The sequence below is a fragment of the Streptomyces sp. NPDC000229 genome (assembly GCF_040300825.1).
Classification (GTDB): Bacteria; Actinomycetota; Actinomycetes; order Streptomycetales; family Streptomycetaceae; genus Streptomyces.
Genome location: NZ_JBEPEL010000026.1, coordinates 1 through 55455, shown reverse-complemented (window position 1 = coordinate 55455; position 55455 = coordinate 1). Strand labels below are relative to the sequence as shown.

Below are 55455 nucleotides of genomic sequence, written 5' to 3'. Positions count from 1 at the left end.
ACCGCCTCACGGCTGTCCGGGATGGCGCAGACGGTCGGCTACCTGCTGGCGGCCGCGGGTCCGCTCGCGGCGGGCGCGGTCCACGAGGCGACCGGCGGCTGGACGGTCCCGATCGCCCTGGTGCTGTGCGTGTGCGCGGCGGCGCTCGTGGTGGGCCTGCTGGCGGCGCGCGACCGGAAGGTCTGACCGCAAGGCCGCCCGACCGCAGGCCTCTCCGCAAGGCCGCCCGACCGCAGGGTCCTCACCGCTCAGTCCTTGTCGCCGTCCTTGCGGCGGCGGCGCCGTCCGCGTCGGCGGGCGCGGCTGAAGAACCAGCCCGCCGGGGGCTCGTCGGATCGCCAGGGCTGCGGCTCTGGGGGCCGGCCGCGCCAGCGGGCGGCGAGCATCCGGGCCCGGGCGGACGGCTCGGTGGTCTCGGCCGAGCGTATGAAGTCGTTGTCCAGTTCGACGTCGTCCCAGTCCCGTGATCCGTCCCGGGACTCGTGGTCAGCGGCCATGGCTGCCTCCTCCGTACGGCAAGTGTGCCCACCGGATCGTCAAACCGGCGTGAGGAAGGAAAAGGCCCTCCACGCGCGCGTGGAGGGCCTTTTCGCTTCTCGTGCGACTACTCGTCGCCCGCCAGCGTCAGGGTCCGCAGCTTCTGCCCGGCGTACCAGGTCGCCGCCACCGTGACACCCGCCAGCAGCGCCACCGCCACCGGCAGGCCGACGTCCGAGGCGACCAGCCCGTCGCCCGTGACCTTCTCGGCGACGGCCAGCGCCCACTGCTGGACGCTGAGGGTCTTGGCGCCCTCGATGAGGCTGCCGAACAGGGCCTCCCACACCAGCGCGTACACCAGCCCGATGACGACCGCGTGGCGGCTGACCGTACCGAGCAGCAGGAACAGCGCGCTGTACGCGATCGAGGCGACCAGCGCGGCGACGGTGTACGCGACCGCCACCTGTTGTCCGTTGCCGTTGAGGATCATCCCGGCGAGGAAGGTGGGCACCGCCGAGAAGACCATGGTCACGGCGATGGCCACGATCAGCTTGGTGAAGATGATCGTCGGGCGTTTCACCGGCTTGGCGAGCAGGTAGACGATCGAGCCGTCGTCGATCTCGGGCCCGATCGCGCCCGTCCCGGCGATGACACCGATCAGCGGCACCATCGTGGCGAGCGCGAACCCGCCCAGGACGTCGGCGGCGATCTGGTCGTCGGCGCCGTTGAAGCCCCGGACGGCGGCCGCGATGAGCAGCAGCAGGCCGGGCAGGACGAAGAGGATCGCGGCCCGGCGGCGGCCGAGCAGGGCCCGGTAGGTGAGCCGGGCGACTGTGGGGTTGTACATGGTCGTAAGGCTCCCTTCAGGCCGCGACGAGGTATGAGAAGACCGACTCGAGGGACTCGTCCGAGGGCGAGACCGTCAGCAGCCGGATGGAGTGCGCCCGGGCGACCCGCGGCAGCAGTTGGGTGAAGCGGGCGAAGTCCACCGCCTGGATGCGCAGGGCGCCCTCCGTGATGTCCACCTCGATACCGGCCGTCGACGGGTCGGCGATCAGCGCGGCCGCCAGTGCGCGGTCGTCGCTGGAGCGTACGAGGTAGCGGTGCGGCCGGTCGGTCATCAGGCGCCGGATCCGGCGGAAGTCGCCGCTGGCCGCGTGCCGCCCGGCGACGATCACCTCGATGTGGGAGGCGAGTTGTTCGACCTCCTCCAGGATGTGGGACGAGAACAGGACCGTACGGCCCTCCGCGCCCATCCGCCGCAGCAGGTCCATCAACTGCATGCGCTGGCGCGGGTCCATGCCGTTGAACGGCTCGTCCAGGAGCAGCACGGACGGTTCGTGGACGAGGGCCGAGGCCATCTTCACGCGCTGCCGCATGCCCTTGCTGTACGTGGCGATCTTCCGGTCCTGCGCATACTCCATCTCGACCGTGGCCAGGGCCTTTTGGGCCTCGGCCGTGCCCAGGCCGTGCAACTCGGCGTTGGCGACGACGAATTCGCGGCCGGTGAGGAAGTCGTACATCGCCTCCCGCTCGGGCACGACGCCGATCTGGCGGTACACGGACTCGTTGCGCCAGATCTGCTGCCCGTCGAGGGTCACGGACCCGGTGGAGGGGGCGAGGAAGCCGCCCATCATGTTGATGAGGGTGGACTTTCCGGCGCCGTTGGGGCCGAGGAGTCCGGTCACTCCGGGGCCGATGGTCATGGTGACGTCGTTGACGGCCACGACGTTCCCGAACCACCGTGAGACGTGGTCGATGTCGATGGTGGTCACAGCCCGACCTTTCGGTAGCGGCGCAGCAGGACGGCGTAGGAGCCCGTGATGAGGGCGAGGACGGCCAGGAGGTAGACCACGCCCACCCCGGCGTCCGGTCCGGCTTCGGCGGGGAAGGACGACGTGGCGCCCAGGAAGGCGGTCTGCACGCCGTCGATGAGGGTGATCGGTGAGAAGAGGCCCAGCCACTTCACCGCGCCCAGGGAGTCGGTGCTCCAGGCGATCGCCTGGAGGGTGGAGACGGCGCCGTACGAGATGGTGAGGGCGGCGATCACGGCGGCGACGCCGAAGCCGCGGCGCGGCGTCAGCGCGGCCAGCACCAGACCGATTCCGCCGAACAGGAGCGAGAGCAGAGCCACGGAGACCAGTCCCTGTGCGAAGCCCTGGGTCTGGTCGACGAAGTCCATCTTCGCCAGCAGCGACCCGATGTAGAGGATGAGCAGCGGCGAGGCGGTCAGGATGAACAGGGCCGACGCCATCGCGCCGTACTTGGCGACGACGTAGTCGACGCGCTCGATGGGGCGGGAGAAGTACAGCGGAACGGTCTTGAAGCGCAGGTCGCGCGAGACCGACTGGGGCGCCTGCGAGGCCAGGTACAGGCCGATGACGGCCTGCGTGAAGATCGCGTACCGCGTGTAGTCCAGCGGCAGGTCCTTCAGTTTGGTGGCCACCGCGACCGCGACGACGATCAGCGCGGGGATGCACATCACCGCGAACAGGATCATCGGCAGCACCTTGGACTTGGCGCTGCGGCCCAGTCCGTAGGCGCCGCGCAGCGACTGCGAGAACAGCGAGCGGCGCGCGTAGGCGCGGCCGAGGCGGGGTCCGTCGTAGTCGCGGTAGCCGATGTTGTGGATCCGGGTCTCGGCGTGCGGGGTGTGGGTGCTCATCGGGCCTGCACCTCCTGCGGCTGGGCGGCGGTCGCTTCCGGCCCCGGGCGGAAGACCTCGGCGATGTGGTGGCGGCGCTGTTCCATCCGTACGAGGCCGAGTCCGAGGTCGGCGACGGTGTCGCGCACGATGTCGTACGTCTCCTCGCCGGTCGCCTCCAGCAGCAGGATGTGGCCGGCGCCCGGCATACCGTCCTCCACGCGCGCGTGGAGGGTGATTCCGGCCGCCGTGAGTGCCTTGCGGAGGGCGGCCGTGCCGTCGGGGTGGCTGTCGGTGTCGGTGACCTCGACCGCGAGGGTGGCGGTGACCTGGGTGAAGTCGCTGGTGGAGCTGGAGCGCAGGAGCTTTCCGCCGTCGATGACGACGACGTGGTCACAGGTGCGTTCGAGTTCGCCCAGCAGGTGGGAGGTGACCAGGACCGAGATGCCGAAGTCCGTGTACACACGGCGGATCAGGCCCAGCATCTCGTCGCGGCCGACCGGGTCGAGGCCGTTGGTCGGCTCGTCGAGGAGGACCAGCTGCGGGTCGTGGACCAGGGCCTGGGCGAGCTTCACCCGCTGCTTCATGCCGGTCGAGTAGCCGCCGATGGGGCGGTAGCGCTCCTCGTACAGACCGACGTGGCGGAGGGTGTCGGCGGTGCGCTCCCGCGCCGCGGTGGGTGGCAGGCCGGACATGCGCGCCATGTGGACGACGAACTCGGTGGCCGAGACGTCGGGCGGCAGGCAGTCGTGCTCGGGCATGTAGCCGACCCGCTCGCGGATGGCGGCGCCGCTGGTGGCGACGTCGAGGCCGAGGACCTCGGCCCGGCCTTCGGTGGCGGGGGACAGACCCAGCAGGATCTTGATCATGGTGGACTTGCCGGCTCCGTTGGCACCCACCAGTCCGGTCACACCGGGCCCGATGTCCAGGGAGAGCCGGTCGAGAGCGGTCACCCGGGGGAACCGCTTGCTGAGGCTTTCGGTCGCGATCACAGTCACGCTTCGACGGTAGTGGCGCGGGCCACACCTGGCGTCAGACCAGGCGGCTGGATCGATGTCCGCCTCCAGGCGTACGAGCCCGTAGGGGGACCCGTCCGAGGTCGGGGTTTCGAGCCGGGGGTACCGAGGCGGGGTTCCGAGCCGGAGTTCCGAGTCGGGTTCCGAGTCGGGGTTTTCCACAGGCGCTGCCCGGCTCTTGACGCAGCCGCCGGGCATTGTCACATTCGTCAGTGTCAAGTTACGACCGCGTACGGAGATAGACGGACGGACGGGCGGGTGGCATGGCCTCACCAGTTTCAGCAGTCTCCTCGGACTCCGCAGGGGCGAGCCGGCAGGACGGGGAGCTGCGCGGCTTCAGGGAAGTGCAGCGCCTGGCGTACGAGTGCGCCGAGGCGGTCGCCGCACAGCTCAAGCCGGGTGTGACGGAGCGCGAGGCGGCGCGGATGCAGCGCGAGTGGCTCCGTGAGCGCGGTGTACGGGACTGGTTCCACCTGCCGTTCGCCTGGTTCGGCGACCGCACGGCGTTCGTGAACTTCCGGATACCTCTCCAGTTCTTCCCCACCAACCGGCGGCTGGAGGCGGGGATGCCCTTCATCCTCGACATGGCGCCGGTGTACAAGGGCTTCACCGCCGACATCGGGTACTCGGGCTGCCTGGGCCTCAACCCCGTCCACGACAAGCTGCTCGCCGACCTGCGCGACCATCGTGAGCTGATCCTCCGCGAGGTGCGGGAGCGCCGTCCGCTGCGGGAGATCTACGAGGACGTGGACCGGCTGATGGTCCGGCAGGGGTACGCCAACCGGCACCGCGCGTATCCCTTCGGGGTCATCGCCCACAAGGTCGACCGGGTCAAGGAGCGCCGCTGGTCGCCGACGCTCTTCGGGTTCGGTACGCAGTCGCTGAAGGGTCTCGCGAGCGACGCCCTCCATGGGCACCGCGACGGCTGGTCGCCGTTGTGGTCCCCGTACAGGTTCTCCGACCATCCCCCGCGGCCCGGGCTGTGGGCGGTCGAGCCGCACCTCGGCTTCAGGGGTACGGGCGCGAAGTTCGAGGAGCTGCTGGTCGTCACCGACTCCAGGGATCCCGAGCAGAGCGCGTTCTGGCTGGACGACGATCTGCCGCACGTGCGGCGCTGGGAGGCGGTCTGATGGCGGCGGATGTGCTGCGCGGTGCGCGGGAGCGTCGGATTCGTACGGGCGGCGTCGAACTGTGCGTCGCCGAGCTCGGGGACGCCTCGCGTCCGACCGTCGTGCTCGTGCACGGCTACCCGGACTCCAAGGAGGTGTGGTCCGAGGTCGCCGGGCGGCTCGCCGAGCACTTCCACGTGGTGCTGTACGACGTGCGCGGGCACGGCCGCTCGACGGCCCCGAAGCCGCTGCGCGGCGGGTTCACGCTGGAGAAGCTGACGGACGACTTCCTGGCCGTGATCGACGCGGTCAGCCCGGACGAGCCGGTGCACCTGGTGGGACACGACTGGGGATCGGTGCAGTCGTGGGAGTTCGTCACGGTCGAGCGCACCGAAGGGCGGATCGCCTCCTTCACCTCGATCTCCGGTCCCTCCCTGGACCACTTCGGGCACTGGATCAAGCAGCGCGTGACGCGGCCCACCCCGCGCCGCGTCGGCCAACTCCTCGGCCAAAGCGCCAAGTCCTGGTACGTGTACCTGCTGCACACGCCGGTGCTGCCCGAACTGGCCTGGCGCGGGCCGCTCGGAAAGCGGTGGCCGCAGCTCGTGCGGCGCATCGAGAAGGTGCCGGTCGACGACTACCCGACCCCGTCGCTGCCGATGGACGCGGCACACGGCGCCTGGCTCTACCGGGACAACGTCCGCGCGCGGCTGCGGCGCCCTCGCCCGGACGCGTACGCCCATGTGCCGGTACAGCTGATCACGCCGACCGGGGACGTCTTCCTGTCGGAGCGGCTCTACGACGAGCTGGCCACGTGGGCCCCGCGGTTGGTGCGCCGGACGCTGCCGGCCAAGCACTGGGTGCCGCGCACCCGGCCGGACCAGCTGACCGCGTGGATCACCGAGTTCGTGACGGCGCACGAGGAGCGGGGCGGCGAGGTTCCGGAGCCGGTCGCCTCGGGGCGGCGGTACGCGGACCGGTTCGGCGGGCAGCTGGTGCTGGTCACGGGCGCTGCCAGCGGTATCGGGCGGGCCACGGCGTTCGCGTTCGCCGAGGCGGGGGCGCGGGTGGTGGCCGTGGACCGGGACGCGGAGGGCGCTGCGCGGACGGCCGAGATGGCCCGGCTGATCGGCGCGCCGGACGCCTGGGGCGAGGTGGTGGACGTCAGCGACGAGCAGGCCATGGAGAAGCTCGCCGACAAGGTCGCCACCGAGTACGGCACGGTGGACGTGCTGGTGAACAACGCCGGGATAGGCCTGTCCGGCGCGTTCCTCGATACGACGAGCGAGGACTGGAAGAAGGTCCTCGATGTCAACCTGTGGGGCGTCATCCACGGCTGCCGGATCTTCGGCCGGCGGATGGCCGAGCGTGGCCAGGGCGGTCACATCGTGAACACGGCGTCCGCGGCCGCCTTCCAGCCGTCCCGCATGCTGCCCGCGTACAGCACGTCCAAGGCGGCGGTTCTGATGCTCAGCGAGTGCCTGCGCGCCGAGCTGGCCGGCCGGGGCATCGGGGTCACCGCCGTGTGCCCGGGCATCGTGAACACCAACATCACCGCCACCGCGCGCTTCGCCGGGGTGTCCGAGGACGAGGAGAAGCGCCGGCAGAAGAAGACCGCCCGGCTGTACGGGCTGCGCAACTACCCGCCGGAAAAGGTCGCCGACGCGATTCTTCGGGCCGTCGTCAGGAACGAGGCGGTGGTGCCGGTGACGCCGGAGGCCCATGGCGCCCGGCTGCTGTCCCGGCTGGCACCCGGGGCACTGCGGGCGCTCGCCCGGCTGGAGGCGAAGCTGTGACCGGGAGGACCACGGCCACGTCCCGGTCCGGGTTCCGGGCGCGGTCCCGGGCACGGTCCCTGTTCCGGGCGCGGTCCCTGTTCCGGAGGCGGCCGTACCATCCCTCACAGGGCGGTTCGGGGTAGCAGGGGAGAGCGGGTGTGGACGAGCAGGCGGCGAGGATACCGGCGGCCGAATACCGGATCGAGGACCTGGCGCACCACAGCGGCACCACGGTCCGGACCATCCGCGCCTACCAGGACCGGGGACTGCTGCCCAAGCCGGAGCGACGCGGCAGGTCCAATGTGTACGGCGACACCCATCTGGCCCGGCTGCGACAGATCGCCGACCTGCTGGAGCGGGGCTACACCCTGGCGTCCATCAAGGAGCTGCTGGAGGCCTGGGACGCGGGGCGCGGCCTCGGCGGTGTCCTGGGACTGGTCGCCGAGGTGCACGGCCCGTGGACGGACGAGGAAGCGGACCGGATCACGCGTGCGGAGCTGGACGCCACCTTCGGCGGAACCCCGGACGAGAGGGCGGTGGAGGAGGCCGTAGAGCTCGGCGTGCTGGAGCGCATCCCGGGCCGCGAGGACGAGTTCCTGGTGCCGAGCCCCCAGGAGCTCGCCGTCGCCGCCGAGTTGTACGCAGCCGGTGTGCCGCTCCTGGCAATCTCGGGTCACCTCAGGGAACTTCGCGTCCAGGTGGAGCACATCGCCAACCGGTTCCTGGAGTTCACCATGGAGCACGTCTTCGCCCGCTACCTCGACCACCGGCCGCCCACGGACGCGGACGCGTCGGAGGCGGCGACCATGGTGCGGCGGCTGCGGCCGCTCGCCCAGCAGACGGTGGACGCCGAACTGGCGCGCGCGATGCGGATGTTCGCCACCCGGCACCTCCAGCAGCACCTGTCCCCGGAGGGCCCTCGGGCGAAGGGCGACGGGACCGAACAGGTGGCTCTGCCCGCTTCCACGATTCAAGCCGTTCGCCGCCTTGTTGGGCCTCAGAACGCATCGTCATTCATCGCTGCGGCCACCGAAAGAGAGGTGCAGGCACGGACATTGGATGCACTTGCCTCAACACGTGGCAATTCCAATGAAGTCGGTCAAGTCATCTGAAAAAGGTGGGTCGTTGTCCACAGAATTGCCAAATTCCCTGTGGATAACACGAGTTGTTTGTGGACCAAACCTACGAGCGGAAATTTCTGTGGTCGTGACCGCGTGATGCCTGACACGCTGAGCGATGTGAACGACATGGACGACATGGACGACCGACGTACGGTGAAGGTGTCGAAGTACCTCTCGAGACACCTGCGTCACCAGCCCGAGCGGATCGGACTGGTCCTCGATCCGAACGGCTGGGTCGCGATCGAGGACCTGCTGCGGGCGACCGCCGAGCACGGCGTGCGGATCAGCCGCGCCGAGCTGGAACACGTGGTCGCCGTCAACGACAAGCAGCGCTTCACGATCGACGGCGACCGGATCCGCGCCAACCAGGGCCACACCGTCGACGTCGACCTGGACCTGCCGACCGCCGTCCCGCCCGCGTACCTGTACCACGGCACCATCGCCCGCAACCTGCCCGCGATCCGCGCCGAGGGGCTGCGCCCCATGGCCCGTCACCATGTCCATCTGTCGCCCGACCGCGAGACGGCGACCCGGGTCGGCGCCCGACGCGGCCGGCCCGTCGTGCTGTCCGTGGACGCCGCGGCCATGCACCGGGACGGCCATGTCTTCCGCGTCAGCGCCAACGGGGTCTGGCTCACCGATGCCGTACCCCCCGCCTACCTCCGGTTTCCCGGCCCCGGCTGAGCCGGAGACCGGGCTCCCAGGCGAGCGGGCCGCGCCAGGGCCGGACGGGCCGAAGCCGGGCTGCACCAGGGCCCGACCGGGCCGGAACCGCGCCGGAGGCGGGCGGCTCAGCGCAGCTGTGCGGGGGCCTCCGTCGCGATCCGTTCGAAGACCTTCTCGTCGGCGGCGAACATCGAGTCCGCGATCGGCGCATGGATCACGATCTCGGTGAAGCCCAGCTCGACATGGCGGCCGGCGAAGTCGACGAAGGCGTCGAAGGACTCCAGCGGCCGGTCCGGGGTGAACCCGGTCAGCAGGATCTTGTCCAGCTCCCGGACGTCCCGCCCGGCGTCCGCGCACGCCTTGCCCAGCTTCTCCATCTGCCCCCTCAGGGCCTCCCGCGACTCATCCGGCCCACCCGTCTCGTTCACCTTCGGGTCCCCGGTCGTCACCCACGCCTGCCCGTGCCGCGCAGCCAGCTTCAGCCCCCGCGGCCCCGTGGCGGCGACGGCGAACGGCAGCCGCGGCCGCTGCACGCAGCCGGGGATGTTCTGCGCCCCGCCCGCCGAGTAGAACGCCCCCTCGTGCGTCACCGTCTCCTCGGTCAGCAGCCGGTCCAGCAGCGGCACGAACTCCGCGAACCGGTCCGCCCGCTCACGCGGCGTCCACGCCTCCTGGCCCAGCGCCGTCGCGTCGAAGCCGTTGCCCCCCGCGCCTATCCCGAGCGTGATCCGGCCGCCGGAGATGTCGTCCAGCGAGATCAGCTCCTTGGCGAGCGTGACCGGATGCCGGAAGTTCGGCGAGGTCACCAGCGTGCCCAGCCGCATCCGGTCCGTCGCCGCGGCCGCCGCCGTCAGCGTAGGGATCGCGCCGAACCACGGGCCGTCCCGGAACGGCACCCGCCATGACAGGTGGTCATAGGTGTACGCGGCATGGAAACCGAGGCGCTCGGCCCGGAGCCATGCCTCGCGACCGCCGTCGTGCCAGCGGCGGGTGGGGAGGATCACGGTGCTCAGACGCATGGAACGAGCCTACGGTGCCCCACTGACAAACCCCGCATGGCTCAGATGTGCGGCTATCCGCACGGCCGTGCACCCTCGTACGGGACAATGGAGGCGTGACCTCAGCGACCTCTCCCGGACCCCGGCCCACGGCCCACCTTCGCCCCCGGCTGATCGCCACCGATCTGGACGGCACGCTCCTGCGCGATGACAAATCGGTCTCCGACCGGACGATCTCGGCGCTCGCGGCAGCCGAGGAGGCCGGCATCGAGGTCTTCTTCGTCACCGGCCGCCCGGCCCGCTGGATGGGTGTCGTCAGTGACCACGTCCACGGCCACGGCCTGGCGATCTGCGCCAACGGCGCGGCCGTCGTCGACCTGCACTCCGGCGGCAAACTCCTGGAGGTCCGGCCGCTGGAGCGGGAGACCGCCCTCGACGTCGTACGGACGCTCCGCCGGGAGGCGCCCGGCACCGCCTTCGCGGTCGAGTTCACCACCGGCTTCCACTACGAGCCCGACTACCCGCCCTTCTGGCTCGACCCTTCCGCCACCATCGCCCCCGCCGAGAAGCTCCTGCACGAGGACGAGCCCGGCTCCGGCGCCCCCGTGCTCAAGCTGCTCGCCCACCACGCCGACCTGACGCCGGACGGCTTCCTCGCCCTGGCCCGCGCGGCCGCCGGCGACCGCGCCGGCATCACCCGCTCCAGCCCCAGCGCGCTGCTGGAGATCAGCGGCCTGGGCGTCTCCAAGGCGAGCACGCTCGCCCTGTGCTGCGCCGAGCGCGGCATCTCCGCGGACGAGGTCGTGGCGTTCGGGGACATGCCGAACGACATCGAGATGCTGTCCTGGGCAGGCCGGTCGTACGCGATGGGCAACGCGCACCCGGACGTGATCGCCGCCGCCTCGGGGCGGACCGTGGCCAACAACGACGACGGCGTCGCACGCGTCATCGAGGACATCCTCAGCGCGTACTGACCCCGGTCAGGGGCCCAGCCGGACGCCGTGCTCGGCCAGCCAGCGCACCGGGTCCACGGCCGAACCCATGTACGGCGTGAGCCGCACCTCGAAGTGGAGGTGCGGCCCCGTCGAGTTGCCGGTGTTGCCGGACCACCCGATCACCTGCCCGGCCGCGACCGGCTGGCCCGGGGACACACCGGGCGCGGAGAGGTGCGCGTACTGCGAGTGCCAGCCGCCCGCGTGCCGCACCACCACCTCGATCCCGAACGCCCCGCCGCAGGACACCGACCGCACCCGCCCGGCGCCGATGGCCCGCACCGGGGTGCCGACGGCCACCGCGAAGTCCTGCCCCGTGTGGCGGTGCGCCCAGTGCGCGCCCGCCCGGTGGAACCCGGCGGACAGGACGTACCCCTCCACCGGCGCCACCCACCCGCGTCCCTCACCGACCCGCCGGGCCTGCCCCGGGCCCGCGCCGACCCCGACCTCGCCCTCCACCCGCGCACCACCGGCACCGTCGGCCTCGCCCCTCACCTGCGCACCACCAACACCGCCGACCCCGGTTCTCACCCCCGTCCCGCCCCCGCACCGGCCCGCCGCGACTCTCCGGTCCGCCTCCGCCTGGAGCCGCCACTGGGCCCGCTCCAGTCGTGCCTCGATGCCGCGCCGGATCGTGGCCAGCCCCTTCCGGCGTACGTCCAGGTCGTGCCAGGCCGTGCGGGCCTCCCCCTCGGCCAGCGTGAGGCGCCGTTCCGCCTCCCTGGTGCGCTCCATCAGACGGTTCACGGCGCGGTCCGCCTGCCGGGCGAGCCGCTCCGCCCGCATCACCTCGTCCGCGTCGTCGCCGAGCAGCAGCCGCGCGGCGAGGCCCGCCGAGCCACCGGTCCGGTACTGGGCCCGGGCGACCTCGCCCATCCGGTCGTTGAGCACGGCCAGCTCACGCCGCTTCAGCGCCAGTTCGTGCTGGAGCCGGCCGGCCAGGGCGCGCTGCGCGGCCGCCGCGCGCCGGCCCTGCTCGTACCTCTCGGTGGCCCGCGCGGCCTCGTCGTACAGCCGCGCCACCTCCGCGGCCGCGCCGCCCGGCCCGTCGGCGGCGGCGGCCGCGGGCTGGGGGAGCAGGGCGAGCAGGACGGCCAGCGCCACGAGCACCATCCTGGGATGGTGGCGCCGGGCGCGCCCGATGTCCGGCACCCGGCGGTGTCGTACCGCCGACCGGCCCATCCACGTTCCGCCGACCGGCCTACGGCCGTACCCGGAAGGGTCCCTGCAGCGGCGCCTCCCACACCACCGCCGTACCGCGGCCGCCCTCGCCGATCCCCGGCCCGCACCAGCTGGATCCGCCCAGCGACTCCGCGCGCCGCGCCAGGTTCCGCAGACCGCTGCGCCGGCCGCCCTCCGGGAGGCCCACGCCGTCGTCCGCGACCGTCAGCCGCACCGCCTCCGTACCGTCGGGCAGCTGCGCCGTGGCGTCCACGACGACCTCGATCCGGTGGGCGCGGGCGTGCCGGAAGGCGTTGGACAGCGCCTCGCGCAGCGCCGCCACCAGGTTCTTGCCGGTGAGCTCGCCGACCGCCGTGTCGACGGGTCCGGCGAATCGGTGCGAGGGCGTGAACCCCAGGGGTACGGCCGCCATGGTGATCTCCCGCAGGACGCTGGTGCAGAGACCCGACGGTGTCTCGGCCGGGCCCTGCTGGAGCGCGAAGATGGCGGTGCGGATCTCCTGGATGGTCACGTCCAGTTCGCCGACGGCCTTCTCCACCCCGTCCTGGACGGCTGGTGCGAGGGGTCTGTGCTGGGCGCTCTCCAGCATCATCCCGGTGGCGAACAGCCTCTGGATGACCAGGTCGTGCAGGTCTCGCGCGATACGGTCCCGGTCCTCGTACACCGCCAGACGCTCCCGGTCGCGTTGCGCTTCCGCCATGATCAGCGCCAGTGCGGCCTGGGAGGCGAACTGGGAGGCCAGGGTGCGTTCCATCCGGCTGAACGGCCGGGCGCCCGGAGCGCGCGGCGTGGCGAGGGCTCCCAGGACACGGCCGCCGCTGCGGAGCGGCAGCATCATGCTGGGTCCGTAGTGGCGGGCGAGCCTGGTGAACATGCGCGGGTCGGTGGCCGCGTCCGCCACGAACACCGCCTCCCCGGCGAGCAGCCGCCCGACGACCGGGCTCTCCGGTGGGACGACCACGCCCAGCGCGGTGGACGGTTCGTCGGCGGAGACGGCGACGATCTCCAGGCCGCCGCTGCCGTCCGCGGCCGGCAGCAGCACGATCCCCGCGCATGCGTCGGCGAGCCCGCGGGCCTGCTCCGCGACGACCGAGAGGGCCTCGTCGGCGTCACCGCCGGACAACAGCGCCGTGGTGACGGCCACCGAGCCGTCGATCCACCGCTCGCGCTGGCGTGCCGCCTCGTAGAGGCGGGCGTTGCCGATGGCGATTCCCGCCTCGGTGGCCAGCACCCGCACCATGTGCAGGTCGTCGTCGTTGAACTCGGCCCCGCCCCGCTTCTCCGTCAGGTAGAGGTTCCCGAAGATCTCGCCCTGGACGCGGATGGGGACACCGAGGAAGGTACGCATCGGGGGGTGGCCCGCCGGGAATCCTGCGGCGCGCGGGTCCGCCGTCAGATCGGCGAGCCGCATGGCCTCGGGACGGTGGATGAGCGCGCCGAGCAGCCCGGCATGACCGTCGGGGCGGCGGCCGATCTTGCGTGCGACCGCGTCGGGGATCCCGTACGTCACGAAGTCCGACAGCCCCTTGCCCTCCTCGTCGACGACGCCGATGGCGGCGTAGCGGGCGTCGGCGAGCTCGGCCGCGGTCTCGCAGATCCGGTCGAGGGTGGAGTGCGGTTCGAGTCCGGTGCCGACGGACCGCATGGCTTCCAGCAGTTGCGGGACGCGGGCGGTCAGGTCCGTCGACAGCCCCTGAAGGCCGCGGGACGCCCGGGTCGCCGCGGCCCCGTCGGGCCCCTGGTTCTGCGGTCGCTCGGGCGGGGTCATGCCTTGAGCGTAGTTAGTCCTATTTGTTGGGAAAAGCCGGATCTGCTGTCGGGGTGTTCAGCAGCAGATCGGCCGCCCGCTCGCGCTCCAGCATGCGACGCAGTGGTCCGTCGGCGGCCGCCAGTTCGGCGTACGGCCCGCGCTGGACACTGCGCCCGTCCTCCAGGACGACGACTTCGTCGACCCCGTCGAGGCCGTGCAGCCGGTGGGTGATCAGCACCGTGGTGCGGCCCTCGGTGGCCCGCAGCAGGTCGTCGGTGAGCGCGTCGGCCGTGGCGAGGTCCAGGTGCTCGGCGGGCTCGTCGAGTACGAGGACGGGAAAGTCGGCGAGGAGCGCGCGGGCGAGGGCCAGGCGCTGCCGCTGTCCGCCGGAGAGCCGGGCGCCGTGTTCACCGACGAGCGTGTCGAGGCCCTCGGGCAGGCCGTCCACCCAGTCCAGCAGCCGGGCCCGGTCCAGTGCCGCGCGCAGATCGTCGTCGCTCGCACCGGGCCGGGCCAGCCGCAGGTTCTCCCGGATGGAGCTGTCGAAGGTGTGCGCGTCCTGGGCACAGAGCCCGACCATGCGGCGTACGTCGTCGCCGTCGAGCGCGGCCGCGTCCACCCCGCCGATGCGGTACGTGCCGTCATGGGCGTCCAGAAACCGCAGCAGCACCTGGGCGAGCGTCGTCTTGCCGGAGCCGGACGCCCCCACGACGGCGACCCGCCGGCCGGCCTCCAGCCGCAGGTCGAACGCCGCGAGGGCGTCCCGGTCCTGGCCCGCGTACCGGGCGCTGAGGCCGCGCAGCTCCAGCGGGAAGGCGCTGTCGGGCGCCGGCTGCGGCTCGCGCGGCTCGTGTACGGGGACGGGGGCGTCGAGCACCTCGTACACCCGCTCCGCGCTCCGCTTGACGCGCTGGCGGTACTGCACGGCCAGGGGCAGTCCGATGACGGCCTCGAACGCCGCGAGCGGGGTCAGCACGACCACGGCCAGCGTCACGCCGTCGAGCCGCCCGTCGCGTACCGCCTGTACGCCCACGAGGGCGGCGCCCGCCACGGTCAGCCCGGTGACCAGCGCGGACAGCCCGCTGCCCAGGGCGGTGGCGGTGGCCTGGCGGGTGGCGATCCGGGTGAGTGCCCCGTCCGCCTCGCGGGCCCGGGCGATGCGGCCCGCGAGGGCGCCCGCCACCGTCAGCTCGGCGCACCCGCGCAGCAGTTCGACGACCCTGGCGGCCAGTACGCCGCGTGCCGGGGCGAGCCGCTGCTCGGCGCGGCGGGCGACTGCGCCGGTGACCAGCGGCACGGCGACGCCCGCGAGGAGGAGGCCGACCGCGAGGACCGCCCCGGCCTCGGGCAGCAGCCACGCGGTGAACCCGACGGCCCCCGCACCGACGACCGCGGCGGCCCCGGCCGGCAGCAGCCACCGCAGCCAGTAGTCCTGGAGGGCGTCCACGTCGGAGACGAGCCGCGACAGCAGGTCGCCGCGGCGCACCGTGCGCAGCCCGGCCGGCGCGATCCGCTCCAGCCTGCGGTAGACGGCGACCCGCACTTCGGCGAGCATCCGCAGCACGGTGTCGTGCGACACGAGCCGCTCGGCGTACCGGAACACGGCCCGCCCGATGCCGAACGCCCGGGTCGCCGTCACGGCCACCATCAGATACAGCACGGGCGGTTGCTCGGAGGCCCGCGAGATGAGCCACCCGGACACGGCCATGAGCCCCACGGCCGACCCGAGCGCGAGGCTGCCCAGCATCAGCGCGAGACCGAGCCGCCCGCGAAGTTCCCCCGCCGTCCCGCGCACCCGCGCCAGCACCCCACCGCTGCCCCCGGAATCCCCGGGTGTGGCACCGGACTCCACGGCGTCCTGGCGCCCGCCCACGAGCCCGAACGCCGCGTCGAGCGCGTCCAGACCGCGCGGCGCGCCCTTCTCGGCGGCGGGCGCCCCGCCGGAAGCGGTCTCCCGCAGGGTGACGACCCGGTCCGCCACCGCCAGGAGCGCCGGGCGGTGGACGACCAGGAGCACCGTGCGCCCTTCGGCGAGGCGGCGTACCGCGTCCACCACGGCTGCCTCCGTCGCGCCGTCCAGCGCCGCCGTCGGCTCGTCCAGCAGGAGCAGCGGCCGGTCCGCCAGGAACGCACGCGCCAGGGCCAGCCGTTGACGCTGCCCCGCCGAGAGTCCCGCACCGTCCTCGCCCAGCACCGTCTCGGCGCCCGCCGGCAGCGCGTCCACGAAGTCGGACGCCCCCGCGTCCCGCAGCGCCCGCGCGACCGCCTCGTCGTCCGCGTCCGGCCGGGCGAGGCGGACGTTCTCGGCGATGGTCCCCGCGAACAGATACGGCCGCTGGGGCACCCACGCGATCCGCTCCCGCCACCGCTCCGGATCCAGCGACGCGAGGTCCACGCCTCCGACGCGTACGGCACCCCCGTCGTCCGAGGGCTCCGCGAACCCCAGCACCACATCCAGCAGCGTCGACTTTCCGACTCCGCTCGGCCCCACCAGGGCGACCGTCTCGCCCGGCTCCACGACCAGCGACGCACGATCCAGTGACGGTTCGGTACGCCCGGCGTGCCGTACGGTCACGTTCTCCAGCTCAAGCCGCACATCCGCCGGAACCGCCCCGTCGCCGCCCTTGCGGATCGGCGACTCCAGGACGGTGAAGATCTCCTCCGCGGCCGACAGCCCCTCCGCCGCCGCGTGGTACTGCGTCCCCACCTGGCGCAACGGCAGGTACGCCTCCGGCGCCAGGATCAGGATCACCAGCCCCGTGTACAGATCCAGGTCGCCGTGCACCAGCCGCATACCGACACCGACCGCGACCAGGGCCACCGACAGGGTGGAGAGCAGTTCCAGCGCGAACGACGACAGGAACGCGATCCGCAGCGTCCGCAGCGTCGCCTGCCGGTACTCGGACGTGATCGCCCGGATCGACTCCGCCTGCGCCTTGGCCCGGCCGAACACCTTCAGCGTCGGCAGCCCCGCCACCACGTCCAGGAAGTGCCCCGACAGCCGGGACAGCAGCTTCCACTGCCGGTCCATCCGGGCCTGTGTGGCCCAGCCGATGAGGACCATGAAGACGGGGATCAGCGGCAGGGTCCCGACGATGATCGCCGCCGACACCCAGTCCTCGGTGACGATCCGCGCCAGAACTGCCACCGGCACCACCACCGCCAGCCCGAGCTGCGGCAGATAGCGCGAGAAGTAGTCGTCGAGCGCGTCCACGCCCCGGGTGGTCAGCGCCACCAGCGAGCCGACCTTCTGCCCGCTCAGCCATCCCGGACCCAGCTCGGCCGCCCGCTCCAGCAGCCGGCCCCGCAGCTCCGACTTGACCGCGGCGCTCGCCCGGTGCGCCGCCAGCTCGGTCAGCCACGAGACGGCGCCCCGCCCGACAGCGACGCACGCGAGCAGCACCAAGGGCGTCGCGAGGTCCCCGGCGCCCAGCCCCCGCTGGAAGGCGCCCACCACCACCTCGGCGATGAGCATGGCCTGGACGACGACCAGCGCCGCCCCAATGACGCCCAGAGTCACCACCGCCGCCACGAACAGACGGGTGGCCCGGGCGTATCGGAGCAGACGCGGGTCGATCGGTTTCACGTGAAACATCCCCTACTAGTGCGCGGCGTCGGCGATGTGCTGCGTACCGATCCGCTTGCGGAACACCCAGTACGTCCAGCCCTGGTACAGCATCACCAGCGGTGCGGCGATCGCCGCACACCACGTCATGATCTTCAGGGTGTACGGGCTGGACGCCGAGTTGGTGACCGTGAGGCTCCAGTCCGGGTTCAGCGAGGACGGCATGACGTTCGGGAAGAGCGTCAGGAAAAGCATCGCAACCGCAGCCGCGATCGTGACTCCCGACAGCGCGAACGACCATCCCTCGCGCCCCGCCTTGATCGCGCCGACCGCTCCGACCAGCGCCACAGCGGCGACGGCCATGGCGACCAGGCTCGTCCCGTCACCGCGCGAGACCTGGAGCCACCCGAGGAAGCCCAGGGACAGCACCACGGTGACCAGCCCCAGCGTCAGCGCCAGCTTCCGCGCCCGTACCCGGATGTCACCGACCGTCTTCAGCGCGGTGAACACCGCGCCGTGGAAGGTGAACAGCGTCAGCGTCACCAGCCCGCCGAGCAGCGCGAAGGGGTTGAGCAGGTCGGCCATGGTGCCGACGTACTCCTTGGTCGCGTCGATCCGCAGGCCCCGGACGATGTTGGCGAAGGCGACGCCCCACAGGAACGCGGGGATCAGCGACGTCCAGAAAATGGCCTGCTCCCAGTTGTGCTGCCACTTCTCCTCCGGGCGCTTGGCCCGGTACTCGAAGGCGACACCACGCACGATCAGGCAGACCAGGATCACCAGCAGCGGCAGGTAGAAGCCGGAGAAGAGGGTGGCGTACCAGTCGGGGAAGGCCGCGAACGTGGCCCCGCCCGCCGTGAGCAGCCACACCTCGTTGCCGTCCCAGACCGGTCCGATGGTGTTGATCAACACCCGCTTCTCGACCCGGTTGCGGGCGAGCAGCTTGCTCAGGACGCCGACACCGAAGTCGAAGCCTTCCAGGAAGAAGTAGCCGGTCCACAGGACGGCGATGACGACGAACCAGATGTCGTGAAGTTCCATGCCTCAGCTCCAGTTCTCAGTAGGAAAAGGCCATCGGCCGGTCGACTTCACGCTCGGGGTTCTCCGGATCCCGGTCGTGGCCGCCGATCTTGGTGGGCGGGTTGAGGTCGGATTCCGTCAGCTCGGGCGGCCCGGCCTTCACGTACTTCACGAGCAGCTTGACCTCGATCACGGCGAGGATCGCGTAGAGCGCCGTGAAGACGACCATCGACGTGATCACCTCGGCCTGTGAGACACCGGGCGAGACCGCGTCACGCGTGCGCAGCACGCCGTACACCACCCAGGGCTGACGGCCCATCTCGGTGAAGATCCAGCCCCAGCAGTTCGCGATCAGCGGGAAGGCCAGCGTCCACAGCGCGACGAGCCAGTACAGCCTGGTCAGCTTGGGGCTCAGGGCTCCCTTGAACAGCACCAGGTTGGGCACCTCGTCCTCGGCCACCCGCAGCCGCGCGGGCAGCAGGAACCGCTTCCGGGTCAGCCACAGGCCGAGCAGCCCGAGCGAGAAGGACGCCATACCGAAGCCGATCATCCACCGGAATCCCCAGTAGGCGACGGGGATGTTGGGCCGGTAGTCGCCGGGGCCGTACTTCTCCTGGAGGGCCTTGTTGGTGTCGTTGATGCCGGGGACGTACGACTCGAAGTCGCTGTGGGCGAGGAAGGAGAGCAGACCGGGGATCTCCACGGCGACCTTGTTGTGGCCCTTGTCCACGTCACCCACGGCGAAGATCGAGAACGGCGCCGGCTTCTCGCCCTCCCACAGGGCCTCCGCGGCGGCCATCTTCATCGGCTGCTGCTCGTACATGACCTTGCCGAGGAAGTCACCGCTGATCGCGGTGAACATACCGCCGATCACCACGGTGACGAGGCCCAGCCGCAGCGAGGTCTTCATCACCGGGATGTGCTTCTTGCGCGCCAGGTGGAAGGCTGCGATGCCGACCATGAACGCGCCACCCGTCAGGAAGGCGGCGGACATGGTGTGGAAGACCTGGGTCAGGGTCGTGTTCTGGGTGAGCACGAGCCAGAAGTCGGTGAGCTCGGCACGGCCGGTCTTTTCATTGATCTTGTAACCGACCGGGTGCTGCATCCAGGAGTTGGCCGCCAGGATGAAGTACGCCGAGAGGATGGTGCCGATCGACACCATCCATATACAGGCCAGGTGGATCCTCTTCGGCAGCTTGTCCCAGCCGAAGATCCACAGACCGATGAAGGTCGACTCGAAGAAGAACGCGATCAGCGCCTCGAAGGCGAGCGGCGCTCCGAAGACGTCACCGACGAAGCGTGAGTAGTCGGACCAGTTCATGCCGAACTGGAACTCCTGCACGATGCCGGTGACCACACCCATCGCGATGTTGATGAGGAACAGCTTTCCCCAGAACTTCGTCGCCCTGAGGTACTTCTCCTTCTCGGTCCGCACCCATGCCGTCTGGAGACCGGCGGTGAGTGCGGCGAGGGAGATCGTCAGGGGAACGAACAGGAAGTGGTACACGGTGGTGATACCGAACTGCCACCTCGCCAGCGTCTCTGGCGCCAGAGCCAGGTCCACGTCAGCTTCTCCTTACGGCCTACGTCCTACGGTCCGGACGTCCTTGCGTCACCTCGCCGATTCCGGTTGATCTTGGGAGGAACCAGGCGCGCTTGTGAATGCGTTCACAATCACAAGCTATTATGACTCAAACGAAATCCGTAGCCGAAACCGGGGGGCCCCTTCCGCGAAACTTCAACATCTTGTTGAATTTCGCGCATGCAGATTCGTATCTCCTGGCCCGCCGGCCATGTCACCGCAACCCTCGACGACACGCCCACCAGCAAGGCGCTCGCGGGGGTTCTTCCGATCACGTCCACCGCGCACACCTGGGGCGAGGAGGTCTACTTCGACACTCCCGCCTCCCCCGCACTGGAGGCCGACGCCCAGCAGGTGGTCGAGCCCGGCACGGTCGCCTTCTGGACCGAGGGCGACGCCCTGGCTCTGCCGTACGGCCCCACACCGATCTCCCGCGGCGACGAATGCCGCCTGGCAAGCCCCTGCAACGTCCTCGGCCGCATCGACGGCGACCCCCGCGCCCTCGCCACGGTCCGCTCGGGCGACCCGATCCGCGTCGAACTGGCCTCCTGACCGGTACGGCCCCCAGGCGGACGACGGCCGGGCCGGACCGGGCGAGGTCGACCCCCCAGGGGCCGGCGGGGCAGTCGGGCCTTACGGAGAACCGTCCGCCGCCGACCCGCGAGGGGCCCCTCAGGAGGGAGGCGCGAGGGGCCACCGCCACCTCCGGCCCGCGAGGGGCCCCGGGCCGCGCCCGAGGAGCCACCGCCGTCGGCCCTCGGAACACAACCGCGCCCCGGCGCACTCGGCCACCCGGCGGCGCACACCCACCCACGTGAGCGCCCCGGGCGCGCGGGCAAACCGCCCCGGGGCCACCACCCGCCCCGGGGTGCACGCCCAGCCGCTTAGAACCGTTCCTTGCGGAAGTCGCCGGCCGCCCGCAGGAAGATGTCGTTGGCCTCGCTCTCGCCGATGGTGACCCGCACGCCCTCCCCCGCGAACGCCCGCACGACCACGCCCGCCTGCTCACACGCGGCCGCGAAGTCCACGGCGAGCTCGCCCAGCCGCAGCCAGACGAAGTTGGCCTGCGTCTCCGGCACGGTCCACCCCTGGCCGACGAGCCCCTCGTACACCCGCTTCCGCTCACAGACCAGGGACCCCACCCGGCCCAGCAGCTCGTCCTCCGCCCGCAGCGAGGCCACCGCGGCGTCCTGGGCGAGCTGGCTGACGCCGAACGGAACGGCGGTCTTCCGCAGCGCCGCGGCCACCGGCTCGTGGGCGACCGCGAAGCCGACCCGCAGCCCGGCCAGCCCGTACGCCTTGGAGAACGTGCGCAGCACGGCCACATTGGGGCGCTCGCGGTAGATCTCCACACCGTCCGGCACCTCGACGTCCCGGATGAACTCGCGGTACGCCTCGTCCAGCACGACCAGCACATCGGACGGCACCCGGTCCAGGAACCGCTCCAGCTCTGCCCGGCGCACCACCGTGCCGGTGGGGTTGTTCGGGTTGCAGACGAAGATCAGGCGCGTCCTGTCGGTGATCGCGTCGGCCATCGCGTCCAGGTCGTGGACGTCACCGGAGGTGAGCGGCACCTGCACCGGCGTCGCGCCACTGACCTGCGTGATGATCGGGTACGCCTCGAAGGAGCGCCAGGCGTAGATGACCTCGTCGCCGGGGCCGGAGGTGGCCTGGACGAGCTGCTGGGCCACGCCCACCGACCCCGTTCCGGTGGCCAGGTGCGACACGGGCACCCCGAACCGCTCGGCCAGCTCGTTCATCAGGCCCGTGCACGCCATGTCGGGGTAGCGGTTGAACGCGGCCGCCGCGGCCATCGCGCTCTCCATGACGCCGGGCAGCGGCGGGTACGGGTTCTCGTTGGAGGACAGCTTGTACGCGACCGGTCCCTCGGCCGCAGCGGGCTTGCCCGGCTTGTAGGTGGGGATGCCGCCCAGCACGGCGCGCAGCTTCGGGCTCGTCTCGCTCACTCTGGTCCTCCTAGACCGTACGTACCACCAATACTGCTCACCATATGAGGATTCCGCCCCGCTGCGAATGGCCGATTTCCATCCCGGCCTCCACGGGTGCCCCACGGGACCCCTGCGGGCCCCCGGCCGGCCCCGCAAGGCACCCGCGCCCACGAAGCGCCCGGCACCCGCGAAGCCCCGCCCGGGAACATCCGCGCACCTCGCCGACAGCCGCCGCGCACCCCGCGCGCGGCCGCCGCGCACCGCACACGCCACCGGCGCGACGACTGGGGGGAGCGCTCCCCCCAGTGCCGCGCGCCCATGGCTCGCGCCGTGGCGCGCGTCCCCCGTAGAGGTGAGTTGAGACCTCATCGAAACATCGTCCTCTTGGCAGGCTCATGCGCGCCGACAACTCGCGGCACCATGTGAAACCCCCCAACTGCCTTGCATTTCAAGGCCATTATGGGGTGGCGACCGTGCAGAAACGTGCCTGTCAACGAGTGAATATGCGAACGGCCCAACCGCCCGCCCTCGCCCTACTATCGGCTCGCCATGACAGCAGCAGGGAAGCACCAGGTGAGCCGGGCACAGACCCGGGGAAGCCGGCAAGGGCGAGCGGGCATCCGGGACGTGGCCGCCGCAGCCGGGGTCTCCATCACGACTGTCTCCGACGCGCTCAACGGCAAGGGCCGGCTCCCGGACGCCACCCGCCGCCACGTCCGCGAGGTCGCCGACCGGCTGGGCTATCGCCCCTCCGCCGCGGCCCGCACGCTCCGTACCGGCAAGTCCGGCCTCATCGGCCTGACGGTGACGACCTACGGGGATGAACCTTTCACCTTCACCGAATTCGCCTACTTCGCCGAGATGGCCAGGGCCGCCACCTCCGCCGCGCTCGCCCGCGGCTACGCCCTGGTCATCCTGCCCGCCACCTCCCGCCATGACGTCTGGTCGAACGTCGCCCTCGACGGCACCGTCGTCATCGACCCCTCCGACCACGACCCCGTGGTCACCGAACTCGTCCGCCAAGGCCTGCCCGTCGTCTCCGACGGCCGCCCGGCCGGCACCCTGCCGGTCACCGCCTGGGTCGACAACGACCACGAAGCCGCCGTCCTCGACCTGCTCGACCATCTCGCCGCCGCCGGCGCCCGCCGGATCGGTCTCCTCACCGGCACCACCACCGACACCTATACGCGTCTGTCCACCACCGCGTACCTCAACTGGTGCGAGCGCGTCGGGCAGGACCCGGTCTACGAGGCCTACCCGGCCCACGACCCCTGCGCCGGCGCGGTGGCCGCCGACCGGCTGCTCGCGCGCCCCGACCGCCCCGACGCCGTGTACGGGCTGTTCGATCCCAATGGCACCGACCTGCTGGCGGCGGCGCGCCGCTACGGCCTGCGCGTACCGGAGGATCTGCTGCTGGTCTGCTGCAGCGAGTCCACCGTCTACGCCGCCACCGAACCGCCCATCACCACCCTCTCCCTCAAGCCCCGGCGGATCGGCACCGCGGTCGTCCAGCTCCTCATCGACGCCATCGAGGGAATCGACACCGACCGGCCCGTCGAGCAGGTGATACCGACCGAGCTGATCGTCCGGACGTCCTCCCAGCGACGGCCCCCGCGGACGACCGTCAGCCCGCCACGCTCGCCGTCACAGGAGTGACCGGCACGTGGCCTCCGGGAACAACCGGGGCCACGCACCGGTCAAGGCCGAGGGCAAACTTCCCCAATTGGGGGTGAATCGGCCGGTGAACCCGGGGTCCACCCGGATTCACCACCCCTGGTGCGTCACACAGCACAAGGCTCATTCCTATGATGGGCGGACGACACCGCGGACCGCCCCGACCAGGCCGGTCCGCCAGGTGTAGGGCGTCGCGACGGTGGTGGAGGGGTCGATGACTCAGGGGGCCGGTCAAGGACCCGTGGTGCGGACGGCGACGTTGCGCGACTTCCGCGTACCGCCGTACGCCCAGGTGCCCGTACAGAGTCATGCCGCTCACCCGGGCAACGCGTTCCCCGAGGGTGAGCTGCCGGAGGGGTACACGCCGACCGAGCGCGACCTTCCGGTGATCAACCGCGGTGACACCGTCCAGGTGTCCGTCGCCCCGGAACCGGTCGCGGTCGAGACCGCGGCTCCGGAACCCGCTCCGGAGAGCGGTCCGGGCCCGCTGTACGTGGTGGGCGACGTCCACGGGTACCTCGACGAGCTTCTCGCCGCCCTGCACCACCAGGGCCTCATCGACACCGAAGGGCGCTGGGCGGCGGGCAACGCCCGGCTGTGGTTCCTCGGCGACTTCACCGACCGCGGCCCCGACGGGATCGGCGTCATCGACCTCGTCATGCGTCTCTCCGCCGAGGCCGCCGCCGCCGGCGGCTACTGCAAGGCCCTGATGGGCAATCACGAACTGCTGCTGATCGGCGCCAAGCGGTTCGCCGACACCCCGGTCAACTCCGGTGCCGGAACCGCCACGTTCCAGGCGGCCTGGCTCCTCAACGGCGGCCAGAAGAGCGACATGGACCGTCTCCAGGACGTCCACCTCCAGTGGATGTCGCGGCTCGACGCCGTGGTGGAGGAGGACGGGCACCTGCTGGTGCACTCCGACACCACTGCCTACCTGGAGTACGGGTCCACCATCGAGGACGTCAACGACACCGTCCACGAGATCCTCACCCGCAACGACGCCGACGAGTGCTGGGACCTGTTCCGCAAGCTGACCAAGCGCTTCGCGTTCCGGGACGAGTCCGGGCCCACGGCCGTACAGGAACTGCTGGCGGCCTACGGTGGCGAGCGCATCGTCCATGGCCACAGCCCGATTCCGTATCTCCTCGGCGAAGTCGGCTCCGAGGACGGCGAGGACGGCAGCGGCCCGACGGTCGAAGGACCGCATGTGTACGCGGACGGCCTGGCGATCGCCATGGACGGCGGTGTGACCATGGCCGGAAAGCTGCTGGTCGTACAGCTCCCCCTGCCCAACTGAGGCATGACGCAGCGCAGTCGGGCGGGGCGATTTCCGGAAATCCTCTGTCACCCCTTGCCGTAACCGCTCTACCATCGGTATTTCCGTAGCAGGCTCTCCTCCGTTTCTGCCCGACTGCCCGTTCTACGCGGGCAAACAGGGCCCTACGGAGCATCGGGGGATGCACATGAAAAGCGCTCCGCACCTGCTGACCGAGGATCGCGCCGAGTATGAGCGCGTCCTCGACGACGCGCTGCGCACCGCGCACGACCGTCCGGATCTCGCCGGGATCGGGCAGCGGCTCAACACCGAGCAGCTGCGCACCATGGCCCTGAACGCGACCGCGCTGATATCCGCGGCGGCCGCCGCCGAGTACGACCACTTCGTCAAGGTGCGTGAGGAGTCACGCACGCCCGGCGGAGTGTCCGCCATCGGCTCCGTCCTGGCCTCGCCGGGTGAGGAGGCCGACTCGGGACCGGGCGCGGGGGTCGGCGTCATCGTCACCGTGCTGGCGCCCGTTCTGGCGGGCACGGCAGCGGTCATCTTCCTGCTGGTCGGCTCTGTCCTGAAGATGCTCGACCCGGCCCCCGCCTTCGCGGATTCACTGCTGGCGGCGGGGTGGTTCTTCGGTGCCGTGACGGCGGCCGGCATTCTGGCCGCCGCGATCGGTCTGCTGATCACCGCGCTGCGCAACAGCTCCACGCAGGTAGCGGCTCAGGAACCGGGAGGCGAGTTGCCCGACGAGGTCGCCCGCGCCAGGGAGGCATGGCGGCACGCCCTGCTGGAGCGCGGAATCCTGCCGTTCCTGCGGAACGCGCTGGCGGACCCCAGTGCGGACCCCCTCTCAGGGGTGCCTCCGCGCCACGTCGGACGGATTCCGAAGATGGGCTACAGCGGGCCGGAGTTCTCCAGCCCCAGCGAGGGCGGTTCCGGCTCCCGCCCGACGTTCACCAGCCCCGACTTCACCAGCCCGGACTTCGGCGGCCCTGAACACCAGCCGGACTGACCGTCGCGCCCCCGCCTTGGACGTCGAGCGCCTGTTTCACGTGAAACGAACAGATGTTTCACGTGAAACAGGCAGATGCCCCATCGGCGGATATCAGTCCGCCAGCGGCAGGTAGACCCGATTGCCGGCCGCGGCGAACTCCGCCGACTTCTCCGCCATTCCGGCCTCGATCTCCGTCTCCTTCAGATCGCCGCCGTGCTCACGCCGGATGTCCTGCGAGATCTTCATCGAACAGAACTTCGGCCCGCACATGGAGCAGAAGTGCGCGGTCTTGGCCGGCTCGGCAGGCAGCGTCTCGTCGTGGAACTCCCGCGCCGTGTCCGGGTCGAGGGCCAGGTTGAACTGGTCCTCCCACCGGAACTCGAACCGGGCGTCCGACAGCGCGTCGTCCCACTCCTGGGCGCCCGGGTGCCCCTTGGCCAGGTCTGCGGCATGCGCGGCGATCTTGTAGGTGATGACGCCGGTCTTCACATCGTCCCGGTTCGGCAGTCCCAGGTGCTCCTTGGGCGTGACGTAGCAGAGCATCGCCGTGCCCCACCAGGCGATCATCGCCGCGCCGATACCGGAGGTGATGTGGTCGTAGGCCGGGGCCACATCGGTGGTCAGCGGGCCGAGCGTGTAGAACGGCGCCTCCTCGCAGATCTCCTGCTGAAGGTCGATGTTCTCCTTGATCTTGTGCATCGGGACGTGGCCCGGGCCCTCGATCATCGTTTGTACGTTGTGCCGCTTGGCGATCTGGTTCAGCTCACCGAGCGTGCGCAGCTCCGCGAACTGCGCCTCGTCGTTGGCGTCCGCGATGGAGCCGGGGCGGAGGCCGTCGCCGAGCGAGTACGTCACGTCGTACGCGGCGAGGATCTCGCAGAGCTCCTCGAAGTTCTCGTACAGGAACGACTCCTTGTGGTGCGCCAGGCACCACGCGGCCATGATCGAGCCGCCGCGGGAGACGATGCCGGTCTTGCGGCGCGCGGTCAGCGGCACGTACCGCAGGAGCACACCGGCGTGGACCGTCATGTAGTCGACGCCCTGCTCGGCCTGCTCGATGACCGTGTCCTTGTAGATCTCCCAGGTGAGCTCCTCGGCCTTGCCGTCGACCTTCTCCAGGGCCTGGTAGAGCGGCACGGTGCCGATCGGCACGGGGGAGTTCCGCAGTACCCATTCGCGGGTGGTGTGGATGTTGCGGCCGGTGGAGAGGTCCATGACCGTGTCGGCGCCCCAGCGGGTTGCCCAGGTCATCTTCTCCACCTCCTCCTCGATGGAGGAGGTGACCGCCGAGTTGCCGATATTGGCGTTGACCTTCACCAGGAAACGCTTGCCGATGATCATCGGCTCGATCTCCGGGTGGTTGACGTTGGCGGGCAGTACCGCGCGGCCGGCCGCGATCTCCTCGCGCACCACCTCGGGGGAGACGTTCTCGCGGAGCGCGACGTACTCCATCTCCGGTGTGATCTCGCCCCGGCGGGCGTATGCGAGCTGCGTCACCGCCTGGCCGTCCCGGCCCCGGCGCGGCTGGCGCGGACGGCCGGGGAAGACGGCATCGAGGTTGCGCAGCCCGCCGCGCGGGGAGGTGTGCTTGAGCCCGTCGTCCTCGGGGCGGACCGGACGGCCCGCGTACTCCTCGGTGTCACCGCGACCGATGATCCAGTTCTCCCGCAGCGGCGGCAGCCCACGGCGTACATCGGTCTCGACATTCGGATCGGTGTACGGCCCTGACGTGTCGTACAGCGTCACGTCCTTGCCGTTGGTGAGGTGCACCTTCCGGACCGGCACCCGGAGGTCGGGGCGAGAGCCCTCGATGTACCCCTTGTGCCAGCCGATGGGCTTCCCGGCCTCGTCGTTCTGGTTCGAGGCAGGCGTGCGTGCGTCCTGAACGGTCATCGTGACCTACTCCCTACGCCGGCATTACCCGGTAACAGGTTCGGCGGTCGACGCAGCGGTTTCCGTACCTCTCGTACGGATGTCAGCGCCCTCTCAGCCCGGTGCTCCGAGCTCCCGCGTGTGCAAAGGTGCCACCACGCTAGCGCCATCCCGGCCACGCTGAACAGGGGGCCCCGGTCGTTCTTGCGATGATCGGTCGGTGACTTCCTCGCAGCAGTCCCCCGAACCGACCGGACAGGCACATGGTCATACGCACAGCCATGCCCACAGCCACGGCCCCGCCGCGCCCGTATCCAAGCACCTGCGCAAGGTCATCGCCGCGGTACTGATCCCCTTCGCGACGGCGGTGCTCGTCGGCCTCGCCGTGCTGTGGCCGGGCGGCGCCCCGGAGCACGAGCGCACGGGAGTCGGCTTCGACCGGCAGACCGAGCAGGGCACCGTGGTCCGGGTCGACCGGGTGGACTGCAAGGACGTGAACGCCGCGCAGGTCCCACCGACCGGTGACACGACGACGCCCGAGGGGCGCGAGGCCGTCAACGCACAGCAGGGCCAGTGCGCGAAGGCGACGGTCGAGGTCACCACCGGCAAGGACAAGGGCCGTAAGTTCGTCGAGATCGTGCAGCCGGACGCCCCCCGCCAACTGGAACAGGGCCAGGGAGTGGTGGTGGCCTACGCCCCCGACGCCCCGCGTGACCTGCAGTACTCGGTCACCGATGTGAACCGCAAGGTGCCCATGCTCCTGCTGGCGGGCATCTTCGCGCTGGCGGTGGTGGCCGTGGGCCGGTTGCGCGGAGTGATGGCGCTGGTCGCGCTGGCGGTGAGCTTCGCCGTCCTGACCCTGTTCATCCTGCCCGCGATCCTCCAGGGGTCGAACCCGCTGGTCGTGGCGGTGATCGGGTCGAGCGCCATCATGCTGATCGCGCTCTACAGCTGCCACGGTCTGACCGCGCGGACCTCGGTGGCCGTGATCGGCACCCTGATCTCGCTCCTGCTGATTGGACTGCTCGGCTCGCTGTTCATCGGCTGGGCCTCGCTGACGGGTAACACGGACGACAACACGGGCCTGATCCATGGCCTCTACCCGAACATCGACATGTCCGGTCTGCTGCTCGCCGGTGTCATCATCGGTTCGCTCGGTGTGCTCGACGACGTGACGGTGACCCAGACGTCGGCGGTGTGGGAATTGCACCAGGCGGACCCGAAGATGGGACCGCGCGCCCTGTACCGGGCCGGTATCCGCATCGGCCGCGACCACATCGCCTCGGTGGTGAACACCCTGGTGCTCGCGTACGCGGGTGCCGCCCTGCCCCTGTTGCTGCTGTTCTCGATCGCGCAGAGCAGCGTGGGCACGGTCGCCAACAGCGAACTGGTCGCGGAGGAGATCGTGCGGACCCTGGTCGGTTCCATCGGCCTGGTGGCGTCGGTGCCGGTGACCACCGCGCTGGCCGCCCTCGTCGTCTCGGCCGACCGGCCGGGAGCCGAGACGGCAGCGGCCGTTCGCGGTGGGGGACGGGGCAGGCGCCGCAAGAAATAGTCAGGCGTCGGGCGGGTCCGCCCGGTGTCCCCGGGCGGACCCACCGTCAGCCGGCGTTCTCCTCGGCGAGAATCCGGCCGAGGGCCTCCTCGAGGTGCTCCTCGAAGTCGCCGAGCGTGCGCTCCTGTCCCAACGGCACCAGCTTGTCGGTGCGGTCGAGGAAGGCCACCAGCGGCGGTGCGCTGGAACGGAACAGCGCACGGTCGGCGCCGACCTGCAGCCGGATGCTGACGTCCGACAGGTCCTCAAGACCGGTCGGTGCGATGTGCACATCGCCGTCACCGCTCGGCCCGTTGATGCCGTCCACAAGCAATTCTCTGCCGAAAGCCCAGGTCACAGGCGCATCGCCGGGCAGGTGGAACGTCATCCGGACCGCGAACGGGTCCCTTGTCTCGTACCCCAGCTCGACCGGAATCCTGAAGGAAAGCTCCTCGGAGACGACGAAGCTCATCAGGACCTCGGCCTGAACCGACTCGCGCATCATGTACCCCGCAGTGGATGAAGCAGTGGTGAACAACGGCTGATGAAGATCGGTGAGGAAAGCGGCTGGAAAATCGGCCAGGAATCATCTGTCCTGGCCTCTTGACGTCATGCTCCTGTACGCACTACAGGATCACAAGGAGTGATTTTTCAGATACTGATAGAGAACGCCAGTGAACTGAAGAGCTTTCCCACCTCCCCGCGGAGCCGGTCGACTGCGGGCAGCAACCGTCGCTCCTGGTGGCAGGGTACGGAAATGGCCATTGTGGCGGCGAGGGAACCCGCCGTGATGGGGATGGCGGCGCAGACCGTACCGAGCGCGTACTCCTGGCGCTCGACCACCGGCTGTGTGCGTTCGGTGGTCCTGAGGCGTTCCAGCAGCGTCCGTCCGTCGCGGACGGTGTACGGGGTGATCGGCTGCACGGGGTGGCGGTCCAGGTGGTCCCGGCGGGCCCGCTCGCTCAGTTGGCTGAGCAGGCACTGTCCGATGGCGTGGGCGTGGCCCGTCTCGCGGAAGTCGGCCCATTCGTCGACGGCGGGGGCGGCGGGGGTGTCGGAGACCGAGATCAGCTCGATCTCGCCGTCCCGGTAGACCGCGAAGTACACCGGAACACCGATGGCGTCGCGCCAGTGAGCAAGCGAATTCTCGATCTTGCTGCGACGATTCTGCAGAACTCCGCCGCGCGCCAGCCGCGCTGCCGCGTCACCGTGGACGAACACCCCGTTCTCCCGGCGCAGATAGCCCTCGTGCGTCAGCGTGCGCAGCAGGTGGTACGCGGTGGGCAGCGGCAGACCCGTCTCGCGCGCCAACTGCTTGGCGGGGGCGCCGTCGGGGTGGGAGCCCACGGCCTCCAGCAGCCGCAGCGCCCGCTGCACGGAGCCGATCAGGGTCGGAGGAGGGGTAGGGGTTGGGTGAGGGGAATGCGGTGCCGTGGCCAAAGGTCACCCCCAGGCGTTTCGCCCCATTCAGTCGTACAAACCGGTGGTAGGGCGTTCGTAAACCCCTGGATTCCAAGGGCAGCGGAGACCCGCCACTCTAATGGCAGCCTCCGTTCGGGGTGAGGTTTCGCCGGGGCCGTTCCCCCGCGCGGGCTAACGGCCGGGCGCGTGGCCGGGCAAGCGGCCGACATGTTCGTACGCCAGTGTCAGAAAGGCGCCGGAGCGGCGTCGGAAGCGGCGTACGAAAACGGCGTCGGAAAGCGCCGTTCGGACTGCCTCCGGACAGTGTCCGAGCGCAGTCCGAACGACATCAGGGCAACTTCACCAGTCTTCACGGGACGACGAGGTGGACATGAACTTCCGTACGACGTAAATGAGTCCGCCGACAAGCACGGCGAAAACGAGCACCTTGAACAACAGCCCGATCAACACGCTGATGACGGTCCCGATCAGGCTTCCGAAGACCACCAGGGCAATGATGGGTACGGCGATCCACTTCACCCACCAGGGCATCCCCGCGAGAATGTTCCGAACCGCCGCCATTGTCCCTGCCTCATCTCTGGTGACACTTCCTACCGTTGGACACCTTCGATGCTAGGTGCCGGGGGCTCGCCGCGGGCGCCTCGCAGCCCCCGCTCTCCCCTGATCCTCCCCCTAGGGAACCCTGGTCCGCCGGGAGCCCGAGGTCAGCTCTCCGGAGGGGAGAAGACCACCATCACCCTCAGGTCCTCGGTGATGTGGTGGAACTTGTGCGGCACGCCGGCCGGTACGTACACCACACTGCCCCGCCCCACCTGCGTCGTCTCCATCCCCACCGTGATCGACGCGCGACCGCTGACGACGAAGTAGACCTCGTCCTCCTTGTGCGGCTGCTGCGGATCGAGCTGCCCCGCGTCGAGCGCGTAGAGGCCCACCGACATGTTCCGCTCCCGAAGGAACTGCAGATACGCGCCGTCATTCGCGACGCGTTCCGCCTCCAGCTCATCCAGTCGGAATGCCTTCATCGCCCGTCCGCCCCTGCACTTGATCCGATCACGTCTGCCACGATCAGACACATGATGAATTTCCTAGTCAAGACGATCGCGAACGCGGCTGCCCTGGCCGTGGCGATCTGGCTGCTCGCCGACATCACCCTGACCGGTGACAGCACCGGTAAGAAGGCCCTGACCCTGGTCCTGGTGGCCCTGGTCTTCGGCATCGTGAACTTCCTCGTCAAGCCGGTCGTGAAGCTGCTCACGCTGCCGCTGTTCATCCTGACGCTGGGCCTGTTCACGCTGGTCGTCAACGCACTGATGCTGCTGCTGACCTCGTGGCTGGCCGACAAGCTCGACCTGAGCTTCCATGTCGAGGGCTTCTGGACCGCCGTACTGGGCGGCCTGATCATCTCCGTCGTGTCGTGGGCCATGAACGTGGTTCTCCCCGACGGCAAGGACTGAGGCCGGGTGGGTCCGGCGGAGACGGCGAGCGAAGGGCTGCTCGACGCCGTACGGGAGGCCGTACAGGAGAAGCTGAAGGAGCGTGCCGCATGACGTGGGGTGACGGGACCAGGGCGGTACGGGCTGGTCTGCCCGAGCCGAAGGCGTACGAACCGACCCTGCCGGGTCCGGTGTTCGCCGCCCACTACCACCTGCCCGGCGAGCCGACCGGCCCGTACACATACGGGCGGGACGAGAACCCGACCTGGACGCACCTGGAGCGGGCCATCGGCGAGCTGGAGGCGCCGGGTGAGCCGGGTGTCGAGACAGTCGTCTTCGCCTCCGGGATGGCCGCGATCTCCTCCGTGCTGTTCTCGCAGCTCAGGGCCGGTGACGTGGTCGTCCTGCCGGCCGACGGCTACCAGGCTCTGGCGCTGGTCCGGGCGCAGCTGGAGGCGTACGGAATCGAGGTGCGCACCGCGCCGACCGGCGGCGACGCGCAGCTCTCGGTGCTGGAGGGGGCACGGCTGCTGTGGATCGAGACCCCGTCGAACCCGGGTCTGGACATCTGCGACATCCGGCGTCTGGTGGCCGCGGCGCACGCCGGGGGCGCGCGCGTCGCGGTTGACAACACGCTCGCCACCCCGCTCGGGCAGCGCCCGCTGGAGCTCGGCGCGGACTTCTCCGTGGCCAGCGGCACCAAGGGCCTGACCGGGCACGGCGACATCCTGCTCGGGCATGTGACCTGCCGTGATGCCTCCCTGGCCGCTTCGGTACGACGCTGGCGCAAGATCGCCGGAGCCATTCCGGGCCCGATGGAGGCCTGGCTCGCCCACCGGTCGCTGGCCACGCTCCAACTGCGCGTCGACCGGCAGTGCGCGACCGCGCTGGCGCTCGCCGAGGCGCTGTCGGCGCGCGAGGACGTGACCGGGCTGCGGTATCCGGGGCTGCCGGGCGACCCGTCGCACAAGGTGGCGGCCGGGCAGATGCGGCGCTTCGGTTCGGTCGTCTCCTTCGTCCTGCCCGACCGGGAGCGGGCGGAGAGCTTCCTGGCCGGGCTGCGGCTGGTGGACGACGCGACCAGCTTCGGCGGTGTGCGGTCCACGGCCGAGCGGCGCGGGCGGTGGGGTGGGGACGCGGTGCCCGAGGGCTTCGTCCGCTTCTCGGTGGGGGCCGAGGACGCCGAGGACCTGGTGGCTGATGTACTGCGCGCGCTGGATGAGGCGGGCTGAGCGGATCCGCTACGACGAACGGACGGTCCGAGCCTCCCCCCTCATGGCTCGGACCGTCCGCGTTTCCCTGCGGATGACCGCGTGCTCAAGGCTAGTTGACTCTGTGTCAGTGTCCAATCACGGTAGCGACAGAGACCTATCGACTTATTTATAGTTGGACGGTCGGCCCTGAGGCGCCGTCAGCCGGACGTGGCCGAGGGCGGGAGGGGGGAGGCGCATGGATCTGGCGTTGCTGCGTACGTTCGTCACCGTCCACAGGGCAGGTTCCTTCACTCGCGCGGCCGCCCTCCTGGGCCTCTCCCAGCCGGCCGTGACCAGCCAGATCCGTACGCTGGAGCGCCAGCTGGGCCGCCCGCTGTTCCTGCGCCAGGCCCGTGGCGTCAAGCCCACCACCATCGGCGACGAGCTCGCGCACCGCGCGGCACCGCACCTGGACGCGCTCGTCGAGATCGCCGAGACGGGGCTCGACGACGAGTCCGGGGTCCGCACCCTCCACATCGGCGGGCCGCCCGAGTTCACCTCGGTACGCGTCCTGCCCGCCCTCACCAGGCTGGTCTCCCAGGGGCTCGCGGTGCGCACGTCTCTGGTCTCCGCCGCCGAGGAGGTCCTCGACGGGCTGGCCGCCGGCCACCACGACCTGGCCATCGCCACCGCCCGCCCGCGCGGCGGCCTGCTCACCGCGACCCCGCTCTGCGACGAGGAGCACGTCCTGGTCGCCTCCCCGCGCTGGGCCGCCCGGCTGGCGCCCGGCGTCCTGCGGCGCAAGGGCGCGGTGGTGCTGGAGCAGCTGCCGGTGGTCGAGGTGCACGAGTCGCTGCCGTTCGTCGCGCGCTACTGGGCGGCGGTCTTCGAATCGAAACCGGCCGCCGCGGCCACCGTCATCGCGCCGGACCTGCGCGCCGTCCAGGAGTCCGCCGCCTCGGGCGCCGGCCTCGCCGTGCTGCCCCGTTACCTGTGCGAGGACGATCTGGCCGACGGCCGGCTCGTGGCGCTGCTGGACCCGCCGGTACCGCCGCTGCGCACGTACTTCGTGGTCGTGCGCACCGGGACGCTGGCCCTCCCGCACATCGCGCGGGCGCACGACTCACTGCTGCGCGCTGCGACGGACTGGTGACGGCACGTGCGCCATGCTTCGACGGGTGTTTCAGAAGGGCCCCGGCGGGCCATTTTCAAGCCATGACCGAACGTCCGGTGGTCAAGCGCACCGCACGCGCCATCCTGCTCGACGGCGACGATCTCGTCCTGATCAAGCGTACGAAGCCCGGCATGGATCCGTACTGGCTCACCCCGGGCGGCGGGGTCGAGCCGGAGGACGCGACGGTGGTCGAGGCGCTCCACCGGGAGGTCCACGAGGAACTGGGCGCCAAGATCATCGATGTGGTCCCGTGCTTCGTCGACACCGTCGAGCACATCGTGGACGGCGGCGTCTCGGGCGTGAAGGTGCAGCACTTCTTCGTCTGCCGACTGGAGTCCATGGACCCCGCGCAGCGGCACGGTCCGGAGGTGGACGAGCCGGTCGGCGAGTACGAGATCGTACGGGTGCCCTTCACCAGGGTCGGGATCGCCGCCGTCAATCTGGTGCCGCTGTCGCTGCGGCACTACCTGGACGGCAATATCGAGGGCGTGCGGGCGATGCACGCCCCTGACCTCGGCTAGCTCCTCAGTCGGCCGCTGCGACGAGTTCTTCGAGCGAGTCGTGGCGGATCCGCTCGTAGGGCACGCCGACGCCCCTGAGCGCGTCGACTCCGCTGCGGATCATGCCGACCGGTCCGGAGAGGTAGGCGTCGTACTCGTTCCACGGTCCGTACTCGCGCACCACGTCCGGCAGCTGCGTCTTGCCGTCGATGATCGCCCGCACCTCCAGCCAGGGGTGGGACTGCTGGAGCCGCAGCATGGTGTCGATGTCGTACAGATCGTGATCGGTACGGGCGCCGTAGAAGACCTCGACCGGGCGCCGCGCACCATGCTCGGCGACATCCTCGACCAGCGCCTTGATGGGCGCGATACCGGTACCGCCGCCCAGGCAGAGCAGGCCGTTGTCGGTGGTGTGGTCGACGGTCATCGAACCGGCGGGCGGTCCCAGGCGCAGCACATCACCGGGTCGGGCGTGGTGGACCAAGGCATTGGACACCCAGCCGGCCGGGACCGCCTTGACGTGGAAGGACAGCAGGCCGTCGGAGCGGGGCGCGGAGGCGAAGGAGTAATGCCGCCAGATCCGCGGCCACCAGGGGGTTTCCAGGCTCGTGTACTGCCCCGCCAGGAAGGGGTACGGCTGGTCGGGGCGGACGGTGATGACCGCGATGTCGGGCGTTCTCAGGTCGTGCGAGACCACCTCGGCGTGCCACCAGGCGGGCGCGTGCCGCTCGTTCTCGGCGGCCGCGTCGATCATGATCTGGGAGATCGTGGTGTACGTCCGGACCCAGGCGGCCTCGGTCTCCTCGTCCCACGTCGTCGTCGCGTACCGGCTCAGCGCCCCGATGAGCGCCTCGCCGACGGCCGGGTAGTGCGAGGCGTCGGTGCCGTACTTGCGGTGGCCGCGCCCCAGGTGCTGGAGGTACTCGGTGAGCACCTCGGCGTTGTCCATGTGCTCGGCCGCGGTCAGCAGTGCCTTGAGGAGCCGGTCGCGCTGGGCTTCCATGGCGGCCGGGAAGAGCGCGCGCAGCTCGGGGTTGCGGGTGAAGAGCAGGGCGTAGAAGTACGAGGTGACCTTGTCGGCCACGGGCCCGACCTCGGCAAGCGTTCTCCGGACCCGCACCGCGTCGGGCGACCCGGACTCCGCGGCCGACACGGGGTCGGACCCGGGAGCCGGCTCCGCTGCGGAGGCGGGGCGGGGCTCCGCCAAGGGGGCGGCGTGGGGCTCCGCGGCGGGTGCGTGGTGGTGGGACTCCGCGGTCGGGACGGCGCCGACCGGGCCGTGGGGCCGGGCGGTGCCGACCGGGTCGTCGGCGGGGCCCACGGGGCGGTCCTGGTGCCCCTCGGCGGGGCCGGGACGCCTGGCGCTGTCCGGGTGCGGGTTGCCGCCCCCGTGGCCGGTTGGCGCGTCGTACGGGGCTCCCTGCGCCCCCGGCGCGTACGCGGTGCCTGCGGGGGCGTCCTGGGGCGCGCGGGCCATGGGCCGGTCGGCGGGACGTTCGTGTACCGGGCGCTGGGAGCCGTCGGGCCACGGCACGCCCGGAGCAGCAGTCGCCGCTTCAGGCGCACGGGGGGCCGGAGCCGTCTTCGGCTCGGCCGTACGCGCGGCACCCGTGCTGCCGACCATGCGTATGGACGTGAGCGGCCGCCGCTGGCCGGCTATTCGTTCCTGGCTGCCGCCCGAAGTTTCCCCGGCACCCGCCTCACGGTCCTGGCGCTCCCCGGCACGGGCGGCGTCGGGTTCGGTGGGCCGGTCAGTGACCGGCTTGCGCGGTGTGAACCAGCCACCGCCCCCGCCGCTGTCGCCGGAAGTGCCATTGTCGGCCGACATGGTGGTCGGAGCGTCCATAGAGTGCCTCGCCTCGAACATCTTTCGGTCGGTCTGTGCACTTCCGCCAGCCGGAAGGTGCCTCAATTCGCCGGTTTTCGCCTCGTAGTCGCTGCCCGCCGCCGCCCACAGTAACCCTCATCCGCGCCACGAATCGGGACGAGTGCGACTCGCTGTGACATTGACCGCAGTTGCTGTGGTCGCAGCATGGCAGGAGTTGCCGGCTCGTCAGAGCGAGAGTGGAAAGCCCGGATTTCGTCCCCAGTATTCGTTAGGCTGCGTTACCGCCGTGTCTTTGAACTAACGGCCGGCTCGTACCAGTTCGTAGGCCTCGCGGAGATCGCCTCCCGTATAAGTGTGTGTGGCAAGCCCGGACAGATGATGGTCCGCGTTGATCGCCACTGCTACCGGGACCGTCGCGAAGATCTCCGCGTCGGACATGGAATCACCGTATGCAACACACTCGTCCAGTTCCACCCCCAACTCTGCACAGAGTCGGTTCGCGATCTTCACTTTCGCCGACGCAGTGAGAATGCCCTCGCGATTGACCGGCTGGGTGAATGGCACGGCAGGCCAACGTGAACCGTGGGCGGCGTGCGCTCCCCAGTCGAGCAGCCGCTCGACGAAGAAATCGGGCGACAGGGAGATCACCGCGCAGTAACCGCCACCCGCGCGGATTTCCGCCCAGACCTCATGGATGCCCTCCAGCCATGGCGCGCCGTCGAACGCCGCCGCGACATGGTCCAGGGTCAGCTCCGACCACAGCTCCCTGGCCCGTACCGCGAACTCGTCCGGAGTCAGGTCACGCGCCAGGAACCCGCGCTCCAACTCGGCGATCTCGGCGCTCAGCCCGAGCTGACGGGAGATCTCCACGGCTGCCGCTGACCCGCGGATCAGTGTGCCGTCGAGGTCGAACAGATGGAGTCTGCGTGGCCTCATCATGTACGCCGAGGTTAGTACCCCCGATTACTCCCCCCGTCAGACGCCGTGGCACGGGCCGCCGAGGACTGTGTTTCACGTGAAACAACTCAAGCGTCCCGCTCGCCCGGCCCTCCTCGTCGTCCACGGTGCCGTGTCAGTGAGCTGGTTGGGACTCACCCTGGGCGTGCTGGCGCTCGGTATCGCCGCTTACACGACCGCCGGCACATCCCTCACCGAGGCCGCCTACCGTGCCATGAAGGTCTTCGGTGACTGGCTCCTCGCTCCGGCCGCGCTGGTCTCCCTGGTCAGCGGCCTGATCCTGGCTCTGGGCACACCATGGGGCCTGGCCCGGCACCGCTGGGTCACCATGACGGCGATCTCCGTCCTCAAGCCCTGGGGTCTCACCCGCCGTGGCCGTCGCCTGCGTGCCGTGAAGCAGGCCCCCCCGGCCGGGAGGTGGTCCGGGCCAGGGGGACGGGTGTGAAGGAGATCGTCTGACGGTGTTACGCCAGGGTCTCCACCGCTGCGGTGGCGAACCCATGGTCCTGCTCCGGGGCGCCGCCGCCCACACCGATCGCGCCGATCAGACGGCCGTCGCGGTGGACCGGGACACCCCCCGCGATGAACAGGAGCGGGCGATCGAGGGCGGTGGGAAGCGTGTGGAACGGAGCGCCGGGCTGGACGGCGTCGACCAGGTCGGCAGTCGGGGCGTTCAGCTGGAGGGCGGTGAACGCCTTGCGGGTGCTGGTCTCGCCGGCGATCAGTACGGCACGGTCGTCGCGGCGGAAGGCCAGCAGGTGGCCTCCTGCGTCCAGAACGGTGACAGCGACCGCGACTCCGGCCGTTTCGGCGGCGCGGCGGGCGGTGTCCACGAGGGCTTCGGCGTCCTGGGTGGTCAGCGGGGCAACGGCGGTGGCGGTGGTGCTCATGGGGACGTTTCCTTGATGGCTATGGGCGATGGACAGGTGAGGGGGACGGGAGAATCAGCTGTGCGCCACCGGGACGGCGGCCTGCTCCGGGGTGGCTGACGCGACGATCCGGCTGCGCTGCCGGACGTCCCGGCGCTCCAGGGCGCTGGAGAGGACGGCCAGCGCCAGGGCGGCGGCAGCCAGGACGGCGCCGACCCAGTTCGGGGCGGTGATACCGAGGCCGGCCGCGATGACGACGCCGCCGAGCCAGGCGGAGAGCGCGTTGCCGAGGTTGAAGGCGCCGATGTTCACCGCCGAGGCGAGCGTCGGAGCGCCGGAAGCCTGGTCAAGGACCCGCTTCTGCAGCGGGGGCACGGTTGCGAAGCCCAGCGCGCCGATCAGCGTGATGGTGATCGCGGCCGCGATCTGGTGGTGCGCCGTGACGGTGAACAGTGCGAGCACGAGCGCCAGGGCACCCAGCGACACATACAGCAGCGGCATCAGCTTGCGGTCGGCGAGCTTGCCGCCGATCAGGTTGCCGCCGACCATGCCGAGGCCGAACAGGACGAGCAGCCAGCTGACGGACGACTCGGCGAAGCCTGCGGCCTCCGTCAACATCGGGGTGATGTAGGTGATCGCGGCGAAGACACCGCCGAAACCGAGCACGGTCATCGCCATGGCCAGCAGTACCTGGACGTTGCGGAAGGCTGCGAGCTCGTGGCGCAGCCGTACGCCTTCCGGCTTGGGCTGCTCGGGCACCAGCTGCGCGACGCCCAGCAGGCCGAGGACACCGAGGACGGCCACGATCAGGAAGGTGGCGCGCCACCCGGCCGTCTGGCCGATGAAGGTGCCGGCCGGCACACCGACCACATTGGCCACGGTCAGGCCGGTGAACATCATCGCGATTGCTCCGGCCTTCTTCTCAGGGGTCACGAGATCGGCGGCGACCACCGAGCCAATACCGAAGAACGCACCGTGGGCGAGCGACGCGACGACCCGGCCGATCAGCATGAGGCCAAAGGACGGGGCCAGGGCGGACAGGACGTTGCCCGCGATGAACAGCCCCATGAGCAGCATCAACATCCGCTTGCGGGAGACGCGGGTGCCCAGGACGGTCATCAGCGGAGCGCCGAGGACGACTCCCAGTGCGTAGCCCGTGACGAGGTAGCCGGCGGTCGGGATCGACACCTGGTAGTCAGCCGCAACCTGGGGAAGCAGGCCCATGATCACGAACTCCGTGGTCCCGATACCGAAGGCCCCGATAGCGAGGGCCAGAAGTGCGAGCGGCATGGAGTACACCTTCCGGAAGATTGCATCTGCGCCTTACATGCGTCGACAATAGTTGCAGACGCGGGTTAGCTGCAAGCGCAGGCTATTGCAGAGTTCGTCTATCCTGGTGGTAGCCGCTCCGGGACGGAGGACAGACCCCATGACAGCGACAGATCCGGCGCTCACCGCCCTCTCCCAGGGGTGGTGCGCGCTCTCTCTGCTCCACGGGAAGATCGAGGCCCACATCGAGCGCGCCCTGGAGGCCAAGCACGGGCTGAGCGTGCGGGAGTTCTCCCTGCTCGACGTCCTCAGCCGACAGCACAACGGGCCGGGCGGTCATCTCCAGATGAAGCAGGTGGCCGACGCCGTCGTCCTCAGCCAGAGCGCCACGACCCGCCTGGTCACCCGCCTCGAGGACCGCGGGCTGCTCACGCGCTATCTCTGCGACACCGATCGACGCGGTATCTACACCGACGTCACCGAGGCCGGTCTGGCGCTGCTCGCCGAGGCCCGGCCGACCAACGAGGCCGCCCTGCGGGAAGCGCTCGACGAGGCCGCGAAGAACCCGGAGCTCGCCCCGCTCGTCAGGGCCGTCGAAGAACTGCACGTACCGGTGGGCTGACCGGCCGCGGCGGACGGGCTCGAAGTAGCCTGCGGCCCATGAGCGATCTTGAGATAAGGACAGCCGTCCCCGCCGACATCCCCGCGATCGTGGCCATGCTGGCCGACGATCCCTTGGGGGCGCAGCGCGAGTCGCCTGACGACCTCACTCCCTACACAGCCGCCTTCGAGCGGCTGTCGGGCGACCCCAACCAGCACCTGGTCGTCGCCGTACGCGAAGAGCGGGTCGTCGGCACGCTTCAGCTCACGATCATGCCCGGACTGTCACGGCGTGGCGCGACCCGGTCGATCATCGAAGGCGTCCGTATCCACGCCGACGAGCGCGGCGGCGGGCTGGGTACCCAGCTCATCGAATGGGCCATCGCCGAATCACGGCGCCTGCAGTGCCAGTTGGTTCAACTGACATCCGACTCCACCCGCACCGACGCTCACCGCTTCTACGAACGGCTTGGCTTCGAAGCCTCACATCTGGGCTTCAAAATCACCCTGTGATGCCGCGCGCCGCCCTTGGCGGGCGGCGCTCGCGCACCGTTTCACGTGAAACATCACCCCGTCAGAGCCCGCGCCAGCCGTCTGCGTCGACACCACCCGGCACCGCGTCCCGCGGCTCGTACGGTTCGCGCGTGAACACGAACGATCCGAGGTCGAGGTGGCTGACGGAACCGTCCTCGCGTCGGACCACCCGGAGCGTCTCCCCCGCGTAGTAACCGTTCAGCCCCGTCCAGGTGCCATTGTCCTCCGCACGGAAGCGCGAGGCGCGCCCCTGGCCTCCGAGCGGGCACAGCTCGACACCGCCGTCCGCCACCACCCGCAGGCCATAGGAGTACGTGCCCCAGTACCAGGGACCCGTCAGCTCGAGCCGCGCCGGATCCACTTCGGCCAGCGGCCGCCACGGCTCCGGGATCCGCGGCTCGGCGTCGGCCACGATGCGCACGAGGTCACCGGCGACCACACCGATCGGCGGCCCCGACGTGGCGTTGGCCAGTACGACCGCGGCAACACCGTCCTCCACACTCACCCACAACCCGGCGAGAAAGCCTGGGAGCGAACCGCAGTGCCCCACCAGGGTGCGCGTGTCCCAGCGCACCAACTGCAATCCGAGCCCATAGCCGCCGTTCCAGTCACCGGCCTCCGGCGGCACGGCGGGAGTACCCATCTCCCGCAGCGTCTCTGCGCTCAGCACCCGCTCATCGCCCTCCGTCAGGAACGAGGCGAACCGGCACAGATCCGCGGCGGTCGACCACAGCTGTCCCGCCGACGCCATCAGCCCCAAATCCTCGGCCGGTTCGGGCAGCATCACATCGGCCCACGGGTGCACTGCCCACCCTCCGGCGTGCGGTGCCACAGGTTTGGTGCTCGTACGTCCCAGTCCCAGCGGCTCCAGGATCTCGGCCCGCAAGGCCTCCTCCCAAGTGACCCCGCGCACCGCCTCGACCAGCGAACCCAGCAGCGTGTAACCGGTATTGGAGTAATGGTGACGCCGTCCCGCCGGGTGCAGCAGCGGCTGCTCACCGAGCACATCAGCCAGCTCGGGCCGCAGCGTCCCCGGTGTCCGCTCCCACCAGGGTGCGGGCGACTCTGCCGCCAAGCCGGCACTGTGCCCCAGCAACTGAGCGACCGTCACCTCGCCCACTCCTGTCCCGGGCAGGTGCTTCTCCAGTGGGTCAGCCAGGTCGATCAGGCCCTCGTCCCGCAGCCGCATCACCAGAACCGCCGTGAATGGCTTGGTGATGGAGCCGATCCGGTACTGCGTATCGGCATTTGGCGCGTGCCCGTCGACGCAACTGCGCCCGCCCTCCCACAGCAGCCGGCCGTCCCTGGCGACCGCGCCGACGAGTGAGGGCGCCCGGCCTTCGGCCTGCGCGGTGGCCACCCGATGCAGAAGGGCGCGCTCAGTGCTGGGGAGGAGTGCTTCGAAGGATGAGGTCATGCCCCAGGTGTATCCGCCGGAAGCAGTCCCGTCGACCGCATTTCCCCATGGCAGGCACCCGGCTGCCGTCCGCCTGATCGTTCAGCGCTGCGACCAGCCGTCCGAGCGCCTCCTGCTCGTCGTCCGGCAGCCACCAGGCCGCTTGGACCATGTGCAGGGCCGTCGCCAGCCGTACCCGGTCGTCCTCCGTCCCCAGATCACCCAGGTAAGCGGGAAGTATCAGGCCGAGGGCCTTGAAGTCGGCCCGGGCGCACAACTTCGCAAGCAGCCCCGCCAGGGCGCCCTCGACCGGGCGCGGCGTGCGGCCGCCCGTCGTACGCAGCCCTTCGGCGATGGCGATCCGGACCCAGTCGCCGTACTGCCCCGGGGCACATGGCCGATGTGCGCAGCGGCCAGAGCGTAGTTCACGTGCTCTTGCCAGGTCCCCGAGCTCTTGGTGCGCCCGGCCCGCCCCGGCGTGCAGTGAGGCGTAGAAGGCCGTGACACGGCCGTCGCCCACGCGGTCCGCCCGGTCCAGGCGCCCTGGTTCCAGTGCAGGGTTCCCTCGGCAGTAATCTGGTGCCGCGCGACGTAGTGGGCGGTGATGCAGGCCTCGTAGTCATCGCCCGCCGCTTGCCAGGCCCGCTGGACGAGTCCGAGGGCCTCCGCGGGCCGGCCCGCGGCTTCGGCCTGCATGCCCTGTATGCACAACCGCACGACGGGGTTGGTGGGATCCATGGAACCGCAGGGCGCTCGACGCGAGCCCCACCCGCCGGGCGAAGGCGCCGATACTCATCCGCGCTTCGGTCTCGTCATCCATGGACGCAAGTGTTGACCTTCGAGCGACACGAAGGTCAAACACGGAGGCCGCTGGTCGAATGCCCGGACGACGGCCTGACGATGGTCCGGCACCTCGCACTCCCCACCGGTGATGACCGCCGACCCGCAGTCCTGATCGGGCCCAAGGCGCCGGGCCTGAACGACTTCCAGCGCACGGAGAACCCGATCAAGCCGCTGAGCAACGGGCCGCCTTCGCCACCGGGACGCGCACAGCGGGCGCCGGCCGGCGCCTCGTGGTCCACGGCCGAGCCCTGCACGCCTTCCCGACCCCGCCGGTCGACCGGACCGTGCTCCTCGGCGTCGGCCACCACCCGCAGCACGCGCAACGAGCCTTGTACGACATCGTCGGCCTGCCCGCCGAGTGCCTGCCCGCAATGGAGTGAGCTGGGCAGCCGCCGACCCGCACAGTCTCACCGCCCGCTTCATAGGCGCAGTCGATATGAGGCGAGCGATGAGGACTGTGCAGCCGAACTCGGATCCTACGGCTGTAGGTTCTCTGGTTTGCCGTCCTATGACGGCTCTGTGACCTGCTGTTTTACCGGCGTCTCAGACAGCGGAGTCTCAGAGTCGTGTCATTTCCTCTGACCACCTTCGGCGGGAGTTGGCCATGGCCAGTGTCATTCAGATCGAGGCTCGGAGGGCTTTCCGCAAGAGCTCGCCGAACTCGACAGGGTGTGTGGTCAGTCCGGTGTGCCCGCCGGGGAAGTGCTGAAGTTCCGTGCCAAGACGCTCGGCCAGGAAAGCGGCCGGACGGTAGGGCAATTCGCCGCGTGAGTCCTCGCCGCAGGCGAGCACGAGCCGGTCCGACAGCCCCTTCAACCGCAGGATGTCCGGGGTGTAGGACATGAAACTGGGCACGATCCGACCGACGAAGTACGGCAGGTTGGCCATCGTCTGTTCGGCCCGTGCCGCTTCTTGGGGCGGAAGTCTGAGCTCGGCCTTCGGCTCGGTGGTGTCGCCGTCCTTCTTCAGCCCCGCAGCGAACACGGCCATCGCCGGCATGAGCCCTTGGGTGTGGAACGTTGCCTGCACCCGTGCAATGAGCGCGCGGTGTTCAGCGGCGTCAGGCAAAACCTCCACTATTGGCGGCTCGTGCACCACGACCCGTGCGATGCGTTCGGGTTGCGCGGTGAGCAGGTGCAGGGCGGCGATCGCGCCCGAACTGGCGCCGAATACTCGGGCGGGCTCTCCGGCCGACAGCAATTCCAGCATCCGGAACGCGTCGTCGGCGTGCTCGGCCACTCGCTGCTCGGCCTCGGGGTCGTCCAGCGTGCTCCGGGACATGCCGCGCGGGTCGTAGGTGGCGACTGTGTATTCCGTAGCCAGGTCGTCGGCGATGCCGTCGAAGGAGGCCGTGCCGCCCGTCCCTCCGGGGATCAGCAGCAGGAGCGGTCCCTGGCCGCGCACTTCGTAGTGCAGGGTCGCGCCGTCCACGCGCAGCCTGCCGGTGGTCTGGGCGGTCATGAGGAATCTCCTTCTGGGGACAGGGGCCAGTGCTCCAGGAGGGCGTGCAGGGCATCGAGGGCGCGGATCCAGGACTGCTGCGGCGAACGTTTGTGCGCAAATCCGCCTGCCGCTTCCAGGGCGACGAACCCGTGGAACGTGCTACGCAACAGCCGGACCGCGTCGGTCAGGTCCGGCTCGGCCAGTCCGTAGCCGCGCAGCATGCCGTAGGTCAGCTCGACCGCGCGCCGTGGTCCGGGCGCTTTTGCCGCGAGCTCAGGATCGATCTGGATCGGGGTCTGCGTCGCCGTGTAGCGGCCCGGATGCTGGTGGGCGTACTCCCGCCAGGCGTTCGCGAAGGCGACCAACGCGTCCTTGCCTGCTCGCCCGGCGGTCGCCTCCGCGATCCGGATGGTCTTCTCGTCCGCCGCGAGGAGCGCGATCCGACCGCGCAGGTCCTCCAGGCTGCGGACGTGCGTGTAGAGGCTCGCGTCCTTCACGCCCAGCCGCCGCGCCACCTGCGACATGGTCACCTGGTCGAGACCGACGTCGTCTGCCAGCTCGGCACCCGCGATCGTCACCCGCTCTGCCGTCAGCCCGGCCCGCGCCATGCACCCTCCTCAGATCCTTGGGCCTCTAGGTTTAAACTAGGATGCCTAGGAAAGCAATCGGGCGCAATCGACTAAGGCGTCCGGTCTCCCGATGGCCCGGCAGTTTCTCGGTGGGTGGGCCGGTCGGAGCATCAGACGGTGTGGCCCTTTGCATGTGCGGCCCGGCCAGCCGCGCGGAGAGCGACATGAGCAAACCGGAAGCAGTCCAGGCCGCGCTGCCGCTGGTCTTCGAGTCGCTGCATGATGCGGAACATGTCGGTGCCATCGGTGACCGCGCCGCGGTGCCTGGCGGCGCCATCAAGGCTGGGCCTGCCGTCGACGTTCAGCAGGGAGGCGGCCAGCGCAGGCGCCAGGTGTGCGGACAGGTGCCGCTGGCGCCCCCAGACGCGGCCGATCAGGTCTGTGCCATGTCCACGAAGCGCGAGTAGTGGCCCTGGAAGGCCACGGTGATGGTCGCCGTAGGACCGTTACGGTGCTTCGCCACGATCAGGTCCGCCTCGCCCGCGCGGGGTGACTCCTTCTCGTACGCGTCCTCACGGTGCAGCAGGATGACCATGTCCGCGTCCTGCTCGATGGAGCCGGACTCACGGAGGTCCGAGACCATCGGCTTCTTGTCCGTCCGCTGCTCGGGGCCACGGTTCAGCTGCGACAGCGCGATCACCGGAATCTCGAGCTCCTTGGCCAGCAGCTTGAGGTTTCGCGACATGTCCGACACTTCCTGCTGTCGGCTCTCGGCACGCTTGGAGCCACCGGACTGCATCAGCTGGAGGTAGTCGATGACGACCAGCTTGAGGTTGTTCCGCTGCTTGAGTCGACGGCACTTGGCCCGGATCTCCATCATCGACAGGTTCGGGGAGTCGTCGATGTAGAGCGGGGCCTGGGACACGTCCGGCATACGGCGCGCCAGTCGCGTCCAGTCCTCGTCGGTCATCGTGCCGGAGCGCATGTGGTGCAGCGCGACACGTGCCTCCGCCGACAGCAGGCGCATCGCGATCTCGTTGCGGCCCATTTCAAGAGAGAAAATGACACTCGGCAGGTTGTTCTTGATCGACGCAGCGCGAGCGAAGTCGAGCGCGAGTGTCGACTTACCCATGGCGGGACGGGCCGCGATGACGATCATCTGGCCGGGGTGCAGGCCGTTGGTCAGCGAGTCGAAGTCCGTGAAGCCGGTCGGGACCCCGGTCATCTCGCCGCTGCGCGAGCCGATCGCCTCGATCTCGTCGAGAGCGCCTTCCATGATGTCGCCGAGCGGCAGGTAGTCCTCGCTCGTGCGCTGTTCGGTGACCGCGTAGATCTCGGCCTGGGCCGAGTTGACGATCTCGTCGACATCCCCGTCGGCGGCGTATCCCATCTGCGTGATCTTGGTGCCGGCCTGGACGAGGCGGCGCAGGACCGCCCGCTCGTGGACGATTTCCGCGTAGTACGAGGCGTTCGCCGCGGTCGGCACCGACTGGACCAGGGTGTGCAGGTACGGCGCCCCGCCGACCCGGTTGATCTCGCCGCGCTTGGTCAGCTCGGCGCCCACCGTGATGGGGTCGGCCGGCTCGCCCTTGGCGTAGAGGTCGAGGATCGCGGTGTAGATGGTCTCGTGGGCCGGCTTGTAGAAGTCATGGCCCTTGATGATCTCCACGACGTCCGCGATCGCGTCCTTGGAGAGCAGCATGCCGCCGAGCACCGACTGCTCGGCGTCGAGGTCCTGTGGCGGCACCCGCTCGAAGCCGCCCGCGCCGCTGTCCCAGGGTCCGCTCTCACTGCCCCGCTCGTGCTGCTCGTCCCGGCCCATGCCGCGACCGCGGCTGTCGCTGCCGCGCTGACGGGTGACGGGCAGACGGTCACTGGGACCGGTGTCGGCCCAGGGGTCGTCCAAGGGCTCGGGAATGCTCACCGGCCCACCTCCTCCCGTCCGCTCCGCGGACCTCGCCGTGCCACTCTTTCTACGGCACGACACTGACAAAGCGAGTGGCTCAACTCCCGCTTCTGGCGCGTCGAGCGCCGGACCACGGTAGGCCCGCGGGCACCGTCAGCCAATCTGGTTATCCACAGGGCCTGTGGGTGAAGACCCAGATGCTGTGGAGAACTCCCCAGAACCTGTGCACGGAGCGGGGGACAGCCGTGTGGACAAACTCATAGCCACACCGGGCCAGCCCGTCTGACCTGCTGCTTTTCCATCCACTGGCTGTGGGGGAGAAAAACTTTCCCCCCTGGGCCAAGATCAGAACAAACGGCGCACACAAGAAGCGTCAACTCCGTGATCGGTAAGGACCTCTTGGCCCTTGCATCTCTTACCTGTGGAAGATTAGATTGCCCTCATGACCCAGGCCTCCGCGCGACCGAAAAGCGAACGACGCCGGCACGACCGCGAGATCATCGCGCTCGCCGTCCCGGCCTTCGGAGCGCTGGTCGCCGAGCCCCTCTTCGTGATCGTCGACAGCGCCATCGTCGGCCATCTCGGCACCCCCCAGCTCGCCGGTCTCGGCATCGCGGCCGCTCTGCTGTCCACGGCTGTGAGCGTCTTCGTCTTCCTCGCCTACGCCACCACGGCGGCCGTCGCCCGCCGGGTCGGCGCCGGCGACCTGCCGTCGGCCATCCGTCAGGGCATGGACGGCATCTGGCTGGCACTGCTGCTCGGCCTGGCCGTCATCGCCGTCACCCTGCCCGCGGCACCCTGGTTGGTCGACCTCTTCGGCGCCTCCGGTACCGCCGCACCTTACGCCACCACCTATCTGCGGATCTCCAGCCTCGGCATACCGGCGATGCTGATCGTCCTCGCCGCCACCGGCGTGCTCCGCGGCCTCCAGGACACCCGTACTCCTCTGTACGTCGCCATAGCCGGTTTCGCCGCGAACGGGGTGCTGAACGTGGCGCTGGTGTACGGAGCCGGTCTCGGGATCGCCGGTTCGGCCTGGGGCACGGTGATCGCCCAATGCGGCATGGCGGCGGCCTACCTGTTCGTGGTCGTACGCGGGGCACGGCTTCACGGGGCGTCGCTGCGCCCCGATGCCGCCGGTATACGGGCGAGCGCCCAGGCGGGGGTCCCGCTCCTGGTCCGTACGCTCTCGCTGCGCGCGGTACTGATGATCGCCACCGCCGTCGCCGCCCGGCTCGGCGACGTCGAGGTCGCCGCCCATCAGATCATCCTGTCCCTGTGGAGCCTGATGGCTTTCGCACTGGACGCCATCGCCATCGCGGGGCAGGCGATCATAGGCCGCTATCTGGGCGCCGGTGACGCCGAAGGAGCGCGAAGAGTCTGTCGCCGCATGGTGGAGTGGGGCATCGCCTCCGGGCTGGTGCTCGGCGGGCTCATCGTCCTGGCCCGCCCGCTCTTCATCCCGCTGTTCACCGGCGACCCCACCGTACGGGAGACACTCCTGCCCGCCCTGCTGGTGGTGGCGCTCGCGCAGCCGATCGCCGGAGTGGTCTTCGTTCTGGACGGTGTGCTGATGGGCGCCGGAGACGGCCCGTACCTCGCCGGGGCCATGCTGGTGACGCTCGCCGTCTTCGCACCGGTCGCCCTGCTGGTTCCCGCGCTGGGCGGCGGACTGACCGCCCTGTGGTGGGCCATGGGGCTGATGATGGTGGTCCGGATGCTGACGCTGTGGCTTCGTATGCGCTCCGGCCGCTGGGTGGTCACCGGCGCCACACGCTGACAGGCCCTGCACTGAGAGGCAAAAAGCCCGCCCCACGTTGACCGGCCGAAAAAGCCGTGTTTCACGTGAAACATCACGGACTGCACAGCAGAAGGGCCGCACCCGGAGGTGCGGCCCTTCTGTTCAAGCCGGACGATCGACAGGCGATCGACGGCCGATCGCTACGCGACCGCTGAGCTCAACGCTCAGGCGGCGACGATCTCGACGCCGAGCTTCGCAACGACCTCGGCGTGCAGACGCACCGAGACCTGGTGCGAGCCCAGGGTCTTGATCGGCGAACCGAGCTCGACACGGCGCTTGTCGACCTCGGGACCACCCGCGGACTTGATCGCCGCAGCGATGTCGGCCGGGGTCACGGAGCCGAAGAGACGGCCGGCGTCGCCGGAGCGAACGGCCAGGCGCACCTTCGTGCCCTCGAGCTGAGCCTTGATCTCGTTGGCCTGCTCGATGGTCGCGATCTCGTGGATCTTGCGGGCGCGGCGGATCTGCGCCACGTCCTTCTCGCCACCCTTGGTCCAGCGGATCGCGAAACCGCGCGGGACCAGGTAGTTGCGAGCGTAACCGTCCTTGACGTCGACGACGTCACCGGCGGTGCCGAGGCCGGAGACCTCGTGCTTGAGGATGATCTTCATGTTTCGGTCACCCTCTCTTATCGCGCGGTGGACGTGTAGGGCAGCAGCGCCATCTCACGGCTGTTCTTGACGGCCGTGGCGACGTCACGCTGGTGCTGCGTGCAGTTGCCGGTGACGCGGCGGGCACGGATCTTGCCGCGGTCGGAAATGAACTTCCGCAGCATGTTCGTGTCCTTGTAGTCCACGTACGCGGTCTTGTCCTTGCAGAATGCGCAGACCTTCTTCTTCGGCTTGCGCACAGGCGGCTTCGCCATGGTGTATCTCCTGTGTGATCAAGAAGTGGTGTACGAACCTGATCCCTGAAAGCCCTGGGGCTTAGAAGGGGGGCTCGTCCGAGTAGCCGCCGCCGGAACCGCCGGAGCTTCCGCCCCAGCCGCCTCCACCGCCCTGCTGCTGGCCGCCGGCCGGCGCGCTGGTCGCCCACGGGTCGTCGGCGGGAGCGCCGCCACCCTGCTGGCCACCACCCGGGGCACCGCCCCAGTTGCCGCCGCCCTGCTGGCCCCCGCCGTAGCCGCCCTGGCCACCGCGACCGGTGGTCTTGGTGACCTTGGCCGTGGCGTTCTTGAGGCTGGGGCCGACTTCCTCGACGTCCAGCTCGTAGACCGTGCGCTTGACGCCCTCGCGGTCCTCGTAGGACCGCTGCTTCAGCCGGCCCTGCACGACGACGCGCATGCCGCGCTGGAGCGACTCGGCGACGTTCTCCGCCGCCTGGCGCCAGACCGAGCAGGTGAGGAACAGGCTCTCGCCGTCCTTCCACTCATTGGTCTGACGGTCGAAGGTGCGGGGAGTGGACGCGACGCGGAACTTCGCGACCGCCGCACCGGACGGGGTGAAGCGCAGCTCGGGGTCGTCGACAAGATTGCCGACGACCGTGATGACGGTCTCGCCTGCCATGGGGAACCTCTCGGCGGGATTGCTTCTGGCTGCTTGCTGCTGCTACTCGAAACCCGATGACCTCTGAGCTAGCGGCTCAGTGGGTCTCGGGACGGAGGACCTTGGTCCGGAGGACCGACTCGTTCAGGTTCATCTGGCGGTCGAGCTCCTTGACGACCGCAGGCTCGGCCTGCAGGTCGATGACCGAGTAGATGCCCTCGGGCTTCTTCTTGATCTCGTAAGCGAGACGACGACGGCCCCAGGTGTCGACCTTCTCGACCTTTCCGTTGCCCTCACGGACGACGGAGAGGAAGTTCTCGATCAGCGGGGAGACAGCGCGCTCCTCGAGATCGGGGTCGAGGATGACCATCACCTCGTAGTGACGCATGTGGAACCCACCTCCTTTGGACTCAGCGGCCACGGTCGTTCCGTGGCAGGAGGGTCGTGATGCGTGAGCAACGGTATCCGCAGCGACTGACAATCGCCCTCAGCGAGTGAGGGACCTGGATCAGGGCATGAGCAGACACCGGTGCAGACCGTCCAGAGTACCCGTACACCGGCTTCCGGTTGAAATCCTGTGGCCAGGGGACGCAATCTGTACACATCGGGTGCGTGCGGCGCTACGATGCGCCGCCTTCCGGCACAGCCAGGAGGTACCTCATGGCTCAGGCATTCCACCGTCACCCCACCTCGTCCCTCTTCGCCACGGACGGCAAGCCTCATCCGCTCCCGGACACGCTGATGGCGGTGACCCTGGTGCTGGGCGCCGTCGCCTTCATCACGGCCCAGTTCCACAGCCTCCACCTGATCAGCTCGTGGGCGGGCCTGATCGGCATCGTCACCGGCGCCTACGGCCAGTACATCTCCGAGACGACACGTGAGCGGACCCTGCTGATCATCGGCATGGGAGCCTCGGCGATCGGTTTCGGACTCGGAATGGCACACGGCGGCCTCTTCGGCGGCGTACTCGGTTAGGCCCTCCTGGCCGTACGGCCGGTCGGGGCGCTCCCCGGTGCCAGTAGGCTTCGGCGCGAGAGCCGGAGCCCCTGTACCCATGGGGACACACCTGCCGAGGAGCGCCCCGCATGAGCCTGACCCTGAGGACCATCAGCCGAGAGCAGCATCTGGCGTACATCCAGAGCCTGCCTGCGGCGAGTCACTGCCAGGTCCCCGCATGGGCTGATGTGAAGACCGAGTGGCGCTCGGAGAACCTGGGCTGGTTCGACAAGGACGGCCAACTGGTCGGCGCCGGCCTGGTGCTCTACCGCCAGCTCCCGAAGATCAAGCGGTACCTCGCGTACCTCCCCGAGGGCCCGGTCATCAACTGGTACGCGCCCAACCTGGACGACTGGCTGCAGCCGATGCTGGCGCACCTGAAGCACCAGGGCGCCTTCTCCGTGAAGATGGGCCCGCCGGTCGTCATCCGCCGCTGGGACGCGGCCGCGATCAAGTCCGGCATCCAGGACCCGGACGTCAAGCGCCTCCGTGACGTCGAGGCATCCCACATCGAGCCGCGTGCCTTCGAGGTGTCGGACCGGCTGCGCAAGATGGGCTGGCAGCAGGGCGAGGACGGCGGCGCCGGCTTCGGTGACGTACAGCCCCGCTACGTCTTCCAGGTGCCGCTGGCGAACCGTTCGCTCGACGACGTCCTCAAGGGCTTCAACCAGCTGTGGCGGCGCAACATCAAGAAGGCCGAGAAGGCCGGTGTCGAGGTCGTCCAGGGTGGTTACGAGGACCTCGCCGAGTGGCAGCGGCTGTACGAGATCACGGCCGTCCGCGACCGCTTCCGGCCCCGCCCGCTGTCGTACTTCCAGCGCATGTGGACCGTCCTCAACAACGAGGACCCCAACCGCATGCGGCTGTACTTCGCGCGCCACAACGGCGTGAACCTGTCGGCGGCCACCATGCTCGTCGTCGGCGGGCACGTCTGGTACTCCTACGGCGCCTCGGACAACATCGGCCGCGAGGTCCGTCCCTCGAACGCGATGCAGTGGCGAATGCTGCGCGACGCCTACGCCATGGGCGCGACCGTCTACGACCTCCGTGGTATCTCCGACTCGCTGGACGAGACGGACCACCTCTTCGGCCTGATCCAGTTCAAGGTGGGCACGGGCGGCGAGGCCGTCGAGTACATCGGCGAGTGGGACTTCCCGCTGAACAAGCTGCTGCACAAGGCACTCGACATCTACATGTCACGCCGCTGACGCTTCCGTAGTCTCGTACACACCTCCGATACACCGCAGCCACAGAAAGGTTCCGGGCCGGCCATGGCGCTCTCCCTCTACGTCGACACCGCTCGCTGGCGGGCGCACCAGAAGTCCGTGATCGACCAGTTCCCGGGCCTGGTCCCGGTGTGCAAGGGCAACGGTTACGGCTTCGGCCATGAGCGGCTCTCGGACGAGGCCTCCCGGTTCGGGGCCGACATGCTGGCCGTCGGCACCACGTACGAGGCGGCCCGCATCAAGGACTGGTTCAGCGGTGACCTGCTGGTCCTCACCCCCTTCCGGCGCGGTGAGGAACCGGTTCCGCTGCCGGACCGGGTGATCCGCTCGGTGTCGTCCGTGGACGGTGTGCACGCCCTCGTCGGCGCCCGGGTCGTCATCGAGTGCATGAGCTCGATGAAGCGGCACGGCATCGGCGAGCACGAGCTGGGACAGCTGCACGCGGCGATCGAGGACGTGCGCCTGGAGGGCTTCGCGCTGCACCTGCCGCTGGACCGTACGGACGGCACCGACGCCGTCGAGGAGGTCATCGGCTGGATGGACCGGCTGCGCGCGGCCCGCCTGCCGCTGCACACCATGTTCGTCAGCCACCTCAAGGCCGAGGAGCAGGCCCGGCTCCAGCAGCAGTTCCCCCAGACCCGGTTCCGGGCCCGGATCGGTACGCGGCTGTGGCTGGGCGACCACGAGGCTACGCAGTACCGGGGCGCCGTCCTGGACGTCACGCGCGTCGCCAAGGGCGACCGTTTCGGCTACCGCCAGCAGAAGGCGGCGTCCGACGGCTGGCTGGTCGTCGTCGCGGGCGGCACGTCGCACGGAGTGGGCCTGGAGGCGCCGAAGGCCATGCACGGTGTGATGCCGCGCGCCAAGGGTGTGGCACGGGCCGGCCTGGCGACGGTCAACCGCAATCTGTCGCCGTTCGTGTGGGCGGGCAAGCAGCGCTGGTTCGCCGAGCCGCCGCACATGCAGGTGTCGATCCTCTTCGTCCCGTCGGACGCGCAGGAACCGAAGGTCGGCGACGAGCTGGTCGCCCACCTGCGGCACACCACGACCCAGTTCGACCGCCTGGTCGAGCGCTGACGGCCCACCGGCAGCCCGCTGGAGGGCCGGTCGGCACCCGGAGCCCGGATGAAGGCCCGCCGAAGGCCGGCCAGGGCCCTCACTCCCGTACGACGCCCCACTCCACACGCGGTCCCTGGACCGCGTGTGCGGCGTGCTGGGGCGGGTGCGCGGCCCTGCCGAGTACGAAGACGTCCTCCGCGCGGTCCAGCACGCCCCCGGACGGGTCGTCCGACCCGTCGCGCCGTACCCCGTCCCGCTCGGGCATCAGGATGTCCCGAACCACCATGGCGCACAGGAACAGCGTTCCGGCCAGGTGCAGGACGATGGCGAACTGGTAGCCCTCCGTCGGCAGGCCCTGCTTGTTGCCGCTCGTGGTGTACGCCAGGTACATCCAGATCCCGACGAAGTACATGACCTCGCAGGCCTGCCAGATCAGGAAGTCCCGCCAGCGCGGGCGCGCCAGGGCGGCGAGCGGGATCAGCCACAGCACGTACTGCGGCGAATAGACCTTGTTGGTGAAGATGAAGGCCGCGATCACCAGGAAGGCGAGCTGGGCGAAGCGCGGCCGGCGCGGGGCGGTCAGCGTCAGGGCGGCGATCCCGAGGCAGGCCAGCCCCATCAGCACGCTGGCGTACGTGTTGACGGCGTCCGGCGTGATGTTCGCCCCGGTGCGCTGAGTGATGATCAGCCAGAAGGAGCCGAAGTCGATGCCCCGCTCCTCGCTGAAGGAGTAGAACTTCTTCCAGCCCTCGGGCGCCAGCAGCATCACCGGCACATTGACCGCGAGCCACGAGGCGGCCGTGCCCAGCACCGCGACCCCGAGCTCCCGCCACTTCCAGGCCCGCCAGCACAGCAGCAGCAGAGGCCCGAGGAGCAGGAAGGGGTAGAACTTGGCGGCGGTGGCGAGGCCGAGGAGGATGCCGAAGGCGAGCGCCCGCCCCCGGGACCACATCAGCATGGCGGCGGCGGTGAGAGCCAGGGCGAGCAGGTCCCAGTTGATGGTGGCGGTGAGGGCGAAGGCGGGCGCCAGGGCGACCAGCAGGGCGTCCCAGGGACGGGTGCGGTGCGTGCGGGCGACGCAGACGACGAGGACGACGGTGCAGACCATCAGCATGCCCGCGTTGACCATCCAGTACATCTGTTCGCGGTACTGCAGGTCCCCGTCGAAGGGGAGCGTCAGCCAGGACGCCACCTGCATGAACAGCCCGGTCAGGACCGGGTATTCGAGGTACTCCATGTCGCCGCCGAGGCGGTCGAAGTACGGGATCAGCCCGTCGGCGAAGCCCCGCCCGATGAACAGATGGGGAATGTCGGAGTAGCAGGCGTGGGTGTACTGCGAGCTGGTGCCGCGGAACCACGCCCAGTTGTAACAGGGCAGCTTCTGCACCATGCCGAGCGCGAACATGCCGATCGCGACGAGGACGACCACCCGGACGGGTGTGAGCGCGCTGTCACCGAGCCGTGCCCGGCGGCCGATGGGGCCCCCGATCAGCTCGCTGCCGGCGGCTGCGACCTCGTCCCGCCGGGTCGGGGACACGACGGGCTGGTCCCGCTGGGTGCTCGTCGTCTTGTGTGGGCTCGGCATGGGGACATCCTGCCGTACGGGACCACGGACCGGCGCGGCCTGTGGACAACCGCCTGTGGACAACGCCGAGGGCCGCCGCATCCGGCGTACGCACGCGATGTGCGTACCGGATGACCGCCTCGTAGGACCGGCCGACGTCCTTGGGGTCGATCGGCAGGTACGGCACGGCCCACTC

General features: G+C 70.0%; 54 protein-coding genes and 2 pseudogenes (1 of these 56 only partly in view). 24 read left to right on the top strand and 32 right to left on the bottom strand.

Annotated elements, in window-relative coordinates:
• Positions 1 to 186, top strand: partial view of a CynX/NimT family MFS transporter gene (locus ABT360_RS15845; RefSeq protein ID WP_351815591.1) — the 3' portion only. 1080 nt of this gene lie to the left of the window's left edge; the window shows 186 of its 1266 coding nt (coding positions 1081-1266); its start codon lies off the left edge, out of view; its stop codon occupies positions 184 to 186.
• Between the two features lie 62 nt (positions 187 to 248).
• Here the strand turns inward: ABT360_RS15845 and ABT360_RS15840 are convergent, their stop codons facing one another.
• From ABT360_RS15840 to ABT360_RS15820, 5 genes are all read right to left on the bottom strand, one after another.
• Positions 249 to 497 (bottom strand): SGM_3592 family protein, encoded by a 249-nt coding sequence (locus ABT360_RS15840; protein WP_351815588.1) that lies wholly within the window; start codon positions 495 to 497, stop codon positions 249 to 251.
• Between the two features lie 107 nt (positions 498 to 604).
• Positions 605 to 1324 carry an ABC transporter permease gene (locus ABT360_RS15835; protein WP_351815585.1) on the bottom strand — a complete coding sequence of 240 codons (720 nt, stop codon included), beginning with the start codon at positions 1322 to 1324 and terminating at the stop codon, positions 605 to 607.
• A gap of 16 nt (positions 1325 to 1340) precedes the next feature.
• Positions 1341 to 2252 (bottom strand): ABC transporter ATP-binding protein, encoded by a 912-nt coding sequence (locus ABT360_RS15830; protein WP_351815582.1) that lies wholly within the window; start codon positions 2250 to 2252, stop codon positions 1341 to 1343.
• Positions 2249 to 3142 (bottom strand): ABC transporter permease, encoded by an 894-nt coding sequence (locus ABT360_RS15825; protein ID WP_351815579.1) that lies wholly within the window; start codon positions 3140 to 3142, stop codon positions 2249 to 2251. The genes ABT360_RS15830 and ABT360_RS15825 overlap by 4 nt, the downstream gene beginning before the upstream one ends.
• Positions 3139 to 4113 (bottom strand): ABC transporter ATP-binding protein, encoded by a 975-nt coding sequence (locus ABT360_RS15820; RefSeq protein ID WP_351815655.1) that lies wholly within the window; start codon positions 4111 to 4113, stop codon positions 3139 to 3141. Before ABT360_RS15820 ends, ABT360_RS15825 begins: the two co-directional genes overlap by 4 nt.
• Positions 4114 to 4400: 287 nt before the next feature.
• Between ABT360_RS15820 and ABT360_RS15815 the strand changes: the two genes are divergently transcribed.
• From ABT360_RS15815 to ABT360_RS15800, 4 genes are all read left to right on the top strand, one after another.
• The gene (locus tag ABT360_RS15815) at positions 4401 to 5267 is read left to right on the top strand and encodes a M24 family metallopeptidase (RefSeq protein WP_351815576.1); all 867 of its coding nucleotides are present in this window, start codon (positions 4401 to 4403) and stop codon (positions 5265 to 5267) included.
• Positions 5267 to 7042: an SDR family oxidoreductase gene (locus ABT360_RS15810; RefSeq protein ID WP_351815573.1), complete on the top strand. Its 1776-nt coding sequence runs from the start codon at positions 5267 to 5269 to the stop codon at positions 7040 to 7042. The genes ABT360_RS15815 and ABT360_RS15810 overlap by 1 nt, the downstream gene beginning before the upstream one ends.
• A 140-nt stretch (positions 7043 to 7182) precedes the next feature.
• Entirely contained in the window at positions 7183 to 8136 is a 954-nt protein-coding gene (locus ABT360_RS15805; protein WP_351815570.1) for a MerR family transcriptional regulator, read from the top strand.
• A 144-nt stretch (positions 8137 to 8280) separates the two neighbouring features.
• Positions 8281 to 8829, top strand: coding sequence for an RNA 2'-phosphotransferase (locus tag ABT360_RS15800; protein WP_351815652.1), 549 nt, complete (start codon positions 8281 to 8283; stop codon positions 8827 to 8829).
• Between the two features lie 107 nt (positions 8830 to 8936).
• On the opposite strand, the gene ABT360_RS15795 is transcribed toward ABT360_RS15800, so the two are convergent.
• Positions 8937 to 9830, bottom strand: a complete 894-nt coding sequence (locus ABT360_RS15795) for an LLM class flavin-dependent oxidoreductase (RefSeq protein ID WP_351815568.1) — start codon at positions 9828 to 9830, stop codon at positions 8937 to 8939.
• A 95-nt stretch (positions 9831 to 9925) separates the two neighbouring features.
• Between ABT360_RS15795 and ABT360_RS15790 the strand changes: the two genes are divergently transcribed.
• Positions 9926 to 10783: a Cof-type HAD-IIB family hydrolase gene (locus ABT360_RS15790; RefSeq protein ID WP_351815565.1), complete on the top strand. Its 858-nt coding sequence runs from the start codon at positions 9926 to 9928 to the stop codon at positions 10781 to 10783.
• A gap of 6 nt (positions 10784 to 10789) precedes the next feature.
• On the opposite strand, the gene ABT360_RS15785 is transcribed toward ABT360_RS15790, so the two are convergent.
• The 5 genes from ABT360_RS15785 to ABT360_RS15765 form a co-directional block, all read right to left on the bottom strand.
• Positions 10790 to 11914: a M23 family metallopeptidase gene (locus ABT360_RS15785; RefSeq protein WP_351815562.1), complete on the bottom strand. Its 1125-nt coding sequence runs from the start codon at positions 11912 to 11914 to the stop codon at positions 10790 to 10792.
• A gap of 88 nt (positions 11915 to 12002) precedes the next feature.
• Positions 12003 to 13751: a sensor histidine kinase gene (locus tag ABT360_RS15780; protein WP_351815560.1), complete on the bottom strand. Its 1749-nt coding sequence runs from the start codon at positions 13749 to 13751 to the stop codon at positions 12003 to 12005.
• Between the two features lie 19 nt (positions 13752 to 13770).
• Entirely contained in the window at positions 13771 to 17319 is a 3549-nt protein-coding gene (cydD, locus tag ABT360_RS15775; protein ID WP_351815557.1) for a thiol reductant ABC exporter subunit CydD, read from the bottom strand.
• Positions 17320 to 17334: 15 nt separating this feature from the next.
• On the bottom strand, positions 17335 to 18339 hold the full coding sequence (gene cydB, locus ABT360_RS15770) for a cytochrome d ubiquinol oxidase subunit II (protein ID WP_351815554.1): 1005 nt from the start codon (positions 18337 to 18339) through the stop codon (positions 17335 to 17337).
• 16 nt (positions 18340 to 18355) lie between these two features.
• Positions 18356 to 19882: a cytochrome ubiquinol oxidase subunit I gene (locus ABT360_RS15765; protein WP_351815551.1), complete on the bottom strand. Its 1527-nt coding sequence runs from the start codon at positions 19880 to 19882 to the stop codon at positions 18356 to 18358.
• Between the two features lie 198 nt (positions 19883 to 20080).
• Between ABT360_RS15765 and ABT360_RS15760 the strand changes: the two genes are divergently transcribed.
• Positions 20081 to 20452: a cyclophilin-like fold protein gene (locus ABT360_RS15760; RefSeq protein WP_351815548.1), complete on the top strand. Its 372-nt coding sequence runs from the start codon at positions 20081 to 20083 to the stop codon at positions 20450 to 20452.
• A 332-nt stretch (positions 20453 to 20784) separates the two neighbouring features.
• Here the strand turns inward: ABT360_RS15760 and hisC are convergent, their stop codons facing one another.
• On the bottom strand, positions 20785 to 21867 hold the full coding sequence (gene hisC, locus ABT360_RS15755; RefSeq protein ID WP_351815545.1) for a histidinol-phosphate transaminase: 1083 nt from the start codon (positions 21865 to 21867) through the stop codon (positions 20785 to 20787).
• Positions 21868 to 22398: 531 nt separating this feature from the next.
• Between hisC and ABT360_RS15750 the strand changes: the two genes are divergently transcribed.
• The 3 genes from ABT360_RS15750 to ABT360_RS15740 all read left to right on the top strand — a co-directional run bounded on the left by ABT360_RS15750 (position 22399) and on the right by ABT360_RS15740 (position 25805).
• Positions 22399 to 23505 carry a LacI family DNA-binding transcriptional regulator gene (locus ABT360_RS15750; RefSeq protein ID WP_351815542.1) on the top strand — a complete coding sequence of 369 codons (1107 nt, stop codon included), beginning with the start codon at positions 22399 to 22401 and terminating at the stop codon, positions 23503 to 23505.
• A gap of 232 nt (positions 23506 to 23737) precedes the next feature.
• A complete protein-coding gene (locus ABT360_RS15745; RefSeq protein WP_351815539.1) occupies positions 23738 to 24820 on the top strand; it encodes a metallophosphoesterase in 1083 nt (360 codons plus the stop codon).
• A 160-nt stretch (positions 24821 to 24980) separates the two neighbouring features.
• Positions 24981 to 25805 (top strand): hypothetical protein, encoded by an 825-nt coding sequence (locus ABT360_RS15740; protein WP_351815536.1) that lies wholly within the window; start codon positions 24981 to 24983, stop codon positions 25803 to 25805.
• Positions 25806 to 25898: 93 nt separating this feature from the next.
• Here the strand turns inward: ABT360_RS15740 and thiC are convergent, their stop codons facing one another.
• Positions 25899 to 27680: a phosphomethylpyrimidine synthase ThiC gene (thiC, locus tag ABT360_RS15735; protein ID WP_351815533.1), complete on the bottom strand. Its 1782-nt coding sequence runs from the start codon at positions 27678 to 27680 to the stop codon at positions 25899 to 25901.
• 199 nt (positions 27681 to 27879) lie between these two features.
• On the opposite strand from thiC, the gene ABT360_RS15730 reads away from it, so the two are divergent.
• A complete protein-coding gene (locus ABT360_RS15730; protein WP_351815530.1) occupies positions 27880 to 29214 on the top strand; it encodes a YibE/F family protein in 1335 nt (444 codons plus the stop codon).
• Positions 29215 to 29260: 46 nt separating this feature from the next.
• Here the strand turns inward: ABT360_RS15730 and ABT360_RS15725 are convergent, their stop codons facing one another.
• The 4 genes from ABT360_RS15725 to ABT360_RS15710 form a co-directional block, all read right to left on the bottom strand.
• Positions 29261 to 29695, bottom strand: a complete 435-nt coding sequence (locus ABT360_RS15725; protein ID WP_351815649.1) for an SsgA family sporulation/cell division regulator — start codon at positions 29693 to 29695, stop codon at positions 29261 to 29263.
• Between the two features lie 149 nt (positions 29696 to 29844).
• On the bottom strand, positions 29845 to 30570 hold the full coding sequence (locus tag ABT360_RS15720; protein ID WP_351815527.1) for an IclR family transcriptional regulator: 726 nt from the start codon (positions 30568 to 30570) through the stop codon (positions 29845 to 29847).
• A 384-nt stretch (positions 30571 to 30954) separates the two neighbouring features.
• Positions 30955 to 31176 carry a DUF5326 family protein gene (locus tag ABT360_RS15715; protein ID WP_351815525.1) on the bottom strand — a complete coding sequence of 74 codons (222 nt, stop codon included), beginning with the start codon at positions 31174 to 31176 and terminating at the stop codon, positions 30955 to 30957.
• A 143-nt stretch (positions 31177 to 31319) separates the two neighbouring features.
• The gene (locus ABT360_RS15710) at positions 31320 to 31637 is read right to left on the bottom strand and encodes a cupin domain-containing protein (RefSeq protein WP_351815522.1); all 318 of its coding nucleotides are present in this window, start codon (positions 31635 to 31637) and stop codon (positions 31320 to 31322) included.
• A 51-nt stretch (positions 31638 to 31688) separates the two neighbouring features.
• On the opposite strand from ABT360_RS15710, the gene ABT360_RS15705 reads away from it, so the two are divergent.
• The 4 genes from ABT360_RS15705 (at position 31689) to ABT360_RS15690 (ending at position 34936) form a co-directional block, all read left to right on the top strand.
• Positions 31689 to 32069, top strand: coding sequence for a phage holin family protein (locus ABT360_RS15705; protein WP_351815519.1), 381 nt, complete (start codon positions 31689 to 31691; stop codon positions 32067 to 32069).
• 89 nt (positions 32070 to 32158) lie between these two features.
• Complete coding sequence (locus ABT360_RS15700; RefSeq protein ID WP_351815516.1) at positions 32159 to 33280, top strand: cystathionine gamma-lyase; 1122 nt, start codon at positions 32159 to 32161, stop codon at positions 33278 to 33280.
• 217 nt (positions 33281 to 33497) lie between these two features.
• The gene (locus tag ABT360_RS15695; protein WP_351815513.1) at positions 33498 to 34394 is read left to right on the top strand and encodes a LysR family transcriptional regulator; all 897 of its coding nucleotides are present in this window, start codon (positions 33498 to 33500) and stop codon (positions 34392 to 34394) included.
• A gap of 62 nt (positions 34395 to 34456) precedes the next feature.
• The gene (locus ABT360_RS15690) at positions 34457 to 34936 is read left to right on the top strand and encodes an NUDIX hydrolase (RefSeq protein ID WP_351815510.1); all 480 of its coding nucleotides are present in this window, start codon (positions 34457 to 34459) and stop codon (positions 34934 to 34936) included.
• Between the two features lie 4 nt (positions 34937 to 34940).
• Here the strand turns inward: ABT360_RS15690 and ABT360_RS15685 are convergent, their stop codons facing one another.
• On the bottom strand, positions 34941 to 36761 hold the full coding sequence (locus ABT360_RS15685; RefSeq protein ID WP_351815508.1) for a globin domain-containing protein: 1821 nt from the start codon (positions 36759 to 36761) through the stop codon (positions 34941 to 34943).
• Between the two features lie 279 nt (positions 36762 to 37040).
• Entirely contained in the window at positions 37041 to 37682 is a 642-nt protein-coding gene (locus ABT360_RS15680; RefSeq protein WP_351815505.1) for an HAD family hydrolase, read from the bottom strand.
• A 76-nt stretch (positions 37683 to 37758) separates the two neighbouring features.
• On the opposite strand from ABT360_RS15680, the gene ABT360_RS15675 reads away from it, so the two are divergent.
• A complete protein-coding gene (locus ABT360_RS15675) occupies positions 37759 to 38145 on the top strand; it encodes a hypothetical protein (RefSeq protein WP_351815502.1) in 387 nt (128 codons plus the stop codon).
• A 19-nt stretch (positions 38146 to 38164) separates the two neighbouring features.
• On the opposite strand, the gene ABT360_RS15670 is transcribed toward ABT360_RS15675, so the two are convergent.
• Both ABT360_RS15670 and ABT360_RS15665 read right to left on the bottom strand, forming a co-directional pair.
• Positions 38165 to 38590 (bottom strand): GlcG/HbpS family heme-binding protein, encoded by a 426-nt coding sequence (locus ABT360_RS15670; RefSeq protein ID WP_351815500.1) that lies wholly within the window; start codon positions 38588 to 38590, stop codon positions 38165 to 38167.
• A 54-nt stretch (positions 38591 to 38644) separates the two neighbouring features.
• Entirely contained in the window at positions 38645 to 39859 is a 1215-nt protein-coding gene (locus ABT360_RS15665; protein WP_351815497.1) for an MFS transporter, read from the bottom strand.
• 139 nt (positions 39860 to 39998) lie between these two features.
• Here ABT360_RS15665 and ABT360_RS15660 point away from each other — a divergent pair, with 139 nt between their 5' ends.
• Both ABT360_RS15660 and ABT360_RS15655 read left to right on the top strand, forming a co-directional pair.
• The gene (locus tag ABT360_RS15660) at positions 39999 to 40460 is read left to right on the top strand and encodes a MarR family winged helix-turn-helix transcriptional regulator (RefSeq protein WP_351815495.1); all 462 of its coding nucleotides are present in this window, start codon (positions 39999 to 40001) and stop codon (positions 40458 to 40460) included.
• 38 nt (positions 40461 to 40498) lie between these two features.
• Positions 40499 to 40951, top strand: coding sequence for a GNAT family N-acetyltransferase (locus ABT360_RS15655; protein WP_351815492.1), 453 nt, complete (start codon positions 40499 to 40501; stop codon positions 40949 to 40951).
• Between the two features lie 61 nt (positions 40952 to 41012).
• Here the strand turns inward: ABT360_RS15655 and ABT360_RS15650 are convergent, their stop codons facing one another.
• Both ABT360_RS15650 and ABT360_RS15645 read right to left on the bottom strand, forming a co-directional pair.
• The gene (locus tag ABT360_RS15650) at positions 41013 to 42389 is read right to left on the bottom strand and encodes a serine hydrolase domain-containing protein (RefSeq protein ID WP_351815489.1); all 1377 of its coding nucleotides are present in this window, start codon (positions 42387 to 42389) and stop codon (positions 41013 to 41015) included.
• Positions 42352 to 42888 (bottom strand): hypothetical protein, encoded by a 537-nt coding sequence (locus ABT360_RS15645; RefSeq protein WP_351815487.1) that lies wholly within the window; start codon positions 42886 to 42888, stop codon positions 42352 to 42354. Before ABT360_RS15645 ends, ABT360_RS15650 begins: the two co-directional genes overlap by 38 nt.
• A 380-nt stretch (positions 42889 to 43268) precedes the next feature.
• Between ABT360_RS15645 and ABT360_RS15640 the strand changes: the two are divergent.
• Positions 43269 to 43591 (top strand): annotated as a pseudogene (locus tag ABT360_RS15640) (hypothetical protein).
• A 238-nt stretch (positions 43592 to 43829) separates the two neighbouring features.
• On the opposite strand, the gene ABT360_RS15635 reads toward ABT360_RS15640, so the two are convergent.
• Together ABT360_RS15635 and ABT360_RS15630 are read right to left on the bottom strand one after the other, a co-directional pair.
• The gene (locus ABT360_RS15635; RefSeq protein WP_351815482.1) at positions 43830 to 44672 is read right to left on the bottom strand and encodes an alpha/beta fold hydrolase; all 843 of its coding nucleotides are present in this window, start codon (positions 44670 to 44672) and stop codon (positions 43830 to 43832) included.
• Positions 44669 to 45262, bottom strand: a complete 594-nt coding sequence (locus ABT360_RS15630) for a TetR/AcrR family transcriptional regulator (RefSeq protein ID WP_351815479.1) — start codon at positions 45260 to 45262, stop codon at positions 44669 to 44671. Before ABT360_RS15630 ends, ABT360_RS15635 begins: the two co-directional genes overlap by 4 nt.
• A 185-nt stretch (positions 45263 to 45447) precedes the next feature.
• Here ABT360_RS15630 and ABT360_RS15625 point away from each other — a divergent pair, with 185 nt between their 5' ends.
• Entirely contained in the window at positions 45448 to 45690 is a 243-nt protein-coding gene (locus tag ABT360_RS15625) for a hypothetical protein (RefSeq protein WP_351815476.1), read from the top strand.
• On the opposite strand, the gene dnaB is transcribed toward ABT360_RS15625, so the two are convergent.
• On the bottom strand, positions 45657 to 47147 hold the full coding sequence (gene dnaB / locus ABT360_RS15620) for a replicative DNA helicase (protein ID WP_351815473.1): 1491 nt from the start codon (positions 47145 to 47147) through the stop codon (positions 45657 to 45659). The two genes, ABT360_RS15625 and dnaB, sit on opposite strands and share 34 nt — an antisense overlap.
• A 424-nt stretch (positions 47148 to 47571) precedes the next feature.
• Between dnaB and ABT360_RS15615 the strand changes: the two genes are divergently transcribed.
• Positions 47572 to 48909, top strand: a complete 1338-nt coding sequence (locus ABT360_RS15615) for an MATE family efflux transporter (protein WP_351815470.1) — start codon at positions 47572 to 47574, stop codon at positions 48907 to 48909.
• 185 nt (positions 48910 to 49094) lie between these two features.
• Here ABT360_RS15615 and rplI read toward each other — a convergent pair whose 3' ends face one another.
• The 4 genes from rplI to rpsF all read right to left on the bottom strand — a co-directional run bounded on the left by rplI (position 49095) and on the right by rpsF (position 50802).
• Positions 49095 to 49541: a 50S ribosomal protein L9 gene (rplI, locus tag ABT360_RS15610; RefSeq protein ID WP_126884150.1), complete on the bottom strand. Its 447-nt coding sequence runs from the start codon at positions 49539 to 49541 to the stop codon at positions 49095 to 49097.
• Positions 49542 to 49558: 17 nt separating this feature from the next.
• Positions 49559 to 49795 carry a 30S ribosomal protein S18 gene (gene rpsR / locus ABT360_RS15605; RefSeq protein ID WP_005315025.1) on the bottom strand — a complete coding sequence of 79 codons (237 nt, stop codon included), beginning with the start codon at positions 49793 to 49795 and terminating at the stop codon, positions 49559 to 49561.
• A gap of 61 nt (positions 49796 to 49856) precedes the next feature.
• Positions 49857 to 50435: a single-stranded DNA-binding protein gene (locus ABT360_RS15600; protein WP_351815466.1), complete on the bottom strand. Its 579-nt coding sequence runs from the start codon at positions 50433 to 50435 to the stop codon at positions 49857 to 49859.
• A gap of 76 nt (positions 50436 to 50511) precedes the next feature.
• Complete coding sequence (rpsF, locus tag ABT360_RS15595) at positions 50512 to 50802, bottom strand: 30S ribosomal protein S6 (RefSeq protein WP_004950685.1); 291 nt, start codon at positions 50800 to 50802, stop codon at positions 50512 to 50514.
• 272 nt (positions 50803 to 51074) lie between these two features.
• On the opposite strand from rpsF, the gene ABT360_RS15590 reads away from it, so the two are divergent.
• The 3 genes from ABT360_RS15590 (at position 51075) to ABT360_RS15580 (ending at position 53713) form a co-directional block, all read left to right on the top strand.
• Entirely contained in the window at positions 51075 to 51389 is a 315-nt protein-coding gene (locus ABT360_RS15590) for a hypothetical protein (protein ID WP_351815463.1), read from the top strand.
• A gap of 110 nt (positions 51390 to 51499) precedes the next feature.
• Complete coding sequence (locus tag ABT360_RS15585; RefSeq protein ID WP_351815460.1) at positions 51500 to 52618, top strand: lipid II:glycine glycyltransferase FemX; 1119 nt, start codon at positions 51500 to 51502, stop codon at positions 52616 to 52618.
• 63 nt (positions 52619 to 52681) lie between these two features.
• Positions 52682 to 53713, top strand: coding sequence for an alanine racemase (locus ABT360_RS15580; RefSeq protein ID WP_351815458.1), 1032 nt, complete (start codon positions 52682 to 52684; stop codon positions 53711 to 53713).
• A gap of 79 nt (positions 53714 to 53792) precedes the next feature.
• On the opposite strand, the gene ABT360_RS15575 is transcribed toward ABT360_RS15580, so the two are convergent.
• Both ABT360_RS15575 and ABT360_RS35395 read right to left on the bottom strand, forming a co-directional pair.
• Positions 53793 to 55280 carry a glycosyltransferase family 87 protein gene (locus ABT360_RS15575; protein WP_351815455.1) on the bottom strand — a complete coding sequence of 496 codons (1488 nt, stop codon included), beginning with the start codon at positions 55278 to 55280 and terminating at the stop codon, positions 53793 to 53795.
• A gap of 106 nt (positions 55281 to 55386) precedes the next feature.
• Positions 55387 to 55455: pseudogene (locus ABT360_RS35395) on the bottom strand (hypothetical protein); the annotation flags it as partial.

Excerpts from the sequence above, each read along its gene's own strand:
- ABT360_RS15615 (WP_351815470.1), top strand. The coding sequence starts at position 47,572 with ATGACCCAGGCCTCCGCGCGACCGAAAAGCGAACGACGCCGGCACGAC.
- ABT360_RS15780 (WP_351815560.1), bottom strand. The coding sequence starts at position 13,751 with ATGACCCCGCCCGAGCGACCGCAGAACCAGGGGCCCGACGGGGCCGCG.
- ABT360_RS15685 (WP_351815508.1), bottom strand. The coding sequence starts at position 36,761 with ATGGACGCTCCGACCACCATGTCGGCCGACAATGGCACTTCCGGCGAC.
- cydB (WP_351815554.1), bottom strand. The coding sequence starts at position 18,339 with ATGGAACTTCACGACATCTGGTTCGTCGTCATCGCCGTCCTGTGGACC.
- ABT360_RS15625 (WP_351815476.1), top strand. The coding sequence starts at position 45,448 with ATGAGCAAACCGGAAGCAGTCCAGGCCGCGCTGCCGCTGGTCTTCGAG.
- rplI (WP_126884150.1), bottom strand. The coding sequence starts at position 49,541 with ATGAAGATCATCCTCAAGCACGAGGTCTCCGGCCTCGGCACCGCCGGT.
- ABT360_RS15665 (WP_351815497.1), bottom strand. The coding sequence starts at position 39,859 with ATGCCGCTCGCACTTCTGGCCCTCGCTATCGGGGCCTTCGGTATCGGG.
- thiC (WP_351815533.1), bottom strand. The coding sequence starts at position 27,680 with ATGACCGTTCAGGACGCACGCACGCCTGCCTCGAACCAGAACGACGAG.
- ABT360_RS15700 (WP_351815516.1), top strand. The coding sequence starts at position 32,159 with ATGACGTGGGGTGACGGGACCAGGGCGGTACGGGCTGGTCTGCCCGAG.
- ABT360_RS15575 (WP_351815455.1), bottom strand. The coding sequence starts at position 55,280 with ATGCCGAGCCCACACAAGACGACGAGCACCCAGCGGGACCAGCCCGTC.
- ABT360_RS15800 (WP_351815652.1), top strand. The coding sequence starts at position 8,281 with ATGGACGACCGACGTACGGTGAAGGTGTCGAAGTACCTCTCGAGACAC.
- ABT360_RS15660 (WP_351815495.1), top strand. The coding sequence starts at position 39,999 with ATGACAGCGACAGATCCGGCGCTCACCGCCCTCTCCCAGGGGTGGTGC.
- ABT360_RS15655 (WP_351815492.1), top strand. The coding sequence starts at position 40,499 with ATGAGCGATCTTGAGATAAGGACAGCCGTCCCCGCCGACATCCCCGCG.
- ABT360_RS15600 (WP_351815466.1), bottom strand. The coding sequence starts at position 50,435 with ATGGCAGGCGAGACCGTCATCACGGTCGTCGGCAATCTTGTCGACGAC.
- ABT360_RS15680 (WP_351815505.1), bottom strand. The coding sequence starts at position 37,682 with ATGATGAGGCCACGCAGACTCCATCTGTTCGACCTCGACGGCACACTG.
- ABT360_RS15580 (WP_351815458.1), top strand. The coding sequence starts at position 52,682 with ATGGCGCTCTCCCTCTACGTCGACACCGCTCGCTGGCGGGCGCACCAG.
- ABT360_RS15750 (WP_351815542.1), top strand. The coding sequence starts at position 22,399 with ATGACAGCAGCAGGGAAGCACCAGGTGAGCCGGGCACAGACCCGGGGA.
- rpsR (WP_005315025.1), bottom strand. The coding sequence starts at position 49,795 with ATGGCGAAGCCGCCTGTGCGCAAGCCGAAGAAGAAGGTCTGCGCATTC.
- ABT360_RS15650 (WP_351815489.1), bottom strand. The coding sequence starts at position 42,389 with ATGACCTCATCCTTCGAAGCACTCCTCCCCAGCACTGAGCGCGCCCTT.
- ABT360_RS15835 (WP_351815585.1), bottom strand. The coding sequence starts at position 1,324 with ATGTACAACCCCACAGTCGCCCGGCTCACCTACCGGGCCCTGCTCGGC.
- ABT360_RS15795 (WP_351815568.1), bottom strand. The coding sequence starts at position 9,830 with ATGCGTCTGAGCACCGTGATCCTCCCCACCCGCCGCTGGCACGACGGC.
- ABT360_RS15825 (WP_351815579.1), bottom strand. The coding sequence starts at position 3,142 with ATGAGCACCCACACCCCGCACGCCGAGACCCGGATCCACAACATCGGC.
- ABT360_RS15725 (WP_351815649.1), bottom strand. The coding sequence starts at position 29,695 with ATGCGCGAGTCGGTTCAGGCCGAGGTCCTGATGAGCTTCGTCGTCTCC.
- ABT360_RS15815 (WP_351815576.1), top strand. The coding sequence starts at position 4,401 with ATGGCCTCACCAGTTTCAGCAGTCTCCTCGGACTCCGCAGGGGCGAGC.
- ABT360_RS15635 (WP_351815482.1), bottom strand. The coding sequence starts at position 44,672 with ATGACCGCCCAGACCACCGGCAGGCTGCGCGTGGACGGCGCGACCCTG.
- ABT360_RS15810 (WP_351815573.1), top strand. The coding sequence starts at position 5,267 with ATGGCGGCGGATGTGCTGCGCGGTGCGCGGGAGCGTCGGATTCGTACG.
- ABT360_RS15740 (WP_351815536.1), top strand. The coding sequence starts at position 24,981 with ATGCACATGAAAAGCGCTCCGCACCTGCTGACCGAGGATCGCGCCGAG.
- ABT360_RS15705 (WP_351815519.1), top strand. The coding sequence starts at position 31,689 with ATGATGAATTTCCTAGTCAAGACGATCGCGAACGCGGCTGCCCTGGCC.
- ABT360_RS15670 (WP_351815500.1), bottom strand. The coding sequence starts at position 38,590 with ATGAGCACCACCGCCACCGCCGTTGCCCCGCTGACCACCCAGGACGCC.
- ABT360_RS15590 (WP_351815463.1), top strand. The coding sequence starts at position 51,075 with ATGGCTCAGGCATTCCACCGTCACCCCACCTCGTCCCTCTTCGCCACG.
- ABT360_RS15695 (WP_351815513.1), top strand. The coding sequence starts at position 33,498 with ATGGATCTGGCGTTGCTGCGTACGTTCGTCACCGTCCACAGGGCAGGT.
- ABT360_RS15760 (WP_351815548.1), top strand. The coding sequence starts at position 20,081 with ATGCAGATTCGTATCTCCTGGCCCGCCGGCCATGTCACCGCAACCCTC.
- ABT360_RS15710 (WP_351815522.1), bottom strand. The coding sequence starts at position 31,637 with ATGAAGGCATTCCGACTGGATGAGCTGGAGGCGGAACGCGTCGCGAAT.
- rpsF (WP_004950685.1), bottom strand. The coding sequence starts at position 50,802 with ATGCGTCACTACGAGGTGATGGTCATCCTCGACCCCGATCTCGAGGAG.
- ABT360_RS15840 (WP_351815588.1), bottom strand. The coding sequence starts at position 497 with ATGGCCGCTGACCACGAGTCCCGGGACGGATCACGGGACTGGGACGAC.
- ABT360_RS15715 (WP_351815525.1), bottom strand. The coding sequence starts at position 31,176 with ATGGCGGCGGTTCGGAACATTCTCGCGGGGATGCCCTGGTGGGTGAAG.
- ABT360_RS15690 (WP_351815510.1), top strand. The coding sequence starts at position 34,457 with ATGACCGAACGTCCGGTGGTCAAGCGCACCGCACGCGCCATCCTGCTC.
- ABT360_RS15585 (WP_351815460.1), top strand. The coding sequence starts at position 51,500 with ATGAGCCTGACCCTGAGGACCATCAGCCGAGAGCAGCATCTGGCGTAC.
- ABT360_RS15785 (WP_351815562.1), bottom strand. The coding sequence starts at position 11,914 with ATGGTGCTCGTGGCGCTGGCCGTCCTGCTCGCCCTGCTCCCCCAGCCC.
- ABT360_RS15630 (WP_351815479.1), bottom strand. The coding sequence starts at position 45,262 with ATGGCGCGGGCCGGGCTGACGGCAGAGCGGGTGACGATCGCGGGTGCC.
- ABT360_RS15745 (WP_351815539.1), top strand. The coding sequence starts at position 23,738 with ATGACTCAGGGGGCCGGTCAAGGACCCGTGGTGCGGACGGCGACGTTG.